The 51,114-nt window shown below is 72.5% G+C and carries 44 protein-coding genes and 2 pseudogenes; 23 read left to right on the forward strand and 23 right to left on the reverse strand.

The genetic code is table 11. The annotated features are described in order from the left end of the window. The 4 genes and pseudogenes from ACFV0Q_RS02285 to ACFV0Q_RS02300 form a co-directional block, all read left to right on the forward strand. Positions 1-237, forward strand: a pseudogene (locus ACFV0Q_RS02285) (hypothetical protein); the annotation flags it as partial. Continuing rightward, positions 234-692 carry a DUF4439 domain-containing protein gene (locus tag ACFV0Q_RS02290; RefSeq protein ID WP_384999149.1) on the forward strand — a complete coding sequence of 153 codons (459 nt, stop codon included), beginning with the start codon at positions 234-236 and terminating at the stop codon, positions 690-692. The pseudogene ACFV0Q_RS02285 and the gene ACFV0Q_RS02290, both read left to right, overlap by 4 nt. A 16-nt stretch (positions 693-708) precedes the next feature. Beyond that, a complete protein-coding gene (locus ACFV0Q_RS02295; RefSeq protein WP_384999151.1) occupies positions 709-1,611 on the forward strand; it encodes an aminoglycoside phosphotransferase family protein in 903 nt (300 codons plus the stop codon). Between the two features lie 43 nt (positions 1,612-1,654). Then, complete coding sequence (locus ACFV0Q_RS02300; RefSeq protein ID WP_384999154.1) at positions 1,655-2,605, forward strand: slipin family protein; 951 nt, start codon at positions 1,655-1,657, stop codon at positions 2,603-2,605. 13 nt (positions 2,606-2,618) lie between these two features. Here ACFV0Q_RS02300 and ACFV0Q_RS02305 read toward each other — a convergent pair whose 3' ends face one another. The 11 genes from ACFV0Q_RS02305 to ACFV0Q_RS02355 all read right to left on the reverse strand — a co-directional run bounded on the left by ACFV0Q_RS02305 (position 2,619) and on the right by ACFV0Q_RS02355 (position 19,065). Then, positions 2,619-4,322: a proline--tRNA ligase gene (locus ACFV0Q_RS02305; protein WP_384999157.1), complete on the reverse strand. Its 1,704-nt coding sequence runs from the start codon at positions 4,320-4,322 to the stop codon at positions 2,619-2,621. 42 nt (positions 4,323-4,364) lie between these two features. Then, complete coding sequence (locus ACFV0Q_RS02310) at positions 4,365-4,937, reverse strand: GNAT family N-acetyltransferase (RefSeq protein WP_384999160.1); 573 nt, start codon at positions 4,935-4,937, stop codon at positions 4,365-4,367. A gap of 62 nt (positions 4,938-4,999) precedes the next feature. Further along, positions 5,000-5,845: a GNAT family N-acetyltransferase gene (locus ACFV0Q_RS02315; protein WP_384999163.1), complete on the reverse strand. Its 846-nt coding sequence runs from the start codon at positions 5,843-5,845 to the stop codon at positions 5,000-5,002. Between the two features lie 154 nt (positions 5,846-5,999). After that, positions 6,000-7,157: a flavodoxin-dependent (E)-4-hydroxy-3-methylbut-2-enyl-diphosphate synthase gene (ispG, locus tag ACFV0Q_RS02320; protein ID WP_384999166.1), complete on the reverse strand. Its 1,158-nt coding sequence runs from the start codon at positions 7,155-7,157 to the stop codon at positions 6,000-6,002. Positions 7,158-7,330: 173 nt separating this feature from the next. Further along, positions 7,331-8,632 carry a M50 family metallopeptidase gene (locus ACFV0Q_RS02325; RefSeq protein WP_384999168.1) on the reverse strand — a complete coding sequence of 434 codons (1,302 nt, stop codon included), beginning with the start codon at positions 8,630-8,632 and terminating at the stop codon, positions 7,331-7,333. Beyond that, positions 8,629-9,891 carry a 1-deoxy-D-xylulose-5-phosphate reductoisomerase gene (gene dxr / locus ACFV0Q_RS02330; protein ID WP_384999171.1) on the reverse strand — a complete coding sequence of 421 codons (1,263 nt, stop codon included), beginning with the start codon at positions 9,889-9,891 and terminating at the stop codon, positions 8,629-8,631. Before dxr ends, ACFV0Q_RS02325 begins: the two co-directional genes overlap by 4 nt. Before the next feature lie 12 nt (positions 9,892-9,903). Then, a complete protein-coding gene (locus ACFV0Q_RS02335) occupies positions 9,904-11,214 on the reverse strand; it encodes a hypothetical protein (RefSeq protein WP_384999174.1) in 1,311 nt (436 codons plus the stop codon). Positions 11,215-11,289: 75 nt separating this feature from the next. After that, entirely contained in the window at positions 11,290-13,242 is a 1,953-nt protein-coding gene (locus ACFV0Q_RS02340) for an acyl-CoA dehydrogenase family protein (protein WP_384999177.1), read from the reverse strand. 181 nt (positions 13,243-13,423) lie between these two features. Further along, positions 13,424-14,869 carry an aldehyde dehydrogenase family protein gene (locus ACFV0Q_RS02345; RefSeq protein ID WP_384999180.1) on the reverse strand — a complete coding sequence of 482 codons (1,446 nt, stop codon included), beginning with the start codon at positions 14,867-14,869 and terminating at the stop codon, positions 13,424-13,426. Positions 14,870-15,032: 163 nt separating this feature from the next. Further along, complete coding sequence (locus tag ACFV0Q_RS02350; RefSeq protein ID WP_384999183.1) at positions 15,033-16,613, reverse strand: PucR family transcriptional regulator; 1,581 nt, start codon at positions 16,611-16,613, stop codon at positions 15,033-15,035. 115 nt (positions 16,614-16,728) lie between these two features. After that, positions 16,729-19,065 carry an ATP/GTP-binding protein gene (locus ACFV0Q_RS02355; protein ID WP_384999186.1) on the reverse strand — a complete coding sequence of 779 codons (2,337 nt, stop codon included), beginning with the start codon at positions 19,063-19,065 and terminating at the stop codon, positions 16,729-16,731. Between the two features lie 244 nt (positions 19,066-19,309). On the opposite strand from ACFV0Q_RS02355, the gene gabT reads away from it, so the two are divergent. Both gabT and ACFV0Q_RS02365 read left to right on the forward strand, forming a co-directional pair. Next, a complete protein-coding gene (gabT, locus tag ACFV0Q_RS02360) occupies positions 19,310-20,644 on the forward strand; it encodes a 4-aminobutyrate--2-oxoglutarate transaminase (protein WP_384999189.1) in 1,335 nt (444 codons plus the stop codon). A 346-nt stretch (positions 20,645-20,990) separates the two neighbouring features. Next, positions 20,991-21,623: a phosphatase PAP2 family protein gene (locus tag ACFV0Q_RS02365; RefSeq protein ID WP_384999192.1), complete on the forward strand. Its 633-nt coding sequence runs from the start codon at positions 20,991-20,993 to the stop codon at positions 21,621-21,623. Here ACFV0Q_RS02365 and ACFV0Q_RS02370 read toward each other — a convergent pair. The 8 genes from ACFV0Q_RS02370 to ACFV0Q_RS02405 all read right to left on the reverse strand — a co-directional run bounded on the left by ACFV0Q_RS02370 (position 21,589) and on the right by ACFV0Q_RS02405 (position 31,370). Then, a complete protein-coding gene (locus ACFV0Q_RS02370; protein WP_384999194.1) occupies positions 21,589-23,385 on the reverse strand; it encodes a chitinase in 1,797 nt (598 codons plus the stop codon). The genes ACFV0Q_RS02365 and ACFV0Q_RS02370 overlap by 35 nt on opposite strands. A gap of 88 nt (positions 23,386-23,473) precedes the next feature. Beyond that, the gene (locus ACFV0Q_RS02375; protein WP_384999197.1) at positions 23,474-23,947 is read right to left on the reverse strand and encodes a hypothetical protein; all 474 of its coding nucleotides are present in this window, start codon (positions 23,945-23,947) and stop codon (positions 23,474-23,476) included. A 160-nt stretch (positions 23,948-24,107) separates the two neighbouring features. Next, positions 24,108-25,526: an NAD(P)/FAD-dependent oxidoreductase gene (locus tag ACFV0Q_RS02380; RefSeq protein WP_384999200.1), complete on the reverse strand. Its 1,419-nt coding sequence runs from the start codon at positions 25,524-25,526 to the stop codon at positions 24,108-24,110. 30 nt (positions 25,527-25,556) lie between these two features. Continuing rightward, entirely contained in the window at positions 25,557-26,363 is an 807-nt protein-coding gene (locus tag ACFV0Q_RS02385; protein WP_384999203.1) for an ABC transporter permease, read from the reverse strand. Continuing rightward, complete coding sequence (locus tag ACFV0Q_RS02390; RefSeq protein WP_384999206.1) at positions 26,363-27,295, reverse strand: ABC transporter permease; 933 nt, start codon at positions 27,293-27,295, stop codon at positions 26,363-26,365. The genes ACFV0Q_RS02385 and ACFV0Q_RS02390 overlap by 1 nt, the downstream gene beginning before the upstream one ends. Continuing rightward, positions 27,292-28,443: an ABC transporter ATP-binding protein gene (locus tag ACFV0Q_RS02395; RefSeq protein WP_384999209.1), complete on the reverse strand. Its 1,152-nt coding sequence runs from the start codon at positions 28,441-28,443 to the stop codon at positions 27,292-27,294. The genes ACFV0Q_RS02390 and ACFV0Q_RS02395 overlap by 4 nt, the downstream gene beginning before the upstream one ends. An 89-nt stretch (positions 28,444-28,532) precedes the next feature. Next, positions 28,533-29,783, reverse strand: a complete 1,251-nt coding sequence (locus tag ACFV0Q_RS02400; RefSeq protein WP_384999211.1) for a spermidine/putrescine ABC transporter substrate-binding protein — start codon at positions 29,781-29,783, stop codon at positions 28,533-28,535. A 69-nt stretch (positions 29,784-29,852) separates the two neighbouring features. After that, positions 29,853-31,370, reverse strand: coding sequence for a gamma-aminobutyraldehyde dehydrogenase (locus tag ACFV0Q_RS02405; protein WP_384999214.1), 1,518 nt, complete (start codon positions 31,368-31,370; stop codon positions 29,853-29,855). A 182-nt stretch (positions 31,371-31,552) separates the two neighbouring features. Between ACFV0Q_RS02405 and ACFV0Q_RS02410 the strand changes: the two genes are divergently transcribed. Both ACFV0Q_RS02410 and ACFV0Q_RS02415 read left to right on the forward strand, forming a co-directional pair. Next, a complete protein-coding gene (locus tag ACFV0Q_RS02410) occupies positions 31,553-32,110 on the forward strand; it encodes an NADAR family protein (RefSeq protein WP_384999217.1) in 558 nt (185 codons plus the stop codon). Further along, a complete protein-coding gene (locus ACFV0Q_RS02415; protein ID WP_384999220.1) occupies positions 32,107-32,526 on the forward strand; it encodes an NUDIX hydrolase in 420 nt (139 codons plus the stop codon). Before ACFV0Q_RS02410 ends, ACFV0Q_RS02415 begins: the two co-directional genes overlap by 4 nt. A gap of 108 nt (positions 32,527-32,634) precedes the next feature. On the opposite strand, the gene ACFV0Q_RS02420 is transcribed toward ACFV0Q_RS02415, so the two are convergent. Next, positions 32,635-33,369, reverse strand: a complete 735-nt coding sequence (locus ACFV0Q_RS02420; protein ID WP_384999223.1) for a DUF4190 domain-containing protein — start codon at positions 33,367-33,369, stop codon at positions 32,635-32,637. A 107-nt stretch (positions 33,370-33,476) separates the two neighbouring features. Between ACFV0Q_RS02420 and ACFV0Q_RS02425 the strand changes: the two genes are divergently transcribed. From ACFV0Q_RS02425 to ACFV0Q_RS02445, 5 genes are all read left to right on the forward strand, one after another. Beyond that, positions 33,477-34,502 carry an adenosine deaminase gene (locus ACFV0Q_RS02425; protein WP_384999226.1) on the forward strand — a complete coding sequence of 342 codons (1,026 nt, stop codon included), beginning with the start codon at positions 33,477-33,479 and terminating at the stop codon, positions 34,500-34,502. A gap of 29 nt (positions 34,503-34,531) precedes the next feature. After that, positions 34,532-35,230, forward strand: a complete 699-nt coding sequence (locus ACFV0Q_RS02430; RefSeq protein ID WP_384999229.1) for a glycerophosphodiester phosphodiesterase — start codon at positions 34,532-34,534, stop codon at positions 35,228-35,230. After that, the gene (locus ACFV0Q_RS02435; RefSeq protein WP_384999231.1) at positions 35,227-36,408 is read left to right on the forward strand and encodes a sensor histidine kinase; all 1,182 of its coding nucleotides are present in this window, start codon (positions 35,227-35,229) and stop codon (positions 36,406-36,408) included. The genes ACFV0Q_RS02430 and ACFV0Q_RS02435 overlap by 4 nt, the downstream gene beginning before the upstream one ends. After that, positions 36,405-37,085 carry a response regulator gene (locus tag ACFV0Q_RS02440; protein WP_384999234.1) on the forward strand — a complete coding sequence of 227 codons (681 nt, stop codon included), beginning with the start codon at positions 36,405-36,407 and terminating at the stop codon, positions 37,083-37,085. The genes ACFV0Q_RS02435 and ACFV0Q_RS02440 overlap by 4 nt, the downstream gene beginning before the upstream one ends. Positions 37,086-37,233: 148 nt before the next feature. Continuing rightward, positions 37,234-38,466, forward strand: coding sequence for a serine hydrolase domain-containing protein (locus tag ACFV0Q_RS02445; RefSeq protein ID WP_384999237.1), 1,233 nt, complete (start codon positions 37,234-37,236; stop codon positions 38,464-38,466). 15 nt (positions 38,467-38,481) lie between these two features. Here the strand turns inward: ACFV0Q_RS02445 and ACFV0Q_RS02450 are convergent, their stop codons facing one another. The 3 genes from ACFV0Q_RS02450 to ACFV0Q_RS02460 form a co-directional block, all read right to left on the reverse strand. Continuing rightward, positions 38,482-38,946 carry a hypothetical protein gene (locus tag ACFV0Q_RS02450; protein ID WP_384999240.1) on the reverse strand — a complete coding sequence of 155 codons (465 nt, stop codon included), beginning with the start codon at positions 38,944-38,946 and terminating at the stop codon, positions 38,482-38,484. Between the two features lie 86 nt (positions 38,947-39,032). Next, the gene (locus tag ACFV0Q_RS02455) at positions 39,033-40,211 is read right to left on the reverse strand and encodes a PotD/PotF family extracellular solute-binding protein (protein ID WP_384999243.1); all 1,179 of its coding nucleotides are present in this window, start codon (positions 40,209-40,211) and stop codon (positions 39,033-39,035) included. Between the two features lie 115 nt (positions 40,212-40,326). Continuing rightward, positions 40,327-41,766, reverse strand: coding sequence for a gamma-aminobutyraldehyde dehydrogenase (locus tag ACFV0Q_RS02460; RefSeq protein WP_384999246.1), 1,440 nt, complete (start codon positions 41,764-41,766; stop codon positions 40,327-40,329). 170 nt (positions 41,767-41,936) lie between these two features. On the opposite strand from ACFV0Q_RS02460, the gene ACFV0Q_RS02465 reads away from it, so the two are divergent. From ACFV0Q_RS02465 to ACFV0Q_RS02510, 10 genes and pseudogenes are all read left to right on the forward strand, one after another. After that, positions 41,937-42,440 (forward strand): Lrp/AsnC family transcriptional regulator, encoded by a 504-nt coding sequence (locus ACFV0Q_RS02465; protein WP_266573672.1) that lies wholly within the window; start codon positions 41,937-41,939, stop codon positions 42,438-42,440. Then, positions 42,425-43,804: an aspartate aminotransferase family protein gene (locus tag ACFV0Q_RS02470; protein ID WP_031144108.1), complete on the forward strand. Its 1,380-nt coding sequence runs from the start codon at positions 42,425-42,427 to the stop codon at positions 43,802-43,804. Before ACFV0Q_RS02465 ends, ACFV0Q_RS02470 begins: the two co-directional genes overlap by 16 nt. A gap of 164 nt (positions 43,805-43,968) precedes the next feature. Next, positions 43,969-44,739 (forward strand): ABC transporter ATP-binding protein, encoded by a 771-nt coding sequence (locus ACFV0Q_RS02475; RefSeq protein WP_384999248.1) that lies wholly within the window; start codon positions 43,969-43,971, stop codon positions 44,737-44,739. Continuing rightward, a complete protein-coding gene (locus ACFV0Q_RS02480; RefSeq protein ID WP_384999251.1) occupies positions 44,721-45,803 on the forward strand; it encodes a hypothetical protein in 1,083 nt (360 codons plus the stop codon). The genes ACFV0Q_RS02475 and ACFV0Q_RS02480 overlap by 19 nt, the downstream gene beginning before the upstream one ends. Positions 45,804-45,829: 26 nt before the next feature. Continuing rightward, complete coding sequence (locus tag ACFV0Q_RS02485; protein ID WP_384999254.1) at positions 45,830-46,921, forward strand: LOG family protein; 1,092 nt, start codon at positions 45,830-45,832, stop codon at positions 46,919-46,921. 80 nt (positions 46,922-47,001) lie between these two features. Next, entirely contained in the window at positions 47,002-47,907 is a 906-nt protein-coding gene (locus tag ACFV0Q_RS02490; protein ID WP_384999257.1) for a hypothetical protein, read from the forward strand. Positions 47,908-48,010: 103 nt separating this feature from the next. Beyond that, positions 48,011-48,622 carry a hypothetical protein gene (locus ACFV0Q_RS02495; RefSeq protein ID WP_384999260.1) on the forward strand — a complete coding sequence of 204 codons (612 nt, stop codon included), beginning with the start codon at positions 48,011-48,013 and terminating at the stop codon, positions 48,620-48,622. A gap of 89 nt (positions 48,623-48,711) precedes the next feature. Next, positions 48,712-48,957: a ferredoxin gene (locus ACFV0Q_RS02500; RefSeq protein ID WP_384999263.1), complete on the forward strand. Its 246-nt coding sequence runs from the start codon at positions 48,712-48,714 to the stop codon at positions 48,955-48,957. Next, positions 48,954-50,348, forward strand: a complete 1,395-nt coding sequence (locus tag ACFV0Q_RS02505; RefSeq protein ID WP_384999266.1) for an NAD(P)/FAD-dependent oxidoreductase — start codon at positions 48,954-48,956, stop codon at positions 50,346-50,348. Before ACFV0Q_RS02500 ends, ACFV0Q_RS02505 begins: the two co-directional genes overlap by 4 nt. Positions 50,349-50,396: 48 nt before the next feature. Next, positions 50,397-51,114: pseudogene (locus ACFV0Q_RS02510) on the forward strand (cytochrome P450); the annotation flags it as partial.

Raw genomic sequence — 51,114 nt, forward strand, 5'->3', positions numbered from 1 at the left:
TCCCCCTCCCCCTCCCCCTCCCCCGCCGCCTCGCCGGCCGGCGGCAAGGACGGGGTTCCGCCGCAGCCCGCCGAGGCCCTGAGCGCCCTCGCCGACGCCGAGCGGAGCCTGTCGGAGGCGCGGACCATCGCGCTGGCCGGGGCGCCCGGGGAGCTGGCCCGGATGCTGGCCTCCGTGGCGGCGTGCGGAGCCGTCCACGCGTACCTGCTCACCTCGACCCCGGGAGCCGCCTCGTGAAGACCGCACCCTCCCCCGCCAACCGCGCCCTGCAGGCCGCCCAGGCCGCCCTGGCCGCCGAGCACGCGGCCGCGTACGGGTACGGGGTGATCGGCGCCCGGGTCGCGGCGGCCCGCGCGACCGAGGCCCGCGAGGCGTACGGCAGCCACCTGGCGCGCCGGGACGCGCTCACCCGCAAGGTGCGCGAGCTGGGCGGCGCGCCCGTGGCCGCCGAGGCGGCGTACGCCCTGCCCTTCGAGCTGCGCACCCCCGACGACACCGAGCGGCTGGCCGCGGTGATCGAGGAGCGGGTGGCGGGGGCGTACTCCGACCTGGTCCGGGCGGCGGACGGCCAGTTGCGCCGCGAGGCGGCCGACGCGCTGAGCGCGGCGGCCGTGCGCGCGGCACGCTGGCGCGGTGTCGGCGTAGCCTTCCCTGGGCTCACGGAACGCTCCGATCGAGCCCCGACCAGCTGAAAGGGACCACGCACGCATGGCTTTCGAACCGCCGCAGCGGCTTGTACGGGCGCTCGGCGAGCTGCCGGGGACGGCGCAGGACACCGCGTGGCTGGGGCGGTTGCCGGAGCTCGCCGAGGAGGCGCTGGGCCGGCGGGAGGTCGTCGCGCAGCGGGTCCAGGCCCCGGGCGGCCGCAGCAGCCTGGTGCTCCTCGTCCGGTACGCCGACGGCACCCCGGCCGCGCTGAAGCTGGCGCCGCCGGGGGCCCGGCCCGACCGTGAACTGGCCGCGCTGGCGCACTGGGGCGGTTTCGGGTCCGTACGGGTCCTCGACTCGCGCCACCACGAGGCCGACGGCGGGCTGCTGCTGGAGCGGCTGCACCCGGAGGTGTCGCTGCGTTCGCTGCCCGACGCCAAGGCCCTGCTGGAGGCCTCCGGCACGCTGCGGCGGCTGTGGGTGGAGCCCCCGCCCGGGCACCCCTTCGAGACGGTGGCCGAGCGCACGGCCCGCCAGGGCGAGGCGCTGCGGGCGGCGCCCGCGGAGGTGCGCCCGCTCGTGGACACGGCGCTGGCGCTGCGCGAGGAACTGACGGCGCTGCCGGGCGAGGAACTGCTGCTGCACGGGAACTTCCGGCAGGGCAAGGTGCTGGCCGGGGAACGGGCGCCGTGGCTGACGGTGGGCCCGGAACCGCTGGTCGGCGAACGGGCCTACGACCTGGCCCGGCTGGTGCGGGACCGGCTGGAGGACCAGGTGGCGACCTCGGCGGGGGCGGCGGGGGCCCGGCGGCGGGTGAACCGGCTCGCCGACTCGCTGGAGGTGGACCGCGACCGGCTGCGGGGCTGGACGGTGTTCCGGGCGGTGGAGTCCGGCGTCCGGGCGCTGGCCGCCGGGCGGCGCCCGGACGCGGAGCTGTTGCTGGAGTTCGCGGCCTGGCTGTAGGGCATACCGTAGGTAAGAGGTGTGCGTCCGGCAGGGGGCCGTCATGGTCGAGGAACTGCTGACAGCGGGAATCGCCGCCGCCATGGGTGTGGCGGTGTACATGGGAGCTGCCGCCCGGGTGGTGAAGCAGTACGAGCGGGGTGTGGTCTTCCGCTTCGGCCGGCTGCGCCAGGGCGTCCGGGGACCCGGGTTCACGACGGTGCTGCCGTTCGTGGACCGGCTGCGCAAGGTGAACATGCAGATCGTGACGATGCCGGTGCCCGCCCAGGAGGGCATCACCCGGGACAACGTGACGGTGCGGGTGGACGCGGTCGTGTACTTCAAGGTGGTGGACGCGGCGAGCGCGATCATCGAGGTGGAGGACTACCGGTTCGCGGTCTCCCAGATGGCGCAGACCTCGCTGCGGTCGATCATCGGCAAGAGCGACCTGGACGACCTGCTGTCGAACCGGGAGCAGCTCAACCAGGGGCTGGAGCTGATGATCGACAGTCCGGCGGTGGGCTGGGGCGTGCAGATCGACCGGGTCGAGATCAAGGACGTGTCGCTGCCGGAGACGATGAAGCGGTCGATGGCCCGGCAGGCGGAGGCCGACCGCGAGCGCCGGGCGCGCGTCATCAACGCGGACGCGGAGCTGCAGGCCTCGAAGAAGCTGGCGGAGGCGGCGGAGGTGATGTCGGAACAGCCGGCGGCCCTCCAACTGCGCCTGCTCCAGACGGTGGTGGCGGTGGCGGCGGAGAAGAACTCCACGCTGGTGCTGCCGTTCCCGGTGGAGCTCCTGCGCTTCCTGGAACGCGCGGCCCCCGCGCCCGCGCCCGAGCAGCCGGCGCCGCCCCCGAAGGCGGCCCCGGAGCCGGAGGCGCTCCCCCGGCAGGAGGCGCTCCCCGAGCCGGAGGCGCTCCCCGAGCCGGAAGCACCCCCGGAACTCGCCCCCGGCGGGCTGTTCCTGGACGGATCGCCGCCGCCCCCCGAGGAGCCGGAGGGGCGGCGTGAGTAGTCCGCCGCGCGGGTCAGGCCCGCGCGGTCAGCCGGGACAGGGCTTCGGCCAGGGGGAGTTCCTCGCGGGTGCCGGCCGCGCGGTCCTGGAGTTCGACGATCCCGTCGGCGGAGCGGCGGCCCGCGACCAGGATCCACGGCACGCCGATCAGCTCCGCGTCGGTGAGCTTCACCCCGGGGGAGAGCCCGGGCCGGTCGTCGAGCAGGACCCGCCGCCCGGCGGCGGCCAGCGCGTCGGCGGCCTCCTCGGCGAGGGCCAGCGGGACGGCCTTGCCCGCCGCCACCACGTGGACGTCGGCCGGTGCCACGGCGGCGGGCCAGCACAGGCCCCGCTCGTCGGCGCTCTGTTCGGCGAGCGCGGCCACGGCGCGGGAGACACCGATGCCATAGGAGCCCATGGTGACCCGGACGGGCTTGCCCTCCTTGCCGAGGACGTCCAGCCCGAAGGCGTCGGCGTACTTGCGGCCGAGCTGGAAGATGTGCCCGATCTCGATGGCCCGGTCGAGGCGCAGTCCGGCCCCGCAGGAGGGGCAGGGGTCGCCCGGTTCGACGACGACCACGTCCAGGTACCGGTCGACCTCGAAGTCCCGGCCGCAGACCACGTTCCGGGCGTGCGTGTCCGGCTTGTTGGCGCCGGTCACCCATGAAGTGCCGGGCGCGACGCGGGGGTCGGCGATGTACGGGACCTTCTCCAGGCCCTGCGGGCCCACGTAGCCGCGTACGAGGTCGGGACGGCCCGCGAAGTCCTCGGCCGTCACCAGCTCGACGACCGCCGGGGCCAGGTGCTCGCCGAGCTTGCCGAGGTCGACCTCGCGGTCGCCGGGGACGCCGACGGCGGTGATCTCGCCGTCGACCTTGACCAGGAGGTTCTTCAGCGTCGCCGAGGCGGGGACGCCGAGGTGCGCCGCCAGCGTCTCGATGGTGGGGGTGTCGGGGGTGTCCACCTCCTCCAGCGCCGGGTGTTCGGCGGTGACGGGGGTCAGCGCGAAGGTCACGGCCTCGGTGTTGGCCGCGTAGTCGCAGGAGGGGCAGTCCACGAAGGTGTCCTCGCCCGCCGCGGCGGGGGCCAGGAACTCCTCGGACGCCGAGCCGCCCATCGCCCCGGACACCGCCGACACGATCCGGTGGTCCAGGCCGAGGCGCTCGAAGATGCGGACGTAGGCCTCGCGGTGGAGCCGGTAGGACTCCGCCAGGCCCTCGTCGGACACGTCGAAGGAGTACGAGTCCTTCATCTGGAACTCGCGCCCGCGCAGCACTCCGGAGCGGGGGCGGGCCTCGTCGCGGTACTTGGTCTGGATCTGGTAGAGCATGACCGGCAGGTCCTTGTACGACGTGCACTGGTCCTTCACGACGAGGGTGAAGATCTCCTCGTGGGTGGGGCCGAGCAGGTAGTCGGCGCCCTTGCGGTCCTTCAGCCGGAACAGCAGGTCGCCGTACTCGGACCAGCGGCCGCTGACCTCGTAGGGCTCCTTCGGCAGCAGCGCGGGGAGCAGCACTTCCTGCGCCCCGATGGCGTCCATCTCCTCGCGGACGATGCGCGAGACGTTGTCCAGGACCCGCTTGCCGAGCGGCAGCCAGGTCCAGACCCCGGCGGAGCTGCGGCGGACGTAGCCGGCGCGGACCAGGAGGCGGTGGCTGAGGGTCTCGGCGTCGGCCGGGTCCTCGCGGAGGGTCTTGGCCATGAGGCGGGACATGCGCTGCACGTGTTGCGTTGACATGACGGGAGCCTACCGGGGGCCGCGCGGGCGCCGGAATCGAATTCAGTGCCTGCGCAGCGGGAGCGTGGCGCCCATCACGGCGTACGGGAGGCTCGCGCTCGGGAAGTGGACGCGGCGGGCCAGGTCCCGGTATCCGAGGGCCGCGTACAGCCCGCGGGCGGGGCTCTCGGTGTCGATGGCGGAGAGGATCGAGCGGGGCTCGTGGGCGGCGTCGGTGATCCGGGTGATGAGGGCGCGGCCGACGCCGCGGCCCTGGAAGCCGGGGTGGACGTGCAGTTCGGTGATGACGAAGGAGCCGTCGAGCCAGTGGTCGGCGCCGCCGGCCCGCAGGTAGGGCTCGACGATGGTGGACCACCAGTGGGCGCGGTCGTTGGGCATGCCGTAGACGAAGCCGGCGAGGGCCCCGTCGTCGGTGAAGGCGCCGAGCGCGCGGGCGCCGGGGCAGGTCATGTGGCGCTGGACGATGTAGCGCCGGATGCCGACCTCCTCCTCGCTGAGCCCGAAGGCGACGGCCTGGACGCGCAGCGCCTCGTCCACGCGGCCGGCGAGGTCGAGGTGGCCGATGCGGAGTCCGGCGGGCCGTGCGGGGTCTTCGCCCCCGGGGGTAGGCAGCATGCGGCGACCTTACTGCGGGGTAGTGCCGCTCCGGTACGGCTTCCGCGACGAAAGCGGGGCCCTCAGAACAGCACGCTCATGAACGCGCCGACCTCGCGGAAGCCGACCCGCCGGTAGGAGGCGCGGGCGGCGGCGTTGAAGTCGTTGACGTAGAGGCTGACGACGGGGGCCACGTCGCGCAGGGCGTACCGGACGACGGCGGCCATGCCGGTCTCGGAGTGCCCGCGGCCGCGGAACGCGGGGTCGACCCACACGCCCTGGATCTGGCAGGCGCGGGGGGTGGCGGCGCCGATCTCGGCCTTGAAGACGACCTTGCCGTTCTCGACGCGGGCGAAGGAGCGGCCGGCGGCGACCAGCTCGGCGACGCGGGCCTGGTAGAGCAGGCCGCCGTCGCCGGCGAGCGGGGAGATGCCGACCTCCTCGGTGAACATGGCCACGCAGGCGGGCATGATCAGGTCCATCTCGTCCTTGCGGACGCGGCGGACCAGCGGGTCGGCGGGGATCTCGGCGGAGGGACGCTCGATGATCATGAGCGGCTGGTGGGAGCGGACGTCGCGGGCCGGGCCCCAGCTGGGCTCCAGGAGCTTCCACAGCAGCCGGGTGGCCTCGGCGGGGCCGACGATGGAGGAGCAGCGGCGGCCGGTGCGGCGGGCGCGGTCGGCGAAGGCCCGTACGGCGTCGGGTCCGGCGCAGACGGGGACCAGGTTGGCGCCCGCGTAGCACAGGGAGCGGAGGTCGCCGTCGGCGTACCAGCCCCACATCTCGCCGCCCAGGCGCCAGGGGTCGAGTCCGGCGACCTGGACCCGGGAGGTGACGAAGGCGTTCTCGACCGGCTCGCGTCCGAGGATGTCGAGCGCGGCGTCGAGATCACTGGGGTCAAGGACCCGGGTGGTGGTCTGCGTCAACACTGGGGCCTCACCATGCAAGTCTGCTGATCTCCGCACTGTACCCGGCGTCGCTTGCGGATGCCCTGTCCCACGGGTCACGAAAAGGCCCCGGCCCCGCCCCCCAACTGCGGGAACGGGAACGGGGCCGTTTCTTGCCACGTGCGGTGCGCGGTGGTCAGACGCCGATGGCGACGCTGGGCTCGCCGGAGGCGACGCCGTCGCGCTCCATCTGCTCGGCGATCTTCATCGCCTCTTCGATGAGGGTCTCGACGATCTTCGACTCGGGGACGGTCTTGATGACCTCGCCCTTCACGAAGATCTGGCCCTTGCCGTTGCCGGAGGCGACGCCGAGGTCGGCCTCGCGGGCCTCGCCGGGGCCGTTGACGACGCAGCCCATGACCGCGACGCGCAGCGGGACCTCCATGCCCTCCAGGCCCGCCGTGACCTCCTCGGCCAGCTTGTAGACGTCGACCTGGGCGCGTCCGCAGGACGGGCAGGAGACGATCTCCAGGCGGCGGGGCTTGAGGTTCAGCGACTCCAGGATCTGGTTGCCGACCTTGACCTCCTCGACCGGCGGCGCGGAGAGGGAGACGCGGATGGTGTCGCCGATGCCCTCGGAGAGCAGCGCGCCGAAGGCGACGGCGGACTTGATGGTGCCCTGGAAGGCGGGGCCAGCCTCGGTGACGCCGAGGTGCAGCGGGTAGTCGCAGGCGGCGGCGAGCTGGCGGTAGGCGTTGACCATGACGACCGGGTCGTTGTGCTTGACCGAGATCTTGATGTCGCCGAAGCCGTGCTCCTCGAAGAGGGAGGCCTCCCACAGCGCGGACTCGACCAGCGCCTCGGGGGTGGCCTTGCCGTACTTCTTCAGCAGGCGCGCGTCCAGGGAACCGGCGTTGACGCCGATGCGGATCGGGGTGCCCGCGGCCTTGGCGGCGTGCGCGATCTCCTTGACCTTGTCGTCGAACTGCTTGATGTTGCCCGGGTTCACCCGGACGGCGGCGCAGCCGGCGTCGATCGCGGCGAACACGTACTTCGGCTGGAAGTGGATGTCGGCGATGACCGGGATCTGCGACTTCTTCGCGATGACGGCGAGGGCGTCGGCGTCGTCCTGGGTCGGGCAGGCGACGCGGACGATGTTGCAGCCGGAGGCGGTCAGCTCGGCGATCTGCTGGAGCGTGGCGCCGATGTCGGAGGTGCGGGTGGTGGTCATCGACTGCACCGAGATGGGTGCGTCGCCGCCGACGGCCACCGAACCGACCTGGATCTTGCGGCTGACCCTGCGGTCGGCAAGCTTCGTCGGCACGGACGGCATTCCGAGAGAGATGGCAGTCATCTGCTGTGCAACCCCAAGGTGTGGATCGAGGTCCCGAGATCGGCGGGCTCCAGGCTTCGAGATTACGCCAATCAGCACGCTCCCCCCGCATCCGAGGGGTGCGCCACCCGAACGTAGGGAGCCGGGCACGATGCGTGCCCGGCTCCGTCGCGCGTCGTGTACGACCGCCGCCGCTAGGTGATCTTGATGGGGTTCACCACGTCCGCCACCAGGACGAGCAGCGTGAAGCAGACGAAGACGCCGGCCACCACGTACGCGGCGGGCATCAGCTTGGCCACGTCGAACGGGCCGGGGTCGGCCCGCCGGAAGAGCTTGGCCACGCTGCGGCGCAGGGACTCCCACAGGGCGCCCGCGATGTGCCCGCCGTCCAGCGGGAGCAGGGGCAGCATGTTGAACAGGAACAGGGACAGGTTGAACATGCCCAGGACGTTGAGCAGGATCGCGAACTTCTGCTCGCCGGGCAGGTCCAGGGCGGCGATGTCCCCGCTCATGCGGGCCGCGCCGACGATGCCCATCGGGGAGTCGGGCTCGCGCTCGGCGCCGTCGAAGGCCGCGTTCCACAGGGCGGGGATCTTGGCGGGGAGCTTGACCAGGCCCTGCACGCTGCCTTCGACGATCTCGCCCATGTGGTCCACGGACTCGCCGAAGGACAGGGCCGCGATCTCGCTCTTGGGGCTGAAGCCGAGCCAGCCGGCCGTCACGTACTCGCCCTTGACGTAGCCGCCGTGGCCGTCGGTCTTGGCGACCCGGTTCTCGATCAGGGTCACGGGGACGGTCACCCGCTGCCCGTCGCGCACGACGGTGAGGGTGGCGGGGCCGATGGTGTCGCGGATCTTCTTCTGGAGGGTGGCCCAGTCGGCGACCGGGCGGCCGTCGAAGGCGACGATCCTGTCGTCGGCCCGCAGGCCGGCCTTCTTCGCCGGGGCCACCGGGTCGGTGCCCTTGCAGACCTCGCGGTTCTCGCTCTGCTGGATGACGCAGGGCGAGACGCCGGCGATCTGGGTGGTGGTCCGGTTGATCCCGAAGGTCATCCAGACGCCGAAGAAGATCGCGAGGGCGAGCACCAGGTTCATGCCGGGGCCCGCGAACATCACGATCACGCGCTTCCAGGGCTTGCGCGTGTAGAAGAGCCGCGTCTCGTCCCCGGGCTGGAGCTCCTCGTAGGCCGCCGAGCGGGCGTCCTCGATCATGGAGCGGAACGGGGAGGTGGAACGGGCCGTGACCTTGCCGTCCTCGCCGGGCGGGAACATCCCGATCATGCGGATGTAGCCGCCCATGGGGATGGCCTTGATCCCGTACTCGGTGTCGCCCTTCTTGCGCGACCAGACGGTCTTGCCGAAGCCGACCATGTACTGGGGCACGCGGATGCCGAAGAGCTTGGCCGTGGAGAGGTGGCCGAGCTCGTGCCAGGCGATGGAGAACAGCAGTCCCCCGACGAAGACGAGCACACCGATCAGGTTCAGCACCAACGTCATGCGCCCGCCTCCACGGCGGCCCGCGCCGCCATCTCCCGTGCCCGGGCCCTGGCCCAGGTCTCCGCTTCGAGGACGTCCGCCACGGTCAGGGAAGTTCCCGGTTCCGGCGTTCCGTGCTCGTCCACCACCGCGGAGACCGTATCCATGATTGCTGTGAACGGCAGCCGACCGGCCAGGAAGGCCTCGACGCACTCCTCGTTCGCCGCATTGAACACGGCCGGCGCGGTACCGCCGAGGGTACCCACGTGGCGGGCCAGGCCGACCGCCGGGAAGGCCTCGGTGTCCAGTGGGAAGAACTCCCAGCTCGACGCCTTGGTCCAGTCGAAGGCGGGGGCCGCGTCCGGGACCCGCTGGGGCCAGCCCAGGCCGATCGCGATGGGGCCGCGCATGTCCGGCGGGGTGGCCTGGGCGAGGGTGGAGCCGTCCGTGAACTCGACCATGGAGTGCACGTAGGACTGCGGGTGGACCACGACCTCGATGCGATCGAAGGGGATGTCGTAGAGCAGGTGCGCCTCGATGACCTCCAGGCCCTTGTTGACCAGGGTCGCCGAGTTGATGGTGATCACCGGGCCCATGGCCCACGTGGGGTGCGCGAGGGCGTCCTGGACCGTGACGGAGGCCAGCTCCGCGCGGGTGCGGCCGCGGAAGGGTCCGCCGGAGGCGGTCACGACGAGCTTGCGGACGTCGGCCCGGGTACCGGCGGCGAGCGCCTGGAACAGGGCCGCGTGCTCGGAGTCCACCGGGATGATCTGGCCGGGCTTCGCCAGGGCCTTGACCAGCGGGCCGCCGACGATCAGCGACTCCTTGTTGGCCAGGGCCAGGGTGCGCCCGGCGCGCAGCGCGGCGAGGGTGGGCGCCAGGCCGATGGAACCGGTGATGCCGTTGAGGACGGTGTGGCAGTCGGAGGCGGCGAGTTCGGCCGCCGCGTCGGGTCCGGCCAGGATCTCCGGCAGCGGCTCGGACGCCCCGTACCGCTCGCCCAGCGCCTCCTTGAGGGCCGGTACGACGTCCTCGCGGGCGACGGCCACCGTCTTGACCCGCAGCAGCCGGGCCTGCTCGGCCAGCAGCCCGACGCGTCCGCCGGCGGCGGACAGCGCGGTGACCCGGAAGCGGTCGGGGTTGCGCAGGGCCAGGTCGATGGCCTGGGTGCCGATCGATCCGGTCGACCCGAGGATGACGATGTCCCGGCGGCCGGCCGCGGCATCGAAGAGGAGGTGCGGGTCGGCGAGGGGGGCTGGACTGTCGCTCATGCCCCCCATTGTTGCCGCAACTCACGGGCGCTTGGACACGGAGTCCCCGTCTGTAACGCGCGCGAGGAGTTCGGGGAGCGTTCCGGCGAAGTCGGGGAGCGCGCGGGCCGCCCGCCACCAGGCCGCCGGGTCCTCGCCGAGGGCCGCGTCGAACAGCCGGTCGGCCTCGGCGCGGGCGGCGAGCACGGCGGCGGGCCGGTCGTGGCGGTCGGGGTGGCCGGTGTCGCCGAGCCACTGGTCCTCGTCCAGCGCCCAGCAGGCGGGCACCTTGTGCCGGATCACGTCGGCGCCGGTGAGCAGGGAGCGGTCGAGGCAGTCGCGGACCCAGCGGACGTCCTCGTCGACGGTGTCCATCGGGACGGCGAGGCTGACCAGGGCCAGCTCCCGCTCCCACCCGCCGGTGGGCTCGGCCGTCCCCGGGTCCGGGGCGAGGTGGCGTACGGCGCGGGCCAGCGCCGGGTCGTGGCGTACGCCGCCGGGTGCGGGCGGGCCGCCCGCGGCCAGGGCGGCCGCCAGCTCGGGCAGGGTGCCGCGGAAGGCGGCGGCCCGGTGGGGCAGCTCGGCCCACCGCCGCGCGTCCTGCCCGAGTACGGGGCGCAGGGCGCGCTGCACGGCCGACTGCATCTCGGCCTGCTCGGGCAGGGTCCAGCGCAGTCCGGGCACGGCGGGGAGGTGGCCCAGCAGCAGGGTCCGGGGGGCCGGGGCCACGTGGGCGACGAGCTCGTCGCAGGTCAGCAGGCCCATCCGGAGGGCGCGGACGGCGGGCCGGTACCAGCGGGGCCCGTACGTGTCCCCCGTGCGGGCGTCGAGCAGGGCCGCGCACGCCTCCCGGGGCAGGGCGCCCGCCAGCAGCAGCGCCTCGACCGCGCCGGACGGCAGCGGGGCGCGGGCGTGCTCGGCGAGCAGCAGCCCGGGGTCGAGGAGGTGCGGCATCCGCAGCAGGGTCAGGGGGACGCGGGGGCGGCGTCCGTGGCGGCGCAGCAGGCCTATGAGCTCGCCGGGGGCGAACGGGCCCGGGCCGACCTCGCGGAGCAGCTCGGGCGAGGGGCCGGGCCGGGCGGCGTACCGGGCGGGGCCGGGCAGGCCGGGCAGCGGGCGGCCGACGACGCGGGGGTTGCGGGCGATGTAGTGCCGGTCCTGCGCGGTGCCGTCGCGCAGCAGGAGGGTGACGGCCGAGGCGGGCAGCCACTGGTCGCGGCACAGGTACTTGCGGGTCGGGCCGTCGAGGCGGTCGATCAGGGCGGTCACCACGGGGTGCGGTGCGTGGCGCAGCAGGTGTGCCACGCACCAGGCCAGCCGTCGGCTGGCCCGGTCCTCCTCGGCCGTCGGCATCGTTCTCGTCCGCCTCGCGCTCGTACCCGTACCCGTACTCGTACATCCGTCCGGTCTTCTGCCGATGATGGCAGGTCAGCGCAGGGGACGGTGCACGTTTTCGTGCGTCGAGGGGCCGGGGGCGGCGTCCGCGATCCACGGGCCGTCGCCCGAGGGGTCGAGGACGCCCTCCTCCAGCCAGGTGTAGGCGCCGCCGAGGACCCCCTCGACGACCTTGCGGTCGAGGTCGTCGGTGTTGGACCAGAGGCGGCCGAAGAGTTCCTCGACCCGGAGCCGGGACTGCCGGCAGAAGGCGTCGGCCAGCTGGTAGGCCTCGCGGCCGTGGTCGCCGGTGGCGCGCAGGTGCTCGGCGCGGACGCAGGCGGCGCTCATGGCGAAGAGTTCGGCGCCGATGTCGACGATCCGGCCGAGGAAGCCCTGTTTGGTCTCCATGCGGCCCTGCCAGCGGGCCATCGCGAGGAACGTGGAGCGGGCGAGTTTGCGGGCGCCGCGCTCGACGTAGCGCAGGTGGGTGGCGAGGTCGGGGTGGCCGCTCGGGTGGAACTCCCGGTACGTGCCGGGGACCTGGCCGGGGCCGGTGGCCAGTTTGGGCAGCCAGCGGGCGTAGAAGCCGGTCGCGCGGGCGCCCGCCCGGGCCTTGTCGGCCAGGGCCTTGTCGGGGTCGATGAGGTCCCCGGCGACGGACAGGTGGGCGTCGACGGCCTCGCGGGCGATCAGCAGGTGCATGATCTCCGTCGAGCCCTCGAAGATCCGGTTGATGCGCATGTCGCGGAGCATCTGCTCGGTGGGCACGGCCCGCTCGCCGCGCGCGGCCAGCGATTCGGCGGTCTCGAAGCCGCGGCCGCCGCGGATCTGGACCAGCTCGTCGGCCATCAGCCAGCCCATCTCGGAGCCGTAGAGCTTGGCGAGGGCGGCCTCGATGCGGATGTCGTTGCGGTCCTCGTCGGCCATCTGGGAGGCGAGGTCCACGACCGCTTCGAGGGCGAAGGTGGTGGCGGCGATGAAGGAGATCTTGGCGCCGACGGCCTCGTGCTTGGCGACCGGCCGGCCCCACTGCTCGCGTACGCCGCTCCACTCGCGGGCGATCTTCAGGCACCACTTGCCGGCGCCGACGCACATCGCGGGCAGGGACAGCCGTCCGGTGTTGAGGGTGGTCAGCGCGATCTTGAGGCCGGCCCCCTCGGCGCCGATCCGCTGGCCGGCGGGCACCCGGACCCGGTGGAAGCGGGTGACGCCGTTCTCCAGGCCGCGCAGGCCCATGAAGGCGTTGCGGTGCTCGACGGTGACGCCCGGCGAGTCGGCCTCGACGACGAAGGCGGTGATCCCGCCGCGGTGGCCCTCGCTCTTCGGGACCCGGGCCATGACGACGAGGAGGTCGGCGACCACCCCGTTGGTGGTCCAGAGCTTGACCCCGTCGAGCACGTACGCGTCCTCGCCGTCGGGTACCGCCGTCGTGGCGAGGCGGGCCGGGTCGGAGCCGACGTCGGGCTCGGTGAGCAGGAAGGCGCTGATCGCGGTGGTGGCGCAGCGCGGCAGGTAGGCGTCCTTCTGTTCCTTCGTGCCGAACATCTTCAGGGGCTGCGGTACGCCGATGGACTGGTGGGCGGAGAGCAGCGCGCCGATGGCGGGGCTGACCGAGCCGACGAGGGCGAGCGCCTTGTTGTAGTAGACCTGGGTCAGGCCGAGGCCCCCGTACTCGGTGCCGATCTTCATGCCGAGGGCGCCGAGCTCCTTGAGGCCGCGCACCGTCTCGTCGGGGATCCGTGCCTCGCGCTCGATGCGCGCACCGTCGATCTCGGTCTCGCAGAAGGCCCGCATCCGGGCCAGGAAGGCCTCGCCGCGCCGGACGTCCTCGTCGGCGGGGAGCGGGTGGGGGTGGATCAGGTCGAGCCGGAACCGCCCGAGGAACAGCTCCTTGGCGAAGCTGGGCTTGCGCCAGTCCTGTTCCCGGGCCGCCTCGGCGACCTGGCGCGCCTCGCGCTCGGTCACCTTGGGCTGTACGGGCTGTGCGGGCTGCGTCGCTGACATCCGGGTGCTCACCTCGCCGCATCGGGGGACTGCCGATCGGTGCTACCTGGGAGTCGTACCCGTTTCGCGGACCCCGGAAAAGGGCCGGTCGGGTGTCAGGCGAAAGGTGCCCGGAAAAGGGGGACGGCCGGAGCCCCCGCACAGTAGGCTCCGGCCGTCGGTCTGTGACCGTACGAGCAGGTCAGATGTCGAGGCCCGTGAGGACCAGGACGCGCTCGTAGGTGTAGTCGTCCATCGCGTAGCGGACGCCCTCGCGGCCCACTCCCGACTGCTTCACGCCGCCGTACGGCATCTGGTCGGCGCGGTAGGACGGCGCGTCGCCGATGATCACACCGCCGACCTCGAGCTCGCGGTGGGCGCGGAAGGCGACCTGGATGTCGCGGGTGAAGACGCCGGTCTGCAGGCCGAACTTCGAGTCGTTGACGGCGGCGAAGGCCTCGTCGGTGTTCTCGACGCGCACCAGGGTCAGGACCGGGCCGAAGACCTCTTCGGTGGCGAGCTTCACTCCGGCCGGGACGTCCGCGAGGACGGTCGGCTCGACGCTGGCGCCGTCGCGCTTGCCGCCCGTGAGCAGCTTGGCGCCGGCGGAGACGGCCTCGTCGACCCAGGCCTCGACGCGCTTGGCGGCGTCCTCGGAGACGAGGGGGCCGACGTCGGTGGCGTCGTCGGACGGGTCACCGGTGACCTGCGCCTGGACCTTCGCGACGACCTTCTCGACGAGGCGGTCGTAGACGGAGGCGTCGGCGATCACGCGCTGCACGGAGATGCAGGACTGGCCGGCCTGGTAGTTCGAGAAGGTCGCGATGCGGGTCGCGGCCCAGTCGAGGTCGGCCTCGGAGGACCAGTCGGCGAGGACCACGGCCGCGGCGTTGCCGCCGAGCTCCAGGGTGCAGTGCTTGTGGGGCACCGACTGCTGGATCGCGTAGCCGACGGTGTCCGAACCGGTGAAGGAGATGACGGGCAGGCGCTCGTCCTTGACCAGGGCCGGCATCTTGTCGTTGGCGACGGGCAGCACGGACCAGGAACCGGCCGGGAGGTCGGTCTCGGCGAGCAGCTCGCCCAGGATCAGACCGGAGAGCGGGGTGGCCGGGGCCGGCTTCAGGATGATCGGCGCGCCGACGGCGATGGCCGGGGCCACCTTGTGGGCGCACAGGTTCAGCGGGAAGTTGAACGGCGCGATGCCGAGGACCGGACCCTTGACGAAGCGGCGGGTCAGGGCCAGGCGGCCGACGCCGCCGGCGTCGGTGTCCAGGCGCTGGGCGTCTCCGCCGTTGAAGCGGCGGGCCTCTTCTGCGGCGAAACGAAACACGGACACCGCACGGCCGACCTCACCGCGGGCCCACTTGACGGGCTTGCCGTTCTCGGCGGAGATCAGCTGGGCGATCTCCTCGGTGCGCTCGGCGAGCCGCTTGGACACGTGGTCCAGCGCGGCGGCCCGTACGTGGGCGGGGGTCGCGGAGAATTCCGCCGTCACGGCGTGCGCCGCGGCCACGGCCTCTTCGACCTGGGCGTCGGTGGGGACGCTGACGGCGGCGACGAGGCGGCCGTCCCACGGGTTGTGGACGTCGAAGCTGTCCTCGCCGGTGGCCTGGCGGCCGGCGAGCCAGAAGGCGTGGGTGGAAGTCATGCGAATCCCGGCCCTTCGGATGTGTGCGGTGGGCTTGTCCCCACCACCGTAGGACTCCGGCGGGCTTTCGTTGTTTATCCGGCATGGAGCGCCACCCGCCCGCCCTGCGCCGCTTTGTCACTGTCGCACCCCGGCCCCGCCGTGCGGCGGCCCTGCCGGGGGGTTACGGAGTCGTCGTGCCGGCCTTGAGGGCGAGCCAGAGTTCCATCCGGACGTCCGGGTCGTCGAGGGAGCGGCCGAGGATCTCCTCCACCCGCTTCATCCGGTAGCGCAGCGTGTGGCGGTGCACGCCCAGGTCGGCGGCCGCCGCGTCCCACTGTCCGTGGCGGGAGAGCCAGGCCTGGAGGGAGGCCACCAGGTCGCCCCGTCCGGTCGCGTCGTGCTCCCGCAGGGCCCGCAGGGTGCCGTCCGCGAAGGCCCGTACGGCGTCGTCGGCCAGCAGCGGCAGTACGGACCCCGCCGCGAGGTCCTCGTGCTCGACCATCGGCCGCCCCCGGCGCCGGGCCACCGCGAGGGCCTGGTCGGCCTGCTTGAAGGCGGCCGCCACGCCCTCCGGGGCGGACGCCGCCGAGAGGCCGACCACCAGCTCGTCCGGCTCGGGCCCCGTCGCGTCCCGGCCGCGCCGGGACTCCAGGGCCTCCGCGTGGTCGGCGCACGCCCGCACCGCCGAGCCCCCGTCGGCGGCGAGCACCACCAGCCGGCCGGCCTCCGGCACCACCAGCAGCGTCTCCCCGGTCCGCGCCGCCGCCGACTCCACCGCGTCGGCCAGCAGCGCCAGCCCCTCCGGCTGGGCCGTCCCCGGCAGCGCCGGTTCGGCGACGATGATGCGGAACGGCGCCTCCAGCAGGGCCCCGTACAGGTCCCCGGCGACGGCCCGCGCGTGCTCGGCCTCGCCCTCCAGCAGCATCCGCAGCACGGCCGCGCCGAGCCGGGACTCCGCCTCGTGCAGCGACCGCGAGCGCTCCGTGGTGAGGGTGAGCAGGGCGACGGCGGAGTGCACCGCGTACCGCTCGGCGGTGCCCAGCGGGGCCCCCGTCCCGACGGCCAGCGCGCCCCGGGCCCGGCGTCCGGTGCCCAGCGACTGGAGCTCGACCCGGTCCTCCGAGCCGCCGACCACCGCGCTCGCGGGCGCGGGGCGCTCCCGCAGCCGCTCCACGTCGGGGGTGAGCCGGGCGGCACGGCGCGCGGCCCAGTCGGGCGCGGCCGCGACGACGGCGCCCGAGGTGTCGTAGAGCGCGGCCCAGCCGTGGACGTGGGCCGCCAGCTTCGCCAGCAGGTCGGCGGGGCCGTCGGCGGACAGCGCGGCCCGGGTCAGCTCCCGCTGCGCCTCGAAGCCGGCGGTGACGGCGCGGTACTGGTCGGCGGCGAGCGCCGCCGAGACGGCCTTGCTGATGGCGAGGAACGGGGTGCGCCGGGGCACCTCCAGCAGCGGCAGGTCCTCCTCCCGGGCGGCGTCGAGCAGCGCCTGCGGGACCGCCTCGTAGTTCACGCCGACGGCGAAGCCGATGCCGACGACCCCGGCGGCCGCGAGGCGGCGTACGTAGCGGCGCATCTCCTCGGGGTCCTCGGCGTCCAGCTTCATGGCGGTGATGAGCAGCAGCTCGCCGCCCTCCATGTAGGGGACCGGGTCGGCGAGCTCGCTGACGTGGGCCCAGCGCACCGGGGTGTCGAGGCGGCCCTCCCCCGCCCGGACGCTGAGCTTGAGCGCCGAGTGCTGGACGAGGGAGGCGAGGGTGAGCGGCATCGGGTACCAGGGGCCTTCGGCGGGAGGGGAGGGGTACGGGGGGTTCGGGGCGGTCGGGATTTCGCCGTGTCGTATGAACGGCCCCTATCGATTCTGCCACCCCGTACGGGTCCGCTCAGCCGGTTCCGGCCAGCCGGACCAGCAGCGGAGCCGCCCGCTCCCCGCGGACGGAGGTCAGCGAGAGCACCGCGCACCCGGGCGGCACGGCGTGCGCCAGCTCGGAGGCCGACCAGCGCTCGCGCTCCACCTGGCGCACGGTCACGGCGTCGGTGGTGACGGCCTTGCCCGTGACCATCTTGCGGAAGGCGTGGATGGCCCGGGTCAGCGGCTGGTCGGCGAAGACGGTGCGGTGGGTGACGTCCCGGGTCTCGACCCATTCGGTGCCCCAGGCTTCGGCGAACCGCTTCCCGTCCCAGGTGGTGACCCCGGAGAAGGCCATGCGGCAGCCGACCGCGCCGAGCAGCGGCGTCCGCAGGGCCTCCGGTACGTCGTCCAGCGCGCGCAGGGTCAGCAGGACGCCGGCGTTCGCCGACCGCAGCCGCTGCACCCCCCGGACGGTCTCGGGGGTCAGGGTGTGCGAGGCGTCGTCGAGGGCGAGGAACGCGAAGAGCGAGCGGTCGGCGCGGGCCGCGGCGCAGGCGTTGAACTGCGCGAGGAGCAGCCGGGCCAGCATCCGGGAGGCGTCGGCGTGGCCCCGTTCGGGGAGGTCGACGCGGACCCGGACGGGGTGCTCCAGGGCACGCATCGAGAAGGGCCGCCCCTGGCCGGTGGGGTCGAAGAACCCGGCGAAGGCGGGCCGGTCCAGCAGGGCGAGGCGGTCGGCGAGGGCCGGGCCGGGGTCGGCGGGGGCCCCGTACTGGCGCACGCGCGCGTCGAGCTCGCGGAGCATGGCCTGCTGCCCGGTGCCTTCGAGGGCCTGGCGCAGCGCGTCGAGGGCGGCGGGCAGCCCGTCGAGCAGCTCGCGCAGCTCGGGCACGCCGGGGAAGCGGCCGTGCGCTGCCCGGAAGGGGCCGAGCAGCTGCGCGAGGGCGGTCGCGGCGCGGCGCACGTCGAGGCCGGGGACGTCTCCGACGAAGGCTTCGGCGAGGAGGGTGGCGGCCTCGTCGGGGTCGGTGGTGCCGCCGTAGAGGTCGAGGTCGTGGACGGAGGCGGGGTCGCCGACGCGGACGACGACGTCGAAAGCGGCGTCGGGGCCGAGCCGGGCCCCCGCCGAGCCGACGGCGATGACGGCGGCCTGCCCGGCCAGCGCCTGGAGCGCGAGGGCCTCGACGACGGGCCGCACCAGCCGGGCGGTCTTGCCGGTCCCGGAGGGGCCGACGGCCAGCAGGGAGGTCCCGAGGACCTCGGGGTCGAGGGCGAGGGAGGTGCCGCGGCGGGCGTAGGGGTTGCGCTCGCCGTCCTCGACGGTGCCGAGGAGCACCTGGCGGGCGAGCAGGTCGTGCCGGGCGGCCCGCACCGGGAGGTCGCGGTCCCCGGAGGGGTGGACGCAGGCGGCGGCGCCGTCGGCCATGACGGCCTCGGCGAAGGCGCGCAGCCGGGCGGGCTCGCCCTGGGCGGCGTCCCAGGCCCGCCGGATCCGCGCGTAGTCCACGTCGTTCATCCGCCCGCCCTCGACCTCCCCCCCGAGCCTCTCGGCCACCTCCGCAAACCCCCGCTCCCGCACGTCACCCCACCGCACGGGATCCTCCCCACCCGCGACCCCGCCAACAGCGGCGGCGGGGGACGGTCCGGGCCGTCCCTTGGCCGCGGGGCGGCGGCCCAGCCGGACGAAGAAGACGACGACGGGCGCCGAAACGGCCACGTACACGAGGTTGGTGACCAGCTTGACGGTTCCTTCGCCCATCTCCTCGTAGGGCAGGTGCCCGCCGACGAGGCCCAGCACCGTCAGGGTGTTGGTCCAGATCAGCATCCCGACGAAGAGGGCGCCCACCGTCGCGCCCACGATGCGGGCGCGCGGCCCGCGGGCCGCGACGAGCCGCTCGAAGGCCAGGCGCCAGGAGCCCAGCCGGCTGAACCAGACCACCAGTACGGCCGACACCAGCAGCATGTACGCCTGTAGCGCGGCCGTGCCCCGGCCGTCGACCGGGCCGCCGCCCAGCTGCCACCAGTCGCGCGGGGTGAAGAGCTTGAGCGGGACGTCGAAATAGGGGATGTAGTTGTTCGAGACCAGCGACCACACCAGCACGCACGCCAGGAACGAGATCACCGCCCCGCTCAGCAGCGACCGGTCCGTGGCCGGCTCCCCCGCGTCCGCCCGCCGCGGCTCGTGCCCGAAGCGCCAGACGCCCGGCTCCGCCCGCGGCCGCGGCGTGCGGATCCATGCGGCCAGCGGGGAGCCGACGGACGGCGCGTGGGCCGGCTTCGGGGGGAGGGGGGTGGGTGGAGGGCCCGCTGGGCGGGGGACGTGGCCGGCGCGGGCCGTCTGTCCGTCGTACGTGCCTTCGGTGTCCATGAAACCCCTGCCCCCTACCCGTGCCATGCGCGCGCACCGCGGCGCTCAATCTAGTGCCCGCCCCACCCCTGAGGCCCGCACCCCGTCATGATCCACAGGACACGCGCCGATTCCTTCCTATGGCCGCCACGGACAAGGACACGCGGGCACCACTCCCGAACGGAGCATGCCGTACCCCCTCCCCCGGGCCTAGCCTGCGGACAAAGACACAAGTGCGTCCGAAAACACCCCCCAGGAGCCCCCTATGACCGCTGTCCCGCAGGAGCGCCGCATCGTCACCGCGATCCCCGGCCCCAAGTCGCAGGAGCTGCAGGCCCGCCGTCTCGGCGTGGTGGCCGGCGGCGTGGGCTCCGTGCTCCCCGTCTTCACGGCCCGCGCGGGCGGCGGCATCATCGAGGACGTCGACGGCAACCGCCTGATCGACTTCGGCTCCGGCATCGCCGTGACCTCGGTCGGCGCCTCCGCCGAGGCCGTCGTGCGCCGCGCCTCCGCGCAGCTCGCCGACTTCACCCACACCTGCTTCATGGTCACCCCCTACGAGGGCTACGTCGAGGTCTGCGAGGCCCTCGCCGAGCTGACCCCGGGTGACCACGCCAAGAAGTCGGCCCTGTTCAACTCGGGCGCCGAGGCCGTCGAGAACGCCGTCAAGATCGCCCGTTCGTACACCAAGCGCCAGGCGGTCGTCGTCTTCGACCACGGCTACCACGGCCGTACGAACCTCACGATGGCGCTGACCTCGAAGAACATGCCGTACAAGCAGGGCTTCGGCCCGTTCGCCCCCGAGGTCTACCGCGTCCCGGTCGCCTACGGCTACCGCTGGCCCACCGGCGCCGAGAACTGCGGCCCCGAGGCCGCCGCCCAGGCGATCGACCAGATCACCAAGCAGATCGGCGCCGACAACGTCGCCGCGATCATCATCGAGCCGGTCCTCGGCGAGGGCGGCTTCATCGAGCCGGCCAAGGGCTTCCTCCCGGCGATCGTGAAGTTCGCCAACGACAACGGCATCGTCTTCGTCGCCGACGAGATCCAGTCCGGCTTCTGCCGCACCGGCCAGTGGTTCGCGTGCGAGGACGAGGGCATCGTCCCGGACCTGATCACGACCGCCAAGGGCATCGCGGGCGGTCTGCCGCTCGCCGCCGTGACCGGCCGCGCCGAGATCATGGACGCCGCGCACGCGGGCGGCCTGGGCGGCACCTACGGCGGCAACCCGGTGGCCTGCGCCGGTGCGCTCGGCTCCATCGAGACCATGAAGGAGCTCGACCTCAACGCCGCGGCGAAGAAGATCGAGTCCCTGATGAAGGCCCGCCTGACGGCCATGCAGGAGAAGTACGACATCATCGGCGACATCCGCGGCCGCGGCGCCATGATCGCGATCGAGCTCGTCAAGGACCCGGTCTCCAAGACCCCCTTCCCGGAGGCGGCCGGCGCGCTCGCCAAGGCCTGCCACGCCGAGGGCCTGCTCGTCCTCACCTGTGGCACCTACGGCAACGTGCTCCGCTTCCTGCCCCCGATCGTCATCGGCGAGGACCTGCTGAACGAGGGCCTGGACATCATCGAGGCCGCGTTCGCGGGCATCTGATCGAGCGTCCGAACACAGGCGCCCTTCTCTACCGGTGGTAACGGTCGGGCGCTGTGAAGAACGTGTGGGGGGCCGATGGCGGGAGCGCTTTCCCGCTGTCGGTCCCCCTTTCGCTGGCGTACGGTTTCTGCAGATGAGTGAGACAGACCGTTCCCGGGAAACCGGGAGCGATACCGGTACCGGGCTTCCCCAGCGCCGTACTGGGCATGCGTTCGCGCACACTCCTCTCAGATCGGACGGCCGTTCGCCCCAAACCCCCCGGGGCGCACGGCAACCCGATCCGGGCGGCCGTCCCGGAACCATCCCCCCTGTTCCGGGACGGCCGGCCATCTCCTCGGCCGCCTCGGTGCTCTGCGCCCTGAGCGTCGCCCTCTTCGCCCTGATCACCTGGCAGGTCCACGTGTCGGGGCCGCTGCTGACCCCGGACCACGCGCTGAGCCGCGCCGTCGTGCGCGCCGTCCCCGACGCCGTCACCGAACGCCTCGCGGACCTCGGCAACATCCCGGTCGCCGTGCCCGTACTGGCCCTCGCCATGCTCTACGCCGCCCGGCGCGGCCGGGGCCGGGCCGCCCTCGTGGCCGGCCTGGCGATGGCCCTGGTGCCGGCGCTGATCGTCCCCCTCAAGGACTGGACCGCCCGCCCGGGCCCCCTGGAGCCCTGGGCCGCCGGCTACTTCCCCTCGGGGCACACGGCGACGGCCCTGATGGCCTACACGGGCGCGGCCCTCCTCGTGGCCCCCCACACCCGCCGCCCCTGGCCCCTGCCGGTGGCGGCGCTCCTGACGGGCCTCACCGCGGCGGGGCTGGTCCTGCGCGGTTTCCACTGGCCCCTCGACGTCCTGGCCAGCCTCCTCCTGTGCACCCCGCTCCTGCTGGCCGTGCGGTGGGCGGCGTCGGCGGCACCAGCGGCGCCTCCGGCAGGCACGGGGCGGGCGAAGGGGCGGGTCAGCCGCCGAAGTAGCCGTCGAAGTTCCGGCTGAACTCCCAGCCCCCGAAGCGGTCCCAGTTGACCGACCAGGTCATCAGGCCGCGCAGGCCGGGCCAGGTGCCGTGGGTCGGGTACGTACCGCAGTCCAGCTTCTTCGTGAGGCAGTCCAGCGCCTTGTCCACCTCGGCGGGCGGGGTGTGGCCGTTGCCCGCGTTGGGGGTGGCCGGGAGGCCGATCGCGACCTGGTCGGGGCGCAGCGGCGGGAAGACGCGGGCGGTGTCGCCCGCGACCGGGAAGCCGGTGAGCAGCATGTCGGTCATGGCGATGTGGAAGTCGGCGCCGCCCATGGAGTGGTACTGGTTGTCGAGGCCCATGACGGGTCCCGAGTTGTAGTCCTGGACGTGCAGCAGGGTGAGGTCGTCGCGCAGGGCGTGGATGACCGGGAGGTACGCGCCGGCGCGCGGGTCCTGGCCGCCCCAGGGGCCGGAGCCGTAGTACTGGTGTCCGAGCTGGACGAAGAAGGTCTCGGGGGCCATGGTCAGGACGAAGTCCGGGCCGTACGTGGCCTTGAGGGTCTTCACGGCGGAGATCAGGTTGACGATCGCCGGGGTGGTGGGGGCGCGGAAGTCGGTGTCCCCCGTGGCGAGGGAGAGGGAGTGGCCCTCGAAGTCGATGTCGAGGCCGTCGAGCCCGTACTCGTCGATGATCTTGCCGACGGAGGAGACGAAGGCGTCGCGGGCGGCCGTGGTGGCGAGCTGGACCTGCCCGTTCTGGCCGCCTATGGAGATCAGGACCTTCTTGCCGGCCGCCTGTTTGGCCTTGATCGCCGCCTTGAACTCGGCCAGGGTCTCGACGTTCGGGCATGCGGCGACCGGGCAGAGCTGGAAGCGGATGTCGCCCGAGGTGACCGAGGTGGGTTCGCCGAAGGCGAGGTCGATGACGTCCCAGGAGGCGGGGACGTCGGCCATGCGGACGTAGCCGGAGCCGTTGGCGAAGCTGCTGTGGAGGTAGCCGACGAGGGCGTGCGCGGGCAGGCCGGGGTTGCCCGGGGTGCCGGTGCCGGCGGTGGTGACGGTGACCGGCGCGCTCTTGGGGGACTCGCCGGCCGCGTTCACCGCGGCGACCCGGAAGGTGTACGGGGTGGACGCGGCGAGGCCGGTGACCGCGGCCGAGGTGGCGGCCGTGGTGAGGGGGTCGGCGCCGTCGCGGTAGACCGTGTACGAGGTGGCCCCGGTGGCCGCCGCCCAGGACAGGGCGACCGCACCGGAGGAGGCGGCGGAGCCCGTCAGGCCGGTGGGGGCGGCCGGGGGCCGGGGCTGGCCGGGGTCGGGGCCGGTCAGGGCGACGTCGTCGGTGAGGTGGGCGGGCTGGCCGTACCAGCCGTGGGTGTACACCGTCACGGAGGTGGTGGCGGGGCCGGTGCGGAAGGTGGTGGTGAGCTGTTTCCAGGCGCCCGGGGTCTGGGTCCAGGTGGAGACGTCGGTGGTGCCGGTGCCGCTCGCGCCGAGGTAGACGTAGGCGCCCTGCACCCAGGCGGTGAGGGTGTACGCCGAGTCGGGTCTGACGGTGACGGTCTGGGAACAGCGGGCGTTGTCCTGGCCGGCCGGGGTGGCCTTGAGGGCGGAACTCCCGCTGTGGACGGGGGTGCTGACGGTGCTTCCGGCCGCGCCGGAGCAGCTCCAGCCGTCGAGGCCGGTTTCGAAGCCGCCGTTGCGGACGAGATCGGCGTCCGCGGCCGCGGCGGGCGGGCCCGCGGTGAGGAGTCCGGCCGCCGCGAGGGCGGCGGCCGTGAGGAGGGGGAGCACTCTGCGCACAACTTCCTCCGGTGCATGGGGGGATGGAGCCGGGCCGCTGGGGTGGGAGCGACGGCGGCGCCCAAGATGGTCCAGACCAATCCTCTTGTCAAGGGGTCCGGCCCTCCCGCTCCTCCCCCGCCCGCACGCCCGCCGCCGCCTCGTGCATCGCGAGCTCCAGCAGTACCGGGTCGGTGAGCGTGCCCTCGCCGTCGGGGACCACCAGCCAGTGCCCCCCGCCCGTCGCCCGCCCCGGGTACGGGACCACGATCCAGCTCCCGCGCCCGGCACCCCGTACGCCCGTACCGATCCAGCGGGACGCCGTGCCCGGGGGTACGAAGAAGCCCAGCCGCGCGTCCCGGGAATCCGAGAGCACCGGGCCGGGCCGGGCGGTGAGCAGGTGCAGTACGTCGAGGGTGGCCCGCCCCAGCTCACCCGGCAGGATCAGCACGTCCCAGCGCCGGCCGGCGGGCAGGAGGGCGACCCCGAGGGGGTTGCGCTCCCATTCCCACCGGCAGGCGTCCGGATCCGGCGCCACCGTTGCCAGCCATTCCACTGCCGTCTTGGCCCCCGCGAACGTCATCGCCCGGCCTCCGTTCCCTCGTGTGCGGTGAAGGGTTCTCACCGGGAGAGAGCGGGGCCGGGCGGCGGTATGACGCGAGTTCTGTTACTCCATGGTGGTGAAGCGGGTCACACGGTACGCACGGGTGTGCGCCGGGGGCGTGCGGGCACCGGCCAGGGCGTCAGCTGTCGAAGCCGAGCCCGAAGCGGTCCAGGGTCCGCAGCCACAGGTTGCGGCGGCCGCCGCGGGCGTCGGAGCGGGCCAGCGACCACTTGGTGAGGGTGATCCCGGTCCACGCGAACGGCTCCGGCGGGAACGGCATCGGCTTGCTGCGCACCATCTCCAGCCGGGTGCGCTCGCTGCGGACCCCGTCGAGGAGGTCCAGCATCACGTCGGCCCCGAAGCGGGTGGCGCCGACGCCGAGCCCGGTGAAGCCGGCGGCGTAGGCCACCCTGCCCGAGTGGGCCGTGCCGAAGAACGCCGAGAAGCGGGAGCAGGTGTCGATGGCCCCGCCCCAGGCGTGGCTGAACTTCAGCCCCTCCAGCTGCGGGAACGCCGTGAAGAAGTGCTCCGCGAGCTTGAGGTAGGTCTCGGGGCGGTGGTCGTACTCGGAGTCGAGCTTCCCCCGGTACGGGTAGATGGCGTCGTAGCCGCCCCACAGGATCCGGTGGTCCTTGGTGATCCGGAAGTAGTGGAACTGGTTGGCGCTGTCGCCCAGGCCCTGCCGCTTCTTCCAGCCGATGGCCGCGAGCTGCTCCGCGCTGAGCGGCTCGGTCATCAGCGCGTAGTCGTACACCGGGACCGTGAAGGGGCGGATCCGCTTGACCAGCGAGGGGAAGATGTTGGTGCCCAGCGCGACCCGGCGGGCGAGGATCGTGCCGTACGGGGTGGTGACGGCCATCCCGGCGCCGACGGAGGACATCTTCAGGCCGCGGGTGTTCTCGTAGATCCGCACGCCCAGGTCGAGGCAGGCCCGCTTCAGGCCCCAGGCGAGCTTCGCCGGGTTGAGCATGGCGACGCCGTCGCGGTCCCAGAGGCCCGCGAGGAAGGTCGGGGAGTCGACCTCGGCGCGCAGCGCGTCCCGGTCCAGCCATTCGGAGCCGTCGGCGAGGCCCAGTTTGCGGGCCTCCTCGTGGAGTTCGCGCAGCTCCTCGACCTGGTGGGGTTCGGTGGCCACGTCGATCTCGCCGGTGCGCTCGAAGTCGCAGTCGATGCCGTAGCGGGCGACCGCCGCCTCGATCTCGTCGAGGTTGCGGGCGCCCATCTCCTCCAGCTTGGCGAGTTCGCCGGGCCAGCGGGCCATGCCGTTGGCCAGCCCGTGGGTGAGGGAGGCGGCGCAGAAGCCGCCGTTGCGGCCGGAGGCGGCCCAGCCCGCCTCCTTGCTCTCGATCAGGACCACGTCCCGGCCGGGGTCGCGCTCCTTGGCGATCAGCGCGGTCCACAGCCCGCTGTAGCCACCGCCGACGACGAGCAGGTCGCAGCGCTCGTCGGAGGTGAGCGCCGGCTGCGCGGCGGGCTTGCCGGGGTCGTCCAGCCAGTACGCGACCGGCTTCGCCTCGGAAAGGGATTTCGCAACACTACGCATGGCGACTGGGGCCATGGCTTCCAACTCCCTACGGAACTGAACTGATTACTTCGGTTGTGCCTTCTTGCGGCGGTTGCCGACCCACTGGCCGGCCAGCACCACCAGCACCGCGATGACGAACATCGCCGTACCGATGACGTTGATCTGGACGGGCGTACCGCGCTGGGCCGATCCCCACACGAACATGGGGAAGGTGACGGTGTTGCCCGAGTTGAAGTTGGTGATGATGAAGTCGTCGAACGAAAGCGCGAAGGACAGCAGCGCGCCCGCCGCGATGCCGGGCGCGGCGATCGGCAGGGTGACCCGCACGAAGGTCTGCACCGGTCCGGCGTAGAGGTCGCGGGCGGCCTCCTCCAGCCTCGGGTCCATCGACAGGACGCGCGCCTTGACGGCGGCGACGACGAAGCTGAGGCAGAACATCACGTGCGCGATCAGGATCGTCCAGAAGCCCAGCTGGATGCCCATGTTCAGGAAGAGGGCGAGCAGCGAGGCGGCCATCACGATCTCGGGCATGGCCATCGGCAGGAAGATCAGCGAGTTGACCGCGCCGCGCCCCCGGAACCGGTAGCGGACCATCGCGAAGGCTATGGCGGTGCCGAGCACGGTCGCGCCGATGGTGGCCCAGAGGGCGATCTGGAGGGAGAGCGAGAGGGAGCCGCACAGGTCGGCGACCCCGCAGGGGTCCTTCCAGGCGTCGAGCGAGAACTCCTGCCAGGCGTAGTTGAACCGCCCGGTGGGGTTGTTGAAGGAGAAGACCGTGACGACGACGTTCGGCAGGATCAGGTACGCGAGCGTGCCCAGTCCCGCGATGACGACGGCGTTGCGGCGGAGCCAGCCAAGGGGCTTGTTCATCAGACCAGGTCCTCCGTCCCCGCTCGGCGGATGTAGATGGACACCATGATCAGCACGATGGCCATGAGGATGAAGGACAGCGCGGCCGCCGTCGGGTAGTCGAGGATGCGCAGGTACTGCGACTGGATGACGTTGCCGATCATCCGGGTGTCCGTGGAGCCGAGCAGTTCGGCGTTGACGTAGTCGCCGCTCGCCGGGATGAAGGTGAGCAGGGTCCCGGAGACCACGCCCGGCATCGAGAGCGGGAAGGTCACCTTCCGGAACACCGTGGCGGGGCGGGCGTACAGGTCCCCGGCCGCTTCGTGGAGGCGGGTGTCGATGCGCTCCAGCGAGGTGTACAGCGGCAGGATCATGAAGGGGAGGAAGTTGTACGTCAGACCGCAGACGACCGCGAGCGGCGTGGCCAGCACCCGGTCCCCCTCGGTCATGCCGAGCCAGCTGGTGACGTCCAGGAAGCCGACCGCGTTGAGGGCGCCGACCACCGGGCCGCCGTCGGCCAGGATCGTCTTCCAGGCCAGGGTGCGGATCAGGAAGCTGGTGAAGAACGGGGCGATGACCAGCACCAGCAAAAGGTTTCGCCAGCGGCCCGCCTTGAAGGCGATCAGATACGCCAGCGGGTACCCGAGCAGCAGGCACAGGGCCGTCGCGGTGCCCGCGTAGAGCAGGGAGCGCAGGAACTGCGGGTAGTAGTCGGTGAAGGCGTCCCAGTAGGTCTGGAAGTGCCAGGTGACCCGGAAGCCCTCTTCGAGGGAGCCGGTCTGCACCGAGGTGGAGGCCTGGTAGACCATCGGCAGCACGAAGAACACGAGCAGCCACAGGATGCCGGGGAGCAGCAGCCAGTACGGGATCAGGCGCTTGCGCAGGGACGCCTTGTGCACCGGCGGTCCGGCGGCCGGAGCGGGCGCCTGGGGCGGCGCGGCGACGGCGCTCACACGCTCTCCTCGACGGTCTCGATGCCCGCCTCGATGTCCTGCGCGGCGTCCAGGCCGAAGGTGTGCTCCGGGTTCCAGTGGAGTATGACCTCGGCGCCGGGGACGAGGCGGGCGTCGCGCTCGATGTTCTGCGCGTACACCTCCAGCTCCGGGCAGACCGGGCTGTCGATGACGTACTGGGTGGAGACGCCGATGAAGGAGGAGTCGGCTATCCGGCCCGCGATCCTGTTGCGGCCGGCCGCGACGGTGTCCTCGTCGTCCGCGTGGACCAGGGAGATCTTCTCCGGGCGCACTCCGACCAGCAGCTTTCCGCCCGCGCGGGGCGTGGTCGAACATCGCTGGGCGGGCAGCCGGAGCACCGCGTCGGCCGACTTCACGGTGACGTCCGCCGCACCGGCCTCCAGGACCTCGGCCTCGATGAGGTTGGACGTGCCGAGGAAGTTCGCGACGAAGGTGGTCTTCGGGTTCTCGTACAGCTCGGCGGGGGCGCCCAGCTGCTCGACGCGGCCGCCGTTCATCACCGCGACCGTGTCGGCCATCGTCATGGCCTCCTCCTGGTCGTGCGTGACGTGTACGAAGGTGATGCCGACCTCCGTCTGGATCCGCTTGAGCTCCAGCTGCATCTGGCGGCGCAGCTTGAGGTCGAGGGCGCCGAGCGGCTCGTCGAGGAGGAGGACCTGGGGGTGGTTGATCAGGGCGCGGCCGACGGCGACGCGCTGCTGCTGGCCGCCGGAGAGCTGGTGGGGCTTGCGCGCGGCGAACTGGCCGAGCTGCACCAGCTCCAGCATGTCGTCGACCTGCTTCTTGACGGACTTGATGCCGCGGCGGCGCAGCCCGAACGCGATGTTCTCGAAGATGTTCAGGTGCGGGAACAGCGCGTAGCTCTGGAAGACGGTGTTGACCGGGCGCTTGTACGGCGGCAGGTGCGTCACCTCGCGCTCGCCCAGGCTGACGGTGCCGGTGGAGGGCTCCTCCAGCCCGGCGATCATGCGCAGGGTGGTGGTCTTCCCGCAGCCCGATGCGCCGAGCAGGGCGAAGAAGGAGCCCTGGGGGATGGTGAGGTCCAGCGGGTGCACGGCGGTGAAGGAGCCGTAGTGCTTGCTGATCCCGGCGAGGCGGACGTCGCCGCTCGCGGTCGTGTCAGTCATGGGTCGCGGCCTTCGGTGGTGGTGTCGTCGGAAGGGTGCGGGAGCGCGGGGTTCAGGAGGGTGGCGCTCGGCGGGGGCAGGCAGGTGGGTCAGGCGCCGATGAGCTTGGCGAACTTCTCCTCGTACGCCGTCTCTTCCTCGCTGCTGAGGGAGCGGAAGGCGTGGGACTTGGCGGTCATCGCCTTGTCCGGGACGATCAGCGTGTTCTCCGCGAGCGCGGGGTCGATCTTGGCGAGCTCGTCCTTGACCCCTTCGACGGGGCAGACGTAGCTGATGAACGCGGCCAGCCGGGCGGCCACCGGGAGCTCGTAGTAGTAGTCGACGAGCTTCTCGGCGTTGGTCTTGTGCCGGGCCTTGGCGGGCACCAGCAGGTTGTCGCTGGAGGTGATGTACCCGGCCGCGGGGACCGCGTACTTGATGTCGGGGTTGCCGGCCTGGAGCTGGATGACGTCGCCCGCCCAGGCCAGGCAGGCCGCGAGGTCCCCCTTGTCGAGGTCGGCGGTGTAGTCGTTGCCGGTGAAGCGGCGTATCTGCTTGGTGTCCACGCCCTTCTGGAGCCGGCCGACCGCCCCGTCGAAGTCCGCGGTGGTGAAGCTCGCCGGGTCCTTGCCCTGGTCGAGCAGGGTCATCCCGATGCTGTCGCGCATCTCGGTGAGGAAGCCCACCCGGCCCTTGAGGGTGGGGTCGTCGAGCAGCTGGGTGACGGAGTCGACCTTCCTGCCGTCGGTCGCCTTGGAGTTGTAGGCGATGACGGTCGAGATGCCGGTCCAGGGGTAGCTGTAGGAGCGGCCCGGGTCCCAGTCGGGGCTGCGGAACTGCGGGGACAGGTTGGCGTAGGCGTGCGGAAGGTGGGAGGGGTCCAGCTTCTGCGCCCAGCCGAGGCGGATGATGCGGGCGGCGAGCCAGTCGGTGACGACGATCAGGTCGCGGCCGGTGTCCTGGCCGGCCGCCAGCTGCGGGCGGACCTTGCCGAAGAACTCGACGTTGTCGTTGATGTCCTCGGTGTACTTGACCTGGATTCCGGTCCGCTTGGTGAACTCCTCCAGCGTGGGCCGGGACTTCTCGTCGTCGCTGGTGTCCATGTACTCGGTCCAGTTGGAGAAGTTGATCTCCTTCTCCCGCTCCGAGTGGTCGTCGGACGCCGCCGCCGCGTCACCCGCGCGCTTGGCCGGCGGGATGCCGCAGGCGGTGAGGGCGGAAAGGCCCCCGAGGGTGAGCGCCCCGACGCCGGAGGCGCGCAGCAGCGAGCGGCGGGTGAGGGCGCCGCGCCCACTGGTGAGACTGCGCCGCATCGCCGCGAGTTGCGCCGCGGAGAGGCGGTCGGGCTCGAACTGCTCCATGAGCTGCCCTTTCGGGATGGGTGCGCCGCTGGTCGGGCGGCTGGTGCCCGCGGCGGTAGCCGCAGATGGTTACGGACGGTCCCCGAAGATCGTGCGGTGCCAGTCCTTGGCCGCCACCGCGGTGTTGTCGAACATCACGTGCTTGACCTGCGTGTACTCCTCGAAGGAGTAGACGGACATGTCCTTTCCGAAGCCACTGGCCTTGTAGCCGCCGTGGGGCATCTCGCTGATGATCGGAATGTGGTCGTTGACCCAGACGCAGCCCGCCTTGAGCTCGCGGGTGGCGCGGTTCGCCCGGTACAGGTCCCGGCTCCAGGCGGAGGCGGCGAGCCCGTACGGGGTGTCGTTGGCCAGCGCGAGACCCTCGTCGTCGGTGTCGAAGGGCAGGACGACGAGGACCGGTCCGAAGATCTCGGACTGGACGACCTCGCTGTCCTGCGCCGCTCCGGAGATCAGGGTCGGCCGGTAGTAGGCGCCCTGGGCCAGTTCGCCGCCCGGGCTCTCGCCGCCGGTGACGACGGTGGCGTACGAGCGGGCGCGCTCGACGAAGGCGGCGACCCGGTCGCGCTGGGCGTGCGAGACCAGCGGGCCGAGGTCGGTGGTGGGCGCGAAGGGGTCGCCGAGCCGCACGGTCTCCATCAGCTCGGCGACCCGGGCGACGAAGGCGTCGTGCAGGGGGCGCTGGACGTACGCGCGGGTGGCGGCGGTGCAGTCCTGGCCCGTGTTGATGAGCGAGGCGGCGACGGCGCCGTGGGCGGCGGCCTCCAGGTCGGCGTCGTCGAAGACGAGGAAGGGGGCCTTGCCGCCGAGCTCCAGGTGGAGCCGCTTGACGGTGGCGGTCGCGATCTCGGCGACCCGCTTGCCGACGGCGGTGGAGCCGGTGAAGGAGGTCATGACCACGTCGGGGTGGCCGACCAGGTGCTCGCCCGCGTCCCGTCCGGCACCGGTGACGATGTTGATCACGCCGTCGGGCAGGCCCGCGTCCTTGGCCGCCTGGGCGAACATCAGGGAGGTCAGGGGCGTGAGCTCGGCGGGCTTGAGGACGATGGTGTTGCCCGCGGCGATGGCCGGGAGGATCTTCCAGGCGGCCATCTGGAGCGGGTAGTTCCAGGGCGCGATGGAGCCGACGACGCCGATGGCCTCGCGGCGCACGTAGGAGGTGTGGTCGCCGGAGTACTCGCCGGCCGCCTGGCCCTGGAGGTGACGGGCCGCGCCCGCGAAGAAGGCCGTGTTGTCGATGGTCCCCGGTACGTCGAACTCCGTGGACAGCTTGATCGGCTTCCCGCACTGCAGGGACTCCGCGTACGCGAAGTCCTCCACCTGCTCCGCCAGTACGGCGGCCAGCCGGTGCAGCGCGTCGGAGCGCTCCCCGGGGGTGGCGGCCGACCAGGCCGGGAAGGCCCGTCTGGCGGCGGCGACGGCCTCGTCCACGTCCGCCGTGCCCGCCAGTTCGTAGGTGAGCACCTCCTGGCCGGTCGCGGGGTCGACGATGGTGTGCGAGCGGCCCGAGGTGCCGGACCGGAGCCGGCCGTCGATGTACTGCGCGCCGTCTGCGAAGCGGTCCTTAACCTGGAAGCGGTTACCCATCACGCTCTCACGCTCTCCGTAGCTACAGCTCGAATTGAGTGCCGATCCTGACAGAGGCCTTCTCCCCCGCCAAGTGATTCCGTTGTTGCCTTTTGATTACGCGACGGAATCGGTCGACCATGTGTCGAGGCACGCCCGAAATCCCGTACGAAGTGTCAGTGGTGACTGCCAGACTCGCGTGCATGGAGATGATCGACACATTGATCGGGCAGGTCAGCCGTGGTGAACGGGTGAAGTACCTGCCCTTCTGGGGGCACCGGCCGCAGCCGGACGGAAGGCTCGGACCGAGCTGTCTGAGTCAGTGGTGGCCGTCCGCGTTCACTGTGGGTGATGTCCGGTACGCCACCGCCGAGCACTGGATGATGGCCGGCAAGGCGCGGCTGTTCGGGGACGCGGAGGCGGAGCGGGCGGCTCTGGAGGCGAAGAGTCCGGCGCAGGCGAAGAAGGCCGGGCGGCTGGTGCGCGGCTTCCAGGACACCGTGTGGGAGCGGGAGCGGTTCGCGCTGGTGGTGGAGGGCAGCGTGCACAAGTTCGGCTCCGATCCGGCCCTGCGGGCGTACCTGCTGGGGACGGGCTCGCGGGTGCTGGTGGAGGCGAGCCCGGTGGACCGGATCTGGGGCATCGGGCTGGCCGCCGACGACGATCGCGCCCTGGACCCGGCGCGCTGGCGCGGGCTGAACCTGCTGGGCTTCGCGCTGATGGAGGCCCGGGAGCGGCTCCGGGAGGACACGGCGGCGTGAACGTGACGGAGCGTCGCCGGGTGGCGGCCGTCATCGTGCGGGACGGCGGCGTCCTCATGGTGCGCGAGCGGGGCCGGGGGGCGTCCGGGCTGCACGACGGGCCGGAGTACTGGACCCTGCCGGGCGGCGGGGTGGAGCCCGGGGAGGACCTGGAGGCCGCCGTGCGGCGCGAGGTGGCCGAGGAGACGGGCCTGCGGGCCCTGTCGGTGCGCTACGCGTACGAGGCCCCGTACCCCTCCGGGTGGACCACCTGCTTCCGCGTGGAGGTCGGGGCCGGGGAGCCGGTACTCGGGGTGGACCCGGAGCTGACCTGCGCGTGCCCCCGGATGGTGGGGCTGACCTGGGTCCCCCTGACCCGCGGCACCCCGGACGGCCCCTACATGGTCCCCACCCTCCTGTCCCCCGCCCAGCCCTGACACCCCGCCCGCGGCCCTGGGCCACGAGCGGAGGGCCGGGCGGCGGGTGGCAGCGGCCCGGCCGCGCCGGGACACCCGGGCGGCCCGCCGGAGGGGGCCGCGGGGGTGTCAGACCCGCTCGTGCGTCGGGCCGTCGACCCGGGAGACCGAGGCGGGGCCGTCGGTGCCGCCGTCCCTCTGGGAGTCCTCCAGGGTGGGTCCGAGGAAGACCAGCAGGGTCACGCCCACGCCCAGCAGGATGCCCACCCCGCCGAGGATGATCCCCGCCAGGGCCATTCCGCCGTTGGTGGACTCGCCCCGGGCGGCCTTGCCCCGGCCGAGCGCGCCGAAGACGACCGCCGCGATGCCGAGGGCGATGCCGCCGATCATCGTGACGCAGCCGAACACGGCGAGGAGGCCCAGCACGAGCGCGGCGATGCCGAAGCCGTTGCCGGCGGGCCGGGCGTAGGCCGGGTATCCGGGGTATCCGGGGTATCCGGGGTACCCCGGATAGCCGGGATGACCCGGGTACCCCGGCTGGACATGGGCCGGCGGCGGGCCCGGGTACGCGTACGCACCGGGATCCGGCTGCGCCGGGTACCCGTACACGGACGTCGCGGGCGGGACCGGTCCGGGCACGCTCCCCGGCGGCGGCGCGACGGCCGGGGGCTGGGCCTGCGCGGCGGGGCCCTGCGGGGGCTGGGCCCCCGGTATCTCCGCGATGGTCTGCTGCTCGTGCACCGGTGGAACCGCGGCGGGCGGCACGGGCGCCCCCGGCGCCGGCCCGCCCGTCTTGCCCAGCTCGACGGCCGGCCGCTCGGGCGGCGCCCACGGGTCCGTCGGCTCAGGGCTCTGGTCGGTCATACGGCGCCCCCTCTCGTACGGCCATGCTATGCGCTGCCACCGACACTCCCCCGGCCTGCCTACGATGAAGCCGACCCGACCGCACCCGCGTCCTCCCGGAGGCCCCCATGCCCGACCTGCACCCCTTCATCGCGGGGCTGCCCAAGGCCGAACTCCACGTCCACCACGTCGGCTCGGCGTCCCCGCGCATCGTGGCCGAACTCGCCTCCCGCCACCCCGACTCGAAGGTCCCCACCGACCCCGAGGCGCTCGCCGACTACTTCACCTTCACGGACTTCGCCCACTTCATCGAGGTCTACCTCTCGGTCGTCGACCTGGTCCGCACCCCCGACGACGTGCGCACCCTCACCTTCGAAGTGGCCCGTGACATGGCCCGGCAGAACATCCGTTACGCCGAACTCACCATCACCCCCTACTCCTCCACCCGCCGCGGCATCGACGAGAACGCCTTCATGGAGGCCATCGAGGACGCCCGCAAGGCGGCCGAGGCCGAGCTCGGCGTCATCCTGCGCTGGTGCTTCGACATCCCCGGCGAGGCCGGCCTGGAGGCCGCCGCCGAAACCGCGCGCCTCGCCGTCGACCTGCACCCCGAGGGCCTGGTCTCCTTCGGCCTGGGCGGCCCGGAGATCGGCGTGCCGCGCCCGCAGTTCAAGCCGTTCTTCGACCGCGCCCGGGCCGCGGGCCTGCACAGCGTGCCGCACGCCGGCGAGACCACCGGCCCGGAGACGATCTGGGACTCCATCCGCGAGCTGGGCGCCGAGCGCATCGGCCACGGCACCAGCGCCACGCGGGACCCCGAACTCCTCGCGTACCTCGCCGAGCACCGGATCGCGCTGGAGGTCTGCCCGACCTCCAACATCGCCACCCGCGCCGTCGCGGACCTCGACGAGCACCCCGTCAAGGAGATGGTCGCGGCGGGCGTGCTCGTCACCATCAACAGCGACGACCCGCCGATGTTCGGCTCCGACCTGAACAACGAGTACGCGGTCGCCGCCCGGCTCCTCGACCTCGACGAGCGCGGTCTGGCGCAGCTGGCGAAGAACGCCGTCGAGGCCTCCTTCCTGGACCCGGCCGGCAAGGCCGAGCTGAGCGCCGAGATCGACGCGTACACCGCCGACTGGCTCGCCCGCTGACGTCCCGTCGACCGCGCCGACCCCCGAGAATGGGGTGCATGAGCACCCTGACTGCCGTCGGCCACCGCGGCGATCCCTACCGTGTCCGTGAGAACACCCTCGCCTCCGTCCGCTCCGCCTTCGCGCGCGGAGCGGACGCGGTGGAGATCGACGTACGGCTGACCCGCGACGGGGTTCCGGTCCTGCTCCACGACGAGACCCTGGAGCGGCTGTGGGGGCACGACGTACGGCTCGACGCCGTGACGTCGCCGCAGCTGAAGGAGCTCGCGCAGGGCGGGATCCCGACCCTGCGCGAGGCCTTGATGGAGGCCGGGGCGGGGCGGCTGATGATCGATCTGCCGGGTGCGTCGGCGGAGGCCGTACGGACCGTCGTGGGCCTGGTGCGCGAGTGCGGGGCGCGCGAGCGCACGTACTACTGCGCCGGGCCGGACACCATGCTCGCGGTCCGCGCCGCCGATCCGGGCGCGGAGATCGCGCTGACCTGGACCTCCCTCTCGCCGCCGCGCCGGGTGCTGATCGACGCGGTGACGCCCCGCTGGCTCAACTACCGCTTCGGGCTGGTCAGCCGGGAGCTGACGGACGCGCTGCACCGGGACGGACTGCTGGTGTCGGCCTGGACGGCGGACACCAAGCGGTCGATGCGCGCCCTCGTCAGGGCGGGCGTGGACGCCGTCACCACGAACCGGGTGGACGCGCTGACCGCCGTACGGTCCGAGCTCGGCCGGTGATCCGTGCGTGCGGCGAGCGGATCCGGGCCGCCGACCCGCGCTGGCGGGACCTGGGGCTGACGCTGCTGGTGCAGGTGGCGACGACCATTCCGTTCGTGGTGCCCCGCGATCCGCGGGAGTCCCCCGCCACCTGGGCCGCGTACCTGCTCACCTCGCTCGGCAACCTGCCCCTGGTGTGGCGGCGGCGGGCCCCGGTCCTGGTGCTGTTCGGGGTGGTCGCGGCGGGCTCGGTGTACCGGCTGGCGCTGGACGGCCCCGGGCAGCCGCTGCCGTACGCGGGGCTGATCGCCGTCTACACGATCGCGCTGTACTCCTCGGAGCGGGTGCGGCGGGTGATGGGCGCGGTCGTGACGGTGGTGATCTTCGGTTCGGTGGCGCTGAACACGCGGACGGCCCGGGAGCTGCTGTTCGCGCTGTTCGTGTTCGCGGCGGCGTTCGTGCTGGGGCGTCTGCAGGCGACCCGGCAGGCGTACACCGCGGCCGTCGAGGACCGGGCGGCGCAGCTGGAGCGGGCGAACCGGATCGAGGCCGAGCAGGCGGCCGCGCGCGAACGGGCGCGCATCGCACGGGAGATGCACGACATCCTCTCGCACGCGGTCAGCATCATGATCGTGCAGGCGGAGGCGGGTCCGGTGGCGGTGCGCAAGGCACCGGCCCGGGCGGAGGCGGCCTTCGAGGCGATCGCCGAGACGGGGCGGGACGCGATGGCGCAGCTGCGGACGATGCTCGGGGTCCTGCGGACCGACGAGGCGGCTCCGCGCGCACCGCAGCCCGGGATCGCGGCGCTGCCCGCGCTGCTGGACCGGGTACGGGCCGGCGGGCCGAGGGTCTCCTACGGGCGGACGGGCGAGGTGCGCGAGCTGCCGGCGGCGCTGGAGGCGACGGTGCACCGGGTGGTGCAGGAGGCGCTGACCAATGTGGTGAAGCACTCCGGGGCCTCGTCCGTGGACGTACGCCTGGAGTACGGGGAGGGGGACCTGACGGTGACGGTCGCCGACGACGGCCGGGGCCCGGCCGACGGCGCGTCGGGCCGTTCCACGGGCGGCGGGCACGGGCTGATCGGGATCCGGGAACGGGCCGCGGCGCACGGCGGAACGGCCTGGTGCGGTGCGGGGCCGGACGGGGGGTTCGTGGTGCGGGTGGTCCTTGTAACCTCGCCGCTGGAGGTGGGGACGTGACGATCCGTGTGGTGGTGGCCGACGACCAGGAACTGGTGCGCAGCGGTTTCGCGATGATCCTGGACGTCCAGGACGACATCGAGGTCGTCGCGGAGGTCGGGGACGGCGCGGCGGCGGTGGAGGCGGTGGACCGGCTCGCGCCGGACGTGGCCCTGCTGGACATCCGGATGCCGGTGCTGGACGGGATCGAGGCCTGCCGGAAGATCTCGGCGGGGAGCGCGTGCCGGACGGTGATGCTGACGACCTTCGACTCGGACGAGTACGTGTACGAGGCGCTGCACGCGGGGGCGAGCGGGTTCCTGCTGAAGGACGTGCGGCGGGACGATCTGGTGCACGCGGTACGGGTGGTGGCGGCGGGCGAGTCCCTGCTGGCGCCTTCGGTGGCGCGACGGCTGATCGAGGAGTACACGGCGGCGACGGCCCGTCCGGCGGGTGCCCCGGGGCTGTCGGCGCGGCGGCTGGAGGTGCTGACGGCGCGGGAGCGGGAGACGCTGCTGCACCTGGGTCGGGGGTTGTCGAACGCGGAGATCGCGGCGGCGCTGACGGTGAGCGAGCACACCGTGAAGTCGCACGTGGGGAACGTGCTGGCGAAGCTGGGCCTGCGCGACCGGATCCAGGCGGTGATCTGCGCGTACGAGACGGGGCTGATCTCGGCCGGTTCTCCCTCTGGAGAGTGAGGGGCGGCGTGTCGGCTCCCCCGCGCCGGTGAGTTGTCGTACCGCTGAAGACCCCTCTCACTGGTGATCCGCAACGGGGCCCGTGCGCAGCAACATTGAGGTCATCGGGGCAGCGAGCCCCGGTGATCCGGCACAGGGGGACACCATCATGAACGTACGTACGCGCACGCTGATCGCCGCCGCTCTGGCCCTGGGCATCGCGTCCGGCCCGGCGGTCGCCGCCCAGGCCGCGCCGGTTCAGGCCGCGCCGGTTCAGGCCGGTCCGGTCCGGGCCGCACCGGCGGGTGCCGCGGCACCCGCGTTCTCCACGCCGCCCGACGCGGCGGCGCTGGAGCGGGCCATCGCCGGCCTGGGCGCCCATCACCCGGACGCCACGGCCGCGCTGGTCCGGGTGGGCGGCACGAGCGGCGTCTGGCGGGGCCACTCCGGTGTCGCGGACGTCCGCAGCGGGCGCGAGGCGATCGAGGACGCCCGGTTCCGGGCCGGTTCGGTGACGAAGACCTTCACCGCCGCCGTGGTGCTCCAGCTGGCCGCCGAGGGGCGGCTGGATCTGGACCGGCCTGTGCAGGAGTACCTCCCCGGGCTGCTGCCCGGGGGGCCGGGCGGCTTCGAGCCCGTCTCCGTACGCCAGTTGCTGAACTACACGAGCGGCCTGCGGTTGCCGGACGGGCCCGAAGTCCCCTTCGCGGACGTGTACGCCCACCGATTCGACGTGGTGGACCCGCGGGCGCTGATCGCCGAGGCGGTGGCCGCGGGGCCCGAGTTCCGGCCCGGCGAGAAGCAGCGCTACAGCAACATCCACTACACGGTCCTGGGCGTGCTGATCGAGAAGGTGACGGGGACGACGTACGAGAGGGCGGTGTCGGAGCGGATCATCAAACCGCTGGGTCTGCACCACACTTCGTTCCCGGCGCGCACCCAGAACCGGATACCGGGCCCGTACAACCACGGGTACCAGGCGGTGCCGAAGGCCGGCGGGGGCAGCTCGCTGGTGGACGTGACGGAGTGGAACTCCACGTCCAACTGGGCGGCCGGGGACCTCATATCGACCACGGCGGACCTGGAGCGGTTCACGGTGGCGCTGTTCGGCGGCAAGGTCGTCCCGAAGGCGCAGCTGGAGGAGATGTTCACCGTGCCCGACGTCCTCGACGCCAAGACCGGTGCGCATGCGGTCCAGACGGCCGGCCTGAAGGCGTTCGAGCTGAAGGACGGGACGGTGGTGTACGGCAAGACGGGGGGCCGCTACGGCTACAACACGGTGATCGGCGGGACCCGCGACCTCTCCCGCACCCTCGTGTACTCGGTGAACTCCCTCGATGCCAAGGGCGACGACATGAACAAGGTGGCCCTGGGCATCGTGGGGGCGGCCTTCGCCAAGTAGCGGGGCGCCCCCCCTTCAGGCGGGCAGCGCTTCCAACCGCTTGATCATGCGACGCAGGGCCAGCAGGGGGATCACTCCGAAGACGCCGAACGACATGTCGATCAGTGACCACCCGATGGGGATCCCGCGTATCGGTCCGCAGATCAGTGCCAGCGGGATGATCCCGAGGCAGGCGATCATGCCGGCCTCGACGATCCAGATGTTGCGGACGGGGTCGCGGTGGACGCCGTAGAAGAAGACCGCGATCACCAGGTGGGCGAAGGCGAGCCAGTCGGTGCCGTAGAGGAGGAAGGGGTAGTCGGCGTCGGCCCGGTCCAGTCCGTCGCCCACGCGCCGCAGCCAGTCGTTGCCCACCAGGGAGTTGGCCCAGTGGAGTTCGGTGACCAGGGGGAAGGCGGTGAGCCCGCTGAGGACCAGGCAGACGACGAACAGCAACAGCCAGGCACGGATCCGCCGTTGAAGGGCGCTTCTCTCGCTCATGGGAGAAGCCTACGCCCAGAACTGAACACGTTCAGCCAATTTCCTGAACGCGTTCAGTGCGGCGTGGTCGGGGCGGGCGGCCCCGGTCAGAGGCCGACGATGGCGTTCCAGCGCTTGGCGAAGGACGCCCGCTCGGCCGAGGAGATGTCCCGGGCCACGACGAGCCGCTTGCGCATCTCGTCGTCGGGGAAGATCAGCGGGTTCTCGGCCAGCTCGGCGGTCTCCTTGTCCGGGGAGGCGGCCAGCACCTCGCGGGCGGCGGGCACCGGGCACACGTAGTTGACCGAGGCGGCGAGCTGCGCCGCCACCGCGGGGTCGTAGTAGTAGTCGACGAGGGCCTCGGCATTGGCCTTGTGCCGGGCGAGGTTGGGGACGAGCAGGCTCTCCGCCCAGAGCTCGGCGCCCTCCTCGGGGACCACGAACCGGATGTCGGGGTTGTCGGCCTGGAGCTGGATGACGTCGCCGGAGTAGGCCTGGCAGGCCAGGACGTCGCCCTTGCTCAGATCGGAGGTGTAGTCGTTGCCGGTGAAGCGGCGGATGTGCTTCTTCTTCACCATGCTCTCGACCCGGTCGCACATCCGGTGGAACTCGGACTCGGTCCACCGCGTGACGTCGACGCCTTCGCCCTGCATCAGGAGGGCGAAGGACTCGTCGAGGCCGGAGAAGAGCGTCACCTTGCCCGCCAGGTCGGGCTGCCAGAGGTCCCTGACGGACTTGATCTCCCGGCCCAGGGCCTTGCGGTTGTAGGCGATGCCGGTGATCCCCGACTGCCAGGGGACGGTGTGCAGCCGGCCCTCGTCGAAGGCGGGGGAGCGCAGCTGGGGGTCGAGGTACCGGGAGACGTTGGCCTGCGCCGGGCGGTCCATCCTCTGGGCCCAGCCCAGGTGGACGAAGCGGGCGGCCATCCAGTCGCTGACCACCACGAGGTCGTGGCCGGTCGACTGGTGGTTCATCAGGGCCGGGCTGACCTTGCCGAAGAACTCGTCGTTGTCGTTGATCTCCTCGGTGTACCGGACCTCGATCCCGGTCTTCTCGGTGAAGGCGTCCAGGGTCGGGCGGCTCTCCTCGTCCTCGTCGTCGGTGTCGATGTAGAGCGGCCAGTTGGAGAAGGCGACGCTCTGGTCCCGGTCCGAGAGGTCCTGGCCCTGCCGCCGGGCCTCCGGAACGTAGGCGGCGGGCACACCGCAGCCGGTGAGGGCGGTCAGCAGGCCCGCGGCACCGAGGCCGCGCAGCGCGGCGCGGCGGGAGAAGGCGAGTTCAGGCATGGGCAAAGCCTCGGCCAACGCGAAGGGGCGGGCAATAGACAAGATGTCTACTGCCCGCCCCTTCAGCGGCCTGCGGTGATCAGTGCGCGCCCGCCGGAACGGCGGCGTCTGCTGATCAGCCGTCGAGCGAGGTCATCACGTGCTTGATGCGGGTGTAGTCCTCGAAGCCGTAGGCGGAGAGGTCTTTGCCGTAGCCGGACTTCTTGAAGCCGCCGTGGGGCATCTCGGCGACGAGCGGGATGTGGGTGTTGATCCACACGCAGCCGAAGTCGAGGTTCTTGGACATCCGCATCGCGCGGCCGTGGTCCTTGGTCCACACGGAGGAGGCGAGGGCGAACTCGACGCCGTTCGCGTACTCCAGGGCCTGGGCCTCGTCCGTGAAGGACTGGACGGTGATGACGGGGCCGAAGACCTCGTTCTGGATGATCTCGTCGTCCTGCTTCAGGCCCGAGACCACGGTCGGGGCGTAGAAGTAGCCCTTGTCGCCGACCTGGTGGCCGCCCGCCTCGACCTTGGCGTGGGCGGGGAGGCGCTCGATGAAGCCCGCGACCTGCTTGAGCTGGTTCGGGTTGTTCAGCGGGCCGTACAGCACGTCCTCGTCGTCCGGCCGGCCCGTCTTGGTCTCGGCGGCGGCCTTGGCGAGCGCGGCCACGAACTCGTCGTGGATCGACTCGTGCACGAGCACGCGGCAGGCGGCGGTGCAGTCCTGGCCCGCGTTGAAGTAGCCCGCGACCGCGATGTCCTCGACGGCCTTGGCGATGTCGGCGTCGGCGAAGACCACGGCCGGGGCCTTGCCGCCCAGCTCCAGGTGGACGCGCTTGACGTCCTTCGAGGCGCTCTCGGCGACCTGCATGCCCGCGCGCACCGAGCCGGTGATGGAGGCCATCGCCGGGGTGGAGTGCTCGACCATGGCCCGGCCGGTCTCGCGGTCGCCGCACACGACGTTGAAGACGCCCTTGGGCAGGACCGAGTCGATGATCTCCGCCATCAGGACGGTCGAGGCCGGGGTGGTGTCCGAGGGCTTGAGGACGACGGTGTTGCCCGCGGCGATCGCCGGGGCGAACTTCCACACGGCCATCATCATCGGGTAGTTCCACGGCGCGACCTGGGCGCAGACGCCGACCGGCTCACGGCGGATGATCGAGGTCATCCCCTCCATGTACTCGCCGGCCGAGCGGCCCTCCAGCAGGCGCGCGGCGCCCGCGAAGAAGCGGATCTGGTCCACCATCGGCGGCAGCTCCTCGCTGGCCGTCAGGCCCAGCGGCTTGCCGGTGTTCTCCGACTCGGCGGCGACCAGCTCGTCCGCGCGCGCCTCGAAGGCGTCCGCGATCTTGAGGAGGGCCTTCTGCCGCTCGGAGGGGGTGGTGTCGCGCCAGCCCGGGAAGGCGGCAGCGGCGGCGGCCATGGCGGCGTCCACGTCGGCCTGGCCCGACAGCGGAGCGGTCGCGTACACCTCGCCGGTGGCGGGATTGACCACCTCGGTGGTCCGCCCGTCGGCGGCGTCCTTGAACTCCCCGCCGATGTAGTTGCGCAGACGACGCAGTTCGGTGGTCACTCCAGCCACTCTCCTGATCACATGTCCAACGATTGAGACGACCTCCCAAGCCTAGCCCCTCGCCCGACGCTTTCGACAGAGCCGGACGCCACGAACTGCGAAATCCGTGTAATCCGAGATCCGGAACAACGGATTTCATCGTCAACGGGTTGCGGAACAGACGACTCCTCGTGCACAGTGTGGTCGTGGTCAGTCGAAGCGCAGATTCCAGGAACAGACAACCGTCCCCTTCGGTCGATGCTGTGTCCCTGGCGATCATCGAGCAACTGCAGGAGGACGGTCGCCGTCCCTATGCATCGATCGGCAAGGCCGTGGGCCTCTCCGAAGCAGCCGTCCGCCAGCGCGTACAGAAGCTGCTGGACCAGGGCGTCATGCAGATCGTCGCCGTCACCGACCCGCTCACCGTGGGCCTGCGACGCCAGGCCATGGTCGGCATCAACGTCGAGGGCGACCTCGACCCGGTGGCCGATGCGCTGACCTCCATGGCCGAGTGCGAGTACGTCGTGATGACGGCCGGGTCGTTCGACCTGATGGTGGAAATCGTCTGCGAGGACGACGACCACCTGCTCGAAACGATCAACAAGAAGATCCGCACGCTCCCCGGCGTGCGATCAACCGAAAGCTTCGTTTACCTGAAGCTGAAGAAGCAGACCTACATGTGGGGAACCCGATAACCGTGAGCCAGGACCTCTCCAAGACCGCGTACGACCACCTGTGGATGCACTTCACCCGCATGTCGTCCTACGAGAACTCGCCCGTACCCACCATCGTGCGGGGCGAGGGCACCTACATCTGGGACGACAAGGGCAAGCGCTACCTGGACGGTCTCGCCGGACTGTTCGTGGTCAACGCCGGTCACGGCCGCAAGGAGCTGGCCGAGGTCGCCTACAAGCAGGCCCAGGAACTCGCGTTCTTCCCCATCTGGTCGTACGCGCACCCCAAGGCCGTGGAGCTCGCCGAGCGCCTCGCCCACTACGCCCCCGGCGACCTGAACAAGGTCTTCTTCACCACCGGTGGCGGCGAGGCCGTCGAGACCGCCTGGAAGCTCGCCAAGCAGTACTTCAAGCTGCAGGGCAAGCACACCAAGTACAAGGTCATCTCGCGTGCGGTCGCCTACCACGGCACCCCGCAGGGCGCCCTGTCCATCACCGGCCTGCCGGCCCTGAAGGCCCCCTTCGAGCCGCTGGTCCCCGGCGCCCACAAGGTGCCGAACACCAACATCTACCGCGCCCCGATCTTCGGCGACGACCCGGAGGCCTACGGCCGCTGGTGTGCCGACCAGATCGAGCAGGAGATCCTCTTCGAGGGCGCCGACACCGTCGCCGCCGTCTTCCTGGAGCCGGTGCAGAACGCCGGCGGCTGCTTCCCGCCGCCGCCCGGGTACTTCCAGCGGGTCCGCGAGATCTGCGACGAGTACGACGTGCTCCTCGTCTCCGACGAGACGATCTGCGCGTTCGGCCGCCTCGGCACCATGTTCGCCTGTGACAAGTTCGACTACGTCCCGGACATGATCACCTGCGCCAAGGGCATGACCTCGGGCTACTCCCCGATCGGCGCCTGCATCATCTCGGACCGCCTCGCGGAGCCCTTCTACAAGGGCGACAACACCTTCCTGCACGGCTACACCTTCGGCGGACACCCGGTGTCCTCCGCGGTGGCCCTGGCCAACCTCGACATCTTCGACAAGGAAGGCCTGAACCAGCACGTGCTGGACCAGGAGGGCAACTTCTTCAACACCCTGAAGAAGCTGCACGACCTGCCGATCGTCGGCGACGTCCGCGGCAACGGCTTCTTCTACGGCATCGAGCTCGTGAAGGACAAGGTCACCAAGGAGTCCTTCACGGACGAGGAGACGGAGCGCGTGCTCTACGGCTTCCTCTCCAAGGCGCTCTTCGAGAACGGCCTGTACTGCCGTGCCGACGACCGTGGCGACCCGGTCATCCAGCTGGCGCCGCCGCTGATCGCGGACCAGGGCACCTTCGACGAGATCGAAGGAATCCTGCGCTCGGTGCTCACCGAGGCCTGGACCAAGCTCTAAGCCCCAATAGTCCGATCACATGGCCCGGATCCTCCGTTCGAGTGAGAACGCGGGGGTCCGGGCCGTGTGCTGTCACCATCCAAGACGTTCATCTCTTTACATCTCAGTGCGGCGCCAGTGACCGAAGGGGCTCCGCTTCGTTCCCCCGGACGGAGGTGTACGCCATGGTGGCTCCATCGGACAGTGCCCCGGACCATGCCCCACAGGACGGCGACCTGCTCTGGGCGCGGTCCCTGCACTACTCCCACAGCGGCTCCCCCGGCCTCATCGGGGTCTCCGCCGGAGTGCGCCAGGGCGAGATCCTGGCCGTGACCGGCCCGCGCGGCAGCGGGAAGACCACCCTGCTGCGCTGTCTGACCGGACAGCTGGTGCCCGAACAGGGCGAGGTCTGCTTCGACGGCCTCCCCGTCCACACCCTGCGCACCGCGCTCCGCGAGCGGCTGCGCCGCGACCGGTTCGCCTGGCTCGGACCCGAGCCGCAGCTGCTGCCCGAGCTCAAGGTGTGGGAGAACGTGGCCCTGCCGCTGCTGCTCTGCGGCGCCCCGGGCCGCACCGCCCGCCAGGCCGCCTGCGCCTGGCTGGACCGCCTCGACATCGGCGGCTTCGCCCGCAAGCGCCCCGGCGCCCTGAACCGGGCCGAATGCCAGCGGGTGGCCCTCGCCCGGGCCCTGGTCGGGGAGCCCGCGGTGCTCTTCGCCGACGAGCCGACCGCCCCGCTGCACCGCGCCGAGCGCGCCCTGCTGCTCCGGACGCTGACCACCGCCGCCCGATCGCACGGGATCACCGTGGTGGTGGCCACCCACGACGAGGAAACCGCCGCCGCGGCCGACCGTACGCTGGCCCTGCTCGACGGCCGCCCCGCCACGACCGCGACCGCGGCCGACGGCTCCCCCCGGACGACGGAGGACCAGGCCGCGTGCTCGCTCTCCGCCTAGCCCGCGGCTCCCGCCCCGCGGTCCAGCTGCGCCGACTGCTCGTCGCGGCCGCCTCCGCCGGTACCGGGTTCCTGCTGCTCTACGTCCTCGCGGAGGCCATGGCGCGGCCCGCCGGATCGCTGCCGCAGCTGCTGTGGGCCCTGGTGCCGCTCGCCGCCACCGTCCAGTTCGCGGTGGCCGTCGCCCGCACCGACCCGGCGACACTGCCCCGCGCGGGGCTCGACGCCGTCGGGCTGGGACCCGTACGGCTCACCCTGGTCGGCGCGGTCTCCACCGCCGTCGCCTGCACCCTGGGCAGCCTCGTGGCCCTCGCCGCGTTCCTGCACCTGCGGGGCGACGTCGTCGGCCTCCCCTTCGACGGCGCCGGAGCCCGGCTGCTCCACGCCGACCAGCCGCTGCCGGTGGCCGGCGCACTCACCCTGCTGGCCCTGATCCCGCTCACGGCCTCCGCCGCCACCGTCCTCACCTTGCGGCCCCGCCCGCCGATGGCCGGAATCACCCCGCAGGCCGGGGTGCCCTGGGGGGTGGCGCTCGCCGCCTGCGGGCTCACCGCCCTGGCCTACGCCGGCCCGCGCGGGGCGGCCCTCCCGGCCGGCTGGGTCCTGATCGCGGCGGGGCTGGCCCTCGCCGGACCGGGGCTGGCCTACGCCTGCGGAACCCTGGTGCAGGCCGCCCGCCCGGGCGCGCTGCGGCTGCTGGCCGGGCGGGCCCTCCAGGAGGAGGCGCCCCGGCTCGGCCGCCCCCTCGGGGTGCTGTGCGCCGTCGGCGCGGCCGCGCTCACCTCCGTGGCCCTGCGCGACCAGGGCGGACCCCTCACCCCGCTCGGGCCGCTGACGGCACCCGCCGCCGCGCTCGTCGCCCTGTGCGCGGCCGCGACCCTTCTCACATCGGCCGCCGAATCCCGCCGGTCCCGCTCCGCCGCCCGGGCGGCCCTGCTCGACCTGGGAACCCCGGGAACGGTGCTGCGTACGGCCGTGACGCTGCGGGCCACCGCCCTGCTCGCCGTGTGCCTCCCGCTCAGCTGGGGTGTGGCGCAGCTGACGTCCCTGGCGTTGACCCGCTGAGGTGACCAGCCCTTAGTGTGGGCCGAATGGTCAACGCAGACATCGAGATCGAGACGCTCGCCGAATTCGACCGGGTCGCCGCCCGGGGCTCACTGAGCGGCTACCGCATCCAGTCGCTCAACCTGCTAGAACGGACCTTCGCCCTGCTGTCCGCCGACACCTCCGCGGCCGTCTTCCTCGGCTGCGCGATGGAGCCCGACGCCTCGGCGAAGGTCCGCGCGGACGGCGCGCTCGTCTTCCCGCCCGTGCCGGACCTGCCGTTCGACCCGTACCGGGGCCTGCTCTACACGCCGGACGAACTGTTCGCCGGTCTCGCCGACGGCTACGAGTGCACCCCGGACGCCCAGGCGTACGCCTGGTTCCAGGAGACCAAGGCCGACGGCGACGTCTTCTCCTCGATGCTGCGCTCCATCCACGACGACGCCGTCTCCGACGCCCTCGACGAGCACCTCGCCGGCGCCCGCGTGGTCGGCGTGATGGGCGGCCACGCGATGGCCCGCGGCGGCGCCGGGTACCGGGGCGCGGCCGAGCTCGGCCGGGCGCTGTCCCGGTCGGGGCTGACGGTCGCCACTGGTGGCGGCCCGGGCGCGATGGAGGCCGCCAACCTCGGCGCCTACCTGGCGCCCGCCCCCGACGAGGCCCTCACCGAGGCGCTGGAGCTGCTGGCGAAGGTGCCGTCCTTCGCCCCGTCCGTCTCCGAGTGGGCGCGCGCCGCCTTCGCCGTACGGGAACGCTGGCCCGCGGGCGGCGACTCCGTCGGCATCCCGACCTGGTTCTACGGGCACGAGCCGCCGAACGCCTTCGCCGGCCAGATCGCCAAGTACTTCGCGAACGCCACCCGCGAGGACGGCCTCCTCGCCCGCTCCACGGCGGGCGTGGTGTTCCTGCCGGGCGCGGCGGGCACGGTGCAGGAGATATTCGACAACGCGACGCCCAACTACTACGCGTCGCGCTCCGAGCCGACGCCGATGGTCCTGGTCGGCCGCGCCCACTGGACGGATCACCTGCCCGCATGGCCCCTGCTCCAGGCCCTGGCGCGCGGCCGCGCGATGGAGTCCCGGATCGCGCTGGTGGACTCGGTGGACGAGGCTGCGGACGTGCTCGCCGCAATGCGCTGACTCCCGCAGGCAACTTCCGGGGCCGTTCACACGTCTGGCAGAGGTACCGCAAAACCTGCCAGACGTGAACGGAGCCCTCTGTGCTCATAGGCCTGCTGACCGCTGTCGCGGCGTCCATCTGTTACGGCACGGGATCCGTCCTGCAAGCCGTGGGCTCGCGCCGGGCCGCCCGGATGTCCCCCGCCGCCGCCGGGGTCACCGCGCACGGCGGACCGAACCTGAGCTCCACCGCCAAGGCCGCGATGACCTGGGAGTTCATCGTCGGCACGATCCTCGACTTCGTGGGGTTCGGGCTGGGTGCGCTGGCCGCGCGGATGCTGCCGCTGTTCCTGTCCCAGACGGTCATCAGCGCCAACCTGGTCATCACGGCCGTACTGAGCGTGAAGATGCTCGGGATCCGGCTGACGCGCAAGGAGTGGACCTCCATCGGCGTGGTCTGCGCGGCGCTGGTGCTGCTGGCCACGGCCGCCGGCCACGAGGGCGGCCACCACGCCCCGATGTCCACGCACTGGTGGCTGCTGGGCGTGACGGCGCTGATCATCGTCGGCGGCACGGTGGCCGTACGGTTCCTCGGTGCCCGGGCCGCGATCCTGGCGGGCCTGCTGTCGGGTCTGGCCTTCGGCGCCCTGGGCGTCGGGGTGCGCGTCCTGAACGGCGTGGAGCCCTTCGACCTGGGCACGCTGCTCGTGGACCCGGCCCTCTACGCGATCGTGCTGGCCGGGGCCGGCGGCATGTACCTGCACACCGTCGCCCTCCAGATCGGCTCCGTGAACGGCGCCACGGCGGCGCTGGTCGTCGGCGAGACGGTGCTTCCTGGCGCCATCGGCGTGCTCTGGCTCGGGGACGCCTCCCGGCCCGGCCTGGCCTGGCTGGCCGTGCTCGGCTTCGTCCTGGCCGTCACGGGCGCGGTGGCGGTGGCCTGGTACGGCAACCACGACGGGGCCGAGGCCCCGGCGGAGGAACCGGTTCCGGCACCGGTGGCCTGACCCGGCCCGCCGGCCCGGGCGAGCGGCCGCGGGCCCGCCCCCTCGTTCACCCCCACGGGTGTGCGGGGTGGCGGGCCCGCGGCCGTTGGCGCTTGCTGGGTGCATGGAGACCACCACCGCCCGGATGGAAACGCCGCGTGCCGCGGGGGCGGCGGGAGTCGTCTTCGCGCTGCTGCTGGCCGCCGCGATCGTGCTCATGCGGTACGCGATCCCGTCGGGGGACGCCGCCCACGCCCCGGTGGCTTCCGACCGGCGCTGGGCGGTGCGCACGGCGCTGGAGATCGTGCCGTTCTCCGGGATCTTCTTCCTGTGGTTCATGGGCGCCCTGCGCGCGCACACCGGGGACGCCGAGGACCGGTTCGTCGCCACCGTCTTCCTGGGCAGCGGGTTCGTCTTCGCCGCCACCCTGTACGTCTCCGCCGCCGCCGCGGGCAGCGTCCTCCAGGAGAGCACGGCGCCCTCCGGCTTCGGCCGCTCCTTCGCGTACGCGCTGCTGACCACGTACGGGATGCGCATGGCGGCCGTGTTCGTCTTCGCGACCTCGACGATCGGCAGGCGGCTCGGCGTCTTCCCGCGCCCGCTGACGCTGCTGGGTTACGTGGTGGGGCTGGTGCTGCTCCTGACGGGATCCAGCGTGCCCTGGTGCGAGATGTTCTTCCCGGCCTGGGCGCTCGCCGTCAGCCTGTACATCCTGCGGGCGAGCCGGCGGCGGTAGTGCTCCCGGCAGGCGACCCCCGCCCGGCGCGTGCATGCTGGAAGTCGGGGGTGACGGGGGTGATCGGGCCACGGAAAGGCTGATGCCTCATGAGGCTTGTCGTCGACCTCAACCGCTGCCAGGGCTACGCGCAGTGCGCCTTCCTGGCCCCCGCCGTGTTCTCGATGCACGGTGACGAAGCCCTGCTGTACGACCCGAACCCGGCCACGGACGGGGATGCGGGCGACGAGCTGCGCGAGAACGTCGCACGGGCCGTGGCCGCCTGTCCGGTACGGGCGATCCTGCTGGAGCTGTCGGACGGCCATGCGAGTGACGCACCGGGAGGCGGGTCATGAGCGGCGACGGCAGCCTGGACCGGCTCAAGCGCGAGGGGCGCATCGTCGTCGTCGGCGCCTCGCTGGCGGGCCTGAGAGCCGCCGAGACCATGCGGGACAAGGGGTTCGCCGGCTCCCTGACGATGATCGGCGACGAACCGTACGAGCCCTACGACCGGCCCCCGCTGTCCAAGCAGGTGCTGCTGGGCCGTGCCACCCCGGACCGCACGGCCCTCCCCCGCCGCCGGCACATCGACGCGAAGTGGCGGCTGGGGGTCCCCGCGAACGGCCTGGACATGGCGGCCCGCGTGGTCCGCCTCGCCGACGGGGACGAGGTGGAGTACGACCGCCTGCTGATCGCCACCGGCGTACGGGCGCGCCCCTGGCCGAAGGCCGACGAGGCCGCGCTGGACGGCGTGTTCGTGCTGCGCACCCGGGACGACGCCGCCGCCCTGGAGCACAAGCTGGCGGCCGGCCCCCGCCGGGTGCTGGTGATCGGCGCCGGATTCACCGGCTCCGAGATCGCCTCGGCCTGCCGGGAACGCGACCTGCCCGTCACGGTCGCCGAGCGCGCCTCGGCGCCGCTGGTCGGCGCCCTGGGCGGGGTCATCGGCGAGGTGGCGGCCGCGATGCACCGCGAGCACGGGGTGGACCTGCGCACGGGGATCATGGTGACCGGGCTGGAGGGCGATGCCACCGGACGGGTGCGCGCGGCGCACCTCTCCGACGGCACGACCCTGGAGGCGGACGTCGTGGTCGTCTCCCTCGGGGCCATGCGCAACACCGAATGGCTGGCCGGGTCCGGGCTGGGCGCCGGCCCCCGCGGCATCGCCTGCGACGCGGGCTGCCGGGCCTTCGACATCCGCGGCATCGTCACCGACGACATCTACGTGGCGGGTGACGTGGCACGCTCCCCGCACGCCCTGTTCGGCTACCAGTTCCTGTCCCTGGAGCACTGGGGCAACGCGGTCGCCCAGGCGGAGACGGCGGCGCACAACATGCTCAGCGAGAGCGCCGACCGCCGCCCCCACATGTGGGTGCCGGCGTTCTGGTCCTCCCAGTTCGGCGTGAACATCAAGTCGGTCGGAGTGCCGTCGATGGGCACGGAGATCCTCATCGCCCAGGGCTCGCGCGACGAGCACCGGTTCACCGGCGTGTACGGGTACCAGGGACGCGTGATCGGCGCCGTCACCTTCGACCAGTCCCGCTGGCTGCAGTTCTACCAGCGGCTCATCGAGGAGACCGCGCCCTTCCCGCCGACGTTCGAGACGCTGGACCGCAGGGCGGACGGACACCAGCCGCTGCCCGCCGACTTCCCGGACCCGTCGGTGCCCACGCACGGCCCGACCATCACGCTCACCGGCTATTCGCCGGCCGACCGGCGGATGACGTTCACCCCCGCGCACCACTGACCCGGACGCGCCCTCCACCGAGGAGCACGAGGAGCACGAGGATCTCTCATGACTCAAGACTTCCTGCGGCAGATCTTGGACTACTCCAACCGGGCCGACCCGTACCCGCTCTACAAGGAGCTCCGCAAGACGCCGGTCTACCACGTCGGCAGCGGTCCGTTCGTCGTCAGCACGTACTACGAGATACAGGCCCTGCTCCACGATCCGCGGATCAGCTCCGACTCCCGCAACCTGGCCCCGACGGCGAGCGACCCGCTGGCCGAGCCGGGCGAGAATGAGGAAACGGTCCTGCCGCCGTCCTTCCTCAAGCTGGACCCGCCCGAGCACGACCGGCTGCGCCGCATGACGAACCGGCCGTTCGGGCCGCCGCACTCCCCGCACCGCGTCCACGACATGCGCGGCGAGCTCGGCGGCATCGTCTCCGGGCTGATCGACGGCATCGCCGAGAACGGGAACGCGGACCAGATCGACCTGGTCGAGGAGTTCTCGTACCCCTTCCCCGTGACCGTGATCTGCCGGCTGCTGGGCATACCGAGCGAGGACGAGCCGAAGTTCCACGTCTGGGCGGACATCCTCGCGGCGAGCCTGGACCCGGATCCGGACGCCGACCCAGCCGAGCGCGAGAAGCGCACGCACGACACCCGCATGGAACTCGGCATGTACCTGGCCGGGCTGATCGACGAGCGCCGCAAGAACCCCACCGGCGACATGCTCTCGGAGCTGGCCACCGGGCACGGGCCGGACGGCAGCATGACCACCATGGAGG

This window comes from Streptomyces sp. NPDC059564 (genome assembly GCF_042735575.1).
GTDB lineage: Bacteria > Actinomycetota > Actinomycetes > Streptomycetales > Streptomycetaceae > Streptomyces.

Bases quoted from the DNA above. Each gene is read 5' to 3' on its own strand.
- ACFV0Q_RS02295 (WP_384999151.1), top strand. From the start codon at position 709: ATGGCTTTCGAACCGCCGCAGCGGCTTGTACGGGCGCTCGGCGAGCTG.
- ACFV0Q_RS02300 (WP_384999154.1), top strand. From the start codon at position 1,655: ATGGTCGAGGAACTGCTGACAGCGGGAATCGCCGCCGCCATGGGTGTG.
- ACFV0Q_RS02305 (WP_384999157.1), bottom strand. From the start codon at position 4,322: ATGTCAACGCAACACGTGCAGCGCATGTCCCGCCTCATGGCCAAGACC.
- ACFV0Q_RS02310 (WP_384999160.1), bottom strand. From the start codon at position 4,937: ATGCTGCCTACCCCCGGGGGCGAAGACCCCGCACGGCCCGCCGGACTC.
- ispG (WP_384999166.1), bottom strand. From the start codon at position 7,157: ATGACTGCCATCTCTCTCGGAATGCCGTCCGTGCCGACGAAGCTTGCC.
- ACFV0Q_RS02325 (WP_384999168.1), bottom strand. From the start codon at position 8,632: ATGACGTTGGTGCTGAACCTGATCGGTGTGCTCGTCTTCGTCGGGGGA.
- dxr (WP_384999171.1), bottom strand. From the start codon at position 9,891: ATGGGGGGCATGAGCGACAGTCCAGCCCCCCTCGCCGACCCGCACCTC.
- ACFV0Q_RS02335 (WP_384999174.1), bottom strand. From the start codon at position 11,214: ATGCCGACGGCCGAGGAGGACCGGGCCAGCCGACGGCTGGCCTGGTGC.
- ACFV0Q_RS02340 (WP_384999177.1), bottom strand. From the start codon at position 13,242: ATGTCAGCGACGCAGCCCGCACAGCCCGTACAGCCCAAGGTGACCGAG.
- ACFV0Q_RS02345 (WP_384999180.1), bottom strand. From the start codon at position 14,869: ATGACTTCCACCCACGCCTTCTGGCTCGCCGGCCGCCAGGCCACCGGC.
- ACFV0Q_RS02350 (WP_384999183.1), bottom strand. From the start codon at position 16,613: ATGCCGCTCACCCTCGCCTCCCTCGTCCAGCACTCGGCGCTCAAGCTC.
- ACFV0Q_RS02355 (WP_384999186.1), bottom strand. From the start codon at position 19,065: ATGGACACCGAAGGCACGTACGACGGACAGACGGCCCGCGCCGGCCAC.
- gabT (WP_384999189.1), top strand. From the start codon at position 19,310: ATGACCGCTGTCCCGCAGGAGCGCCGCATCGTCACCGCGATCCCCGGC.
- ACFV0Q_RS02375 (WP_384999197.1), bottom strand. From the start codon at position 23,947: ATGACGTTCGCGGGGGCCAAGACGGCAGTGGAATGGCTGGCAACGGTG.
- ACFV0Q_RS02380 (WP_384999200.1), bottom strand. From the start codon at position 25,526: ATGGCCCCAGTCGCCATGCGTAGTGTTGCGAAATCCCTTTCCGAGGCG.
- ACFV0Q_RS02385 (WP_384999203.1), bottom strand. From the start codon at position 26,363: ATGAACAAGCCCCTTGGCTGGCTCCGCCGCAACGCCGTCGTCATCGCG.
- ACFV0Q_RS02395 (WP_384999209.1), bottom strand. From the start codon at position 28,443: ATGACTGACACGACCGCGAGCGGCGACGTCCGCCTCGCCGGGATCAGC.
- ACFV0Q_RS02400 (WP_384999211.1), bottom strand. From the start codon at position 29,783: ATGGAGCAGTTCGAGCCCGACCGCCTCTCCGCGGCGCAACTCGCGGCG.
- ACFV0Q_RS02405 (WP_384999214.1), bottom strand. From the start codon at position 31,370: ATGGGTAACCGCTTCCAGGTTAAGGACCGCTTCGCAGACGGCGCGCAG.
- ACFV0Q_RS02410 (WP_384999217.1), top strand. From the start codon at position 31,553: ATGGAGATGATCGACACATTGATCGGGCAGGTCAGCCGTGGTGAACGG.
- ACFV0Q_RS02420 (WP_384999223.1), bottom strand. From the start codon at position 33,369: ATGACCGACCAGAGCCCTGAGCCGACGGACCCGTGGGCGCCGCCCGAG.
- ACFV0Q_RS02425 (WP_384999226.1), top strand. From the start codon at position 33,477: ATGCCCGACCTGCACCCCTTCATCGCGGGGCTGCCCAAGGCCGAACTC.
- ACFV0Q_RS02430 (WP_384999229.1), top strand. From the start codon at position 34,532: ATGGGGTGCATGAGCACCCTGACTGCCGTCGGCCACCGCGGCGATCCC.
- ACFV0Q_RS02445 (WP_384999237.1), top strand. From the start codon at position 37,234: ATGAACGTACGTACGCGCACGCTGATCGCCGCCGCTCTGGCCCTGGGC.
- ACFV0Q_RS02450 (WP_384999240.1), bottom strand. From the start codon at position 38,946: ATGAGCGAGAGAAGCGCCCTTCAACGGCGGATCCGTGCCTGGCTGTTG.
- ACFV0Q_RS02455 (WP_384999243.1), bottom strand. From the start codon at position 40,211: ATGCCTGAACTCGCCTTCTCCCGCCGCGCCGCGCTGCGCGGCCTCGGT.
- ACFV0Q_RS02475 (WP_384999248.1), top strand. From the start codon at position 43,969: ATGGTGGCTCCATCGGACAGTGCCCCGGACCATGCCCCACAGGACGGC.
- ACFV0Q_RS02485 (WP_384999254.1), top strand. From the start codon at position 45,830: ATGGTCAACGCAGACATCGAGATCGAGACGCTCGCCGAATTCGACCGG.
- ACFV0Q_RS02495 (WP_384999260.1), top strand. From the start codon at position 48,011: ATGGAGACCACCACCGCCCGGATGGAAACGCCGCGTGCCGCGGGGGCG.
- ACFV0Q_RS02500 (WP_384999263.1), top strand. From the start codon at position 48,712: ATGAGGCTTGTCGTCGACCTCAACCGCTGCCAGGGCTACGCGCAGTGC.
- ACFV0Q_RS02505 (WP_384999266.1), top strand. From the start codon at position 48,954: ATGAGCGGCGACGGCAGCCTGGACCGGCTCAAGCGCGAGGGGCGCATC.